This is a genomic window from Paenibacillus sp. GCM10027628 (assembly GCF_042676385.1).
In the GTDB taxonomy this organism is placed as follows: domain Bacteria; phylum Bacillota; class Bacilli; order Paenibacillales; family NBRC-103111; genus Paenibacillus_E.
In genome coordinates this window covers 115,343-168,446 of sequence record NZ_JBHTHA010000026.1, presented here as the reverse complement: position 1 = coordinate 168,446, position 53,104 = coordinate 115,343, and the positions used below count along the sequence as shown (strand labels likewise).

Annotated in this window: 49 protein-coding genes and 10 tRNA genes; 41 read left to right on the top strand and 18 right to left on the bottom strand. The window is 47.0% G+C overall.

Annotation, left to right across the window (positions count from 1 at the left end; all coding sequences use genetic code 11):
• The first annotated feature begins 128 nt into the window (after nt 1-128).
• From ACFQZT_RS19320 to ACFQZT_RS19270, 11 genes are all read left to right on the top strand, one after another.
• Nucleotides 129-204, top strand: a tRNA-Val gene (locus tag ACFQZT_RS19320).
• Nucleotides 205-214: 10 nt separating this feature from the next.
• Nucleotides 215-290: transfer RNA gene (locus ACFQZT_RS19315), tRNA-Val, on the top strand.
• Between the two features lie 8 nt (nt 291-298).
• Nucleotides 299-375: transfer RNA gene (locus tag ACFQZT_RS19310), tRNA-Asp, on the top strand.
• 12 nt (nt 376-387) lie between these two features.
• A tRNA-Trp gene (locus tag ACFQZT_RS19305) sits at nt 388-461 on the top strand.
• A gap of 21 nt (nt 462-482) precedes the next feature.
• Nucleotides 483-558 (top strand) — tRNA-Lys (locus ACFQZT_RS19300).
• Nucleotides 559-577: 19 nt separating this feature from the next.
• Nucleotides 578-657, top strand: a tRNA-Leu gene (locus ACFQZT_RS19295).
• Between the two features lie 12 nt (nt 658-669).
• A tRNA-Gly gene (locus ACFQZT_RS19290) sits at nt 670-744 on the top strand.
• Between the two features lie 8 nt (nt 745-752).
• Nucleotides 753-829 (top strand) — tRNA-Arg (locus ACFQZT_RS19285).
• Nucleotides 830-847: 18 nt separating this feature from the next.
• A tRNA-Pro gene (locus tag ACFQZT_RS19280) sits at nt 848-921 on the top strand.
• Nucleotides 922-926: 5 nt separating this feature from the next.
• Nucleotides 927-997, top strand: a tRNA-Gly gene (locus ACFQZT_RS19275).
• 370 nt (nt 998-1,367) lie between these two features.
• The gene (locus tag ACFQZT_RS19270; RefSeq protein ID WP_379302472.1) at nt 1,368-1,583 is read left to right on the top strand and encodes an ATP-grasp domain-containing protein; all 216 of its coding nucleotides are present in this window, start codon (nt 1,368-1,370) and stop codon (nt 1,581-1,583) included.
• 332 nt (nt 1,584-1,915) lie between these two features.
• Here the strand turns inward: ACFQZT_RS19270 and ACFQZT_RS19265 are convergent, their stop codons facing one another.
• Both ACFQZT_RS19265 and ACFQZT_RS19260 read right to left on the bottom strand, forming a co-directional pair.
• Nucleotides 1,916-2,782, bottom strand: coding sequence for an S-layer homology domain-containing protein (locus tag ACFQZT_RS19265; protein WP_379302471.1), 867 nt, complete (start codon nt 2,780-2,782; stop codon nt 1,916-1,918).
• Nucleotides 2,783-2,882: 100 nt separating this feature from the next.
• Nucleotides 2,883-3,521, bottom strand: a complete 639-nt coding sequence (locus tag ACFQZT_RS19260) for a TetR/AcrR family transcriptional regulator (protein WP_379302470.1) — start codon at nt 3,519-3,521, stop codon at nt 2,883-2,885.
• A 182-nt stretch (nt 3,522-3,703) separates the two neighbouring features.
• Here ACFQZT_RS19260 and ACFQZT_RS19255 point away from each other — a divergent pair, with 182 nt between their 5' ends.
• The 6 genes from ACFQZT_RS19255 to ACFQZT_RS19230 all read left to right on the top strand — a co-directional run bounded on the left by ACFQZT_RS19255 (nt 3,704) and on the right by ACFQZT_RS19230 (nt 8,959).
• Nucleotides 3,704-4,462 carry an SDR family oxidoreductase gene (locus tag ACFQZT_RS19255; protein WP_379302469.1) on the top strand — a complete coding sequence of 253 codons (759 nt, stop codon included), beginning with the start codon at nt 3,704-3,706 and terminating at the stop codon, nt 4,460-4,462.
• Nucleotides 4,463-4,626: 164 nt separating this feature from the next.
• A complete protein-coding gene (locus ACFQZT_RS19250) occupies nt 4,627-5,247 on the top strand; it encodes an alcohol dehydrogenase catalytic domain-containing protein (protein ID WP_379302468.1) in 621 nt (206 codons plus the stop codon).
• Nucleotides 5,174-5,605, top strand: a complete 432-nt coding sequence (locus ACFQZT_RS19245) for a zinc-binding dehydrogenase (RefSeq protein WP_379302467.1) — start codon at nt 5,174-5,176, stop codon at nt 5,603-5,605. Before ACFQZT_RS19250 ends, ACFQZT_RS19245 begins: the two co-directional genes overlap by 74 nt.
• A gap of 50 nt (nt 5,606-5,655) precedes the next feature.
• Nucleotides 5,656-6,525 (top strand): SDR family NAD(P)-dependent oxidoreductase, encoded by an 870-nt coding sequence (locus ACFQZT_RS19240; protein WP_379302466.1) that lies wholly within the window; start codon nt 5,656-5,658, stop codon nt 6,523-6,525.
• 560 nt (nt 6,526-7,085) lie between these two features.
• The gene (locus ACFQZT_RS19235) at nt 7,086-8,114 is read left to right on the top strand and encodes a helix-turn-helix transcriptional regulator (protein ID WP_379302465.1); all 1,029 of its coding nucleotides are present in this window, start codon (nt 7,086-7,088) and stop codon (nt 8,112-8,114) included.
• A gap of 50 nt (nt 8,115-8,164) precedes the next feature.
• Nucleotides 8,165-8,959, top strand: coding sequence for an SDR family NAD(P)-dependent oxidoreductase (locus ACFQZT_RS19230; protein ID WP_379302464.1), 795 nt, complete (start codon nt 8,165-8,167; stop codon nt 8,957-8,959).
• A gap of 75 nt (nt 8,960-9,034) precedes the next feature.
• Here ACFQZT_RS19230 and ACFQZT_RS19225 read toward each other — a convergent pair whose 3' ends face one another.
• On the bottom strand, nt 9,035-9,451 hold the full coding sequence (locus tag ACFQZT_RS19225) for a hypothetical protein (protein WP_379302463.1): 417 nt from the start codon (nt 9,449-9,451) through the stop codon (nt 9,035-9,037).
• Between the two features lie 60 nt (nt 9,452-9,511).
• Nucleotides 9,512-9,778, bottom strand: coding sequence for a hypothetical protein (locus ACFQZT_RS19220; protein ID WP_379302462.1), 267 nt, complete (start codon nt 9,776-9,778; stop codon nt 9,512-9,514).
• 1,303 nt (nt 9,779-11,081) lie between these two features.
• Between ACFQZT_RS19220 and cysD the strand changes: the two genes are divergently transcribed.
• The 4 genes from cysD to ACFQZT_RS19200 all read left to right on the top strand — a co-directional run bounded on the left by cysD (nt 11,082) and on the right by ACFQZT_RS19200 (nt 14,683).
• Nucleotides 11,082-12,005 (top strand): sulfate adenylyltransferase subunit CysD, encoded by a 924-nt coding sequence (gene cysD, locus ACFQZT_RS19215; RefSeq protein WP_460872127.1) that lies wholly within the window; start codon nt 11,082-11,084, stop codon nt 12,003-12,005.
• Complete coding sequence (locus ACFQZT_RS19210; RefSeq protein ID WP_379302461.1) at nt 11,893-13,743, top strand: GTP-binding protein; 1,851 nt, start codon at nt 11,893-11,895, stop codon at nt 13,741-13,743. The genes cysD and ACFQZT_RS19210 overlap by 113 nt, the downstream gene beginning before the upstream one ends.
• 239 nt (nt 13,744-13,982) lie before the next feature.
• The gene (locus tag ACFQZT_RS19205) at nt 13,983-14,252 is read left to right on the top strand and encodes a hypothetical protein (protein ID WP_379302460.1); all 270 of its coding nucleotides are present in this window, start codon (nt 13,983-13,985) and stop codon (nt 14,250-14,252) included.
• Nucleotides 14,253-14,542: 290 nt separating this feature from the next.
• Nucleotides 14,543-14,683: a hypothetical protein gene (locus ACFQZT_RS19200; protein ID WP_379302459.1), complete on the top strand. Its 141-nt coding sequence runs from the start codon at nt 14,543-14,545 to the stop codon at nt 14,681-14,683.
• Here ACFQZT_RS19200 and ACFQZT_RS19195 read toward each other — a convergent pair.
• Genes ACFQZT_RS19195 through ACFQZT_RS19185 form a run of 3 tightly spaced genes read right to left on the bottom strand, consistent with a single transcriptional unit; the run spans nt 14,674 to nt 17,053 of the window.
• A complete protein-coding gene (locus tag ACFQZT_RS19195; protein WP_379302458.1) occupies nt 14,674-15,615 on the bottom strand; it encodes an aldo/keto reductase in 942 nt (313 codons plus the stop codon). The two genes, ACFQZT_RS19200 and ACFQZT_RS19195, sit on opposite strands and share 10 nt — an antisense overlap.
• Nucleotides 15,616-15,645: 30 nt before the next feature.
• On the bottom strand, nt 15,646-16,053 hold the full coding sequence (locus ACFQZT_RS19190) for a VOC family protein (protein ID WP_379302457.1): 408 nt from the start codon (nt 16,051-16,053) through the stop codon (nt 15,646-15,648).
• A 22-nt stretch (nt 16,054-16,075) separates the two neighbouring features.
• Nucleotides 16,076-17,053 (bottom strand): aldo/keto reductase, encoded by a 978-nt coding sequence (locus ACFQZT_RS19185; protein WP_379302456.1) that lies wholly within the window; start codon nt 17,051-17,053, stop codon nt 16,076-16,078.
• A gap of 246 nt (nt 17,054-17,299) precedes the next feature.
• Here ACFQZT_RS19185 and ACFQZT_RS19180 point away from each other — a divergent pair, with 246 nt between their 5' ends.
• From ACFQZT_RS19180 to ACFQZT_RS19155, 6 genes are all read left to right on the top strand, one after another.
• Entirely contained in the window at nt 17,300-17,611 is a 312-nt protein-coding gene (locus ACFQZT_RS19180; protein ID WP_379302455.1) for a DUF1806 family protein, read from the top strand.
• Complete coding sequence (locus ACFQZT_RS19175) at nt 17,608-18,318, top strand: PIG-L family deacetylase (protein WP_379302454.1); 711 nt, start codon at nt 17,608-17,610, stop codon at nt 18,316-18,318. The genes ACFQZT_RS19180 and ACFQZT_RS19175 overlap by 4 nt, the downstream gene beginning before the upstream one ends.
• 216 nt (nt 18,319-18,534) lie before the next feature.
• Nucleotides 18,535-18,954 carry a hypothetical protein gene (locus ACFQZT_RS19170; RefSeq protein WP_379302453.1) on the top strand — a complete coding sequence of 140 codons (420 nt, stop codon included), beginning with the start codon at nt 18,535-18,537 and terminating at the stop codon, nt 18,952-18,954.
• A 16-nt stretch (nt 18,955-18,970) separates the two neighbouring features.
• The gene (locus ACFQZT_RS19165; protein ID WP_379302452.1) at nt 18,971-23,848 is read left to right on the top strand and encodes a DUF4132 domain-containing protein; all 4,878 of its coding nucleotides are present in this window, start codon (nt 18,971-18,973) and stop codon (nt 23,846-23,848) included.
• A 143-nt stretch (nt 23,849-23,991) separates the two neighbouring features.
• A complete protein-coding gene (locus tag ACFQZT_RS19160) occupies nt 23,992-24,711 on the top strand; it encodes a tetratricopeptide repeat protein (RefSeq protein WP_379302451.1) in 720 nt (239 codons plus the stop codon).
• A 107-nt stretch (nt 24,712-24,818) separates the two neighbouring features.
• Nucleotides 24,819-25,169: a DUF805 domain-containing protein gene (locus tag ACFQZT_RS19155; protein WP_379302450.1), complete on the top strand. Its 351-nt coding sequence runs from the start codon at nt 24,819-24,821 to the stop codon at nt 25,167-25,169.
• 117 nt (nt 25,170-25,286) lie between these two features.
• On the opposite strand, the gene ACFQZT_RS19150 is transcribed toward ACFQZT_RS19155, so the two are convergent.
• Nucleotides 25,287-25,754, bottom strand: coding sequence for a hypothetical protein (locus ACFQZT_RS19150; protein ID WP_379302449.1), 468 nt, complete (start codon nt 25,752-25,754; stop codon nt 25,287-25,289).
• Between the two features lie 279 nt (nt 25,755-26,033).
• On the opposite strand from ACFQZT_RS19150, the gene ACFQZT_RS19145 reads away from it, so the two are divergent.
• Nucleotides 26,034-26,636: a DUF6155 family protein gene (locus ACFQZT_RS19145; RefSeq protein ID WP_379302448.1), complete on the top strand. Its 603-nt coding sequence runs from the start codon at nt 26,034-26,036 to the stop codon at nt 26,634-26,636.
• A 94-nt stretch (nt 26,637-26,730) separates the two neighbouring features.
• On the opposite strand, the gene ACFQZT_RS19140 is transcribed toward ACFQZT_RS19145, so the two are convergent.
• On the bottom strand, nt 26,731-27,870 hold the full coding sequence (locus tag ACFQZT_RS19140; RefSeq protein ID WP_379302447.1) for a Fic family protein: 1,140 nt from the start codon (nt 27,868-27,870) through the stop codon (nt 26,731-26,733).
• A 279-nt stretch (nt 27,871-28,149) separates the two neighbouring features.
• On the opposite strand from ACFQZT_RS19140, the gene ACFQZT_RS19135 reads away from it, so the two are divergent.
• The 6 genes from ACFQZT_RS19135 to ACFQZT_RS19110 all read left to right on the top strand — a co-directional run bounded on the left by ACFQZT_RS19135 (nt 28,150) and on the right by ACFQZT_RS19110 (nt 34,510).
• Nucleotides 28,150-29,835, top strand: a complete 1,686-nt coding sequence (locus ACFQZT_RS19135; protein WP_379302446.1) for an S-layer homology domain-containing protein — start codon at nt 28,150-28,152, stop codon at nt 29,833-29,835.
• A 54-nt stretch (nt 29,836-29,889) separates the two neighbouring features.
• A complete protein-coding gene (locus ACFQZT_RS19130) occupies nt 29,890-30,744 on the top strand; it encodes a polysaccharide deacetylase family protein (RefSeq protein ID WP_379302445.1) in 855 nt (284 codons plus the stop codon).
• A 307-nt stretch (nt 30,745-31,051) separates the two neighbouring features.
• Nucleotides 31,052-31,822, top strand: a complete 771-nt coding sequence (locus tag ACFQZT_RS19125) for an NUDIX domain-containing protein (RefSeq protein WP_379302444.1) — start codon at nt 31,052-31,054, stop codon at nt 31,820-31,822.
• A gap of 82 nt (nt 31,823-31,904) precedes the next feature.
• On the top strand, nt 31,905-32,570 hold the full coding sequence (gene pnuC, locus ACFQZT_RS19120) for a nicotinamide riboside transporter PnuC (RefSeq protein ID WP_379302443.1): 666 nt from the start codon (nt 31,905-31,907) through the stop codon (nt 32,568-32,570).
• Nucleotides 32,546-33,577 carry an AAA family ATPase gene (locus ACFQZT_RS19115; protein ID WP_379302442.1) on the top strand — a complete coding sequence of 344 codons (1,032 nt, stop codon included), beginning with the start codon at nt 32,546-32,548 and terminating at the stop codon, nt 33,575-33,577. The genes pnuC and ACFQZT_RS19115 overlap by 25 nt, the downstream gene beginning before the upstream one ends.
• A 48-nt stretch (nt 33,578-33,625) precedes the next feature.
• Complete coding sequence (locus tag ACFQZT_RS19110; RefSeq protein ID WP_379302441.1) at nt 33,626-34,510, top strand: ADP-ribosylglycohydrolase family protein; 885 nt, start codon at nt 33,626-33,628, stop codon at nt 34,508-34,510.
• 203 nt (nt 34,511-34,713) lie between these two features.
• Here the strand turns inward: ACFQZT_RS19110 and ACFQZT_RS19105 are convergent, their stop codons facing one another.
• Together ACFQZT_RS19105 and ACFQZT_RS19100 are read right to left on the bottom strand one after the other, a co-directional pair.
• Nucleotides 34,714-35,229 (bottom strand): zinc-ribbon domain-containing protein, encoded by a 516-nt coding sequence (locus ACFQZT_RS19105; protein ID WP_379302440.1) that lies wholly within the window; start codon nt 35,227-35,229, stop codon nt 34,714-34,716.
• 155 nt (nt 35,230-35,384) lie between these two features.
• Nucleotides 35,385-35,666 (bottom strand): hypothetical protein, encoded by a 282-nt coding sequence (locus ACFQZT_RS19100; RefSeq protein WP_379302439.1) that lies wholly within the window; start codon nt 35,664-35,666, stop codon nt 35,385-35,387.
• 299 nt (nt 35,667-35,965) lie between these two features.
• Here ACFQZT_RS19100 and ACFQZT_RS19095 point away from each other — a divergent pair, with 299 nt between their 5' ends.
• Together ACFQZT_RS19095 and ACFQZT_RS19090 are read left to right on the top strand one after the other, a co-directional pair.
• On the top strand, nt 35,966-36,469 hold the full coding sequence (locus ACFQZT_RS19095) for a CYTH domain-containing protein (protein WP_379302438.1): 504 nt from the start codon (nt 35,966-35,968) through the stop codon (nt 36,467-36,469).
• Between the two features lie 4 nt (nt 36,470-36,473).
• Nucleotides 36,474-36,644, top strand: a complete 171-nt coding sequence (locus ACFQZT_RS19090; protein WP_379302437.1) for a DUF3934 domain-containing protein — start codon at nt 36,474-36,476, stop codon at nt 36,642-36,644.
• A gap of 181 nt (nt 36,645-36,825) precedes the next feature.
• Here the strand turns inward: ACFQZT_RS19090 and ablB are convergent, their stop codons facing one another.
• Nucleotides 36,826-37,686, bottom strand: coding sequence for a putative beta-lysine N-acetyltransferase (gene ablB / locus ACFQZT_RS19085; RefSeq protein ID WP_379302436.1), 861 nt, complete (start codon nt 37,684-37,686; stop codon nt 36,826-36,828).
• 283 nt (nt 37,687-37,969) lie between these two features.
• Between ablB and ACFQZT_RS19080 the strand changes: the two genes are divergently transcribed.
• From ACFQZT_RS19080 to ACFQZT_RS19060, 5 genes are all read left to right on the top strand, one after another.
• Nucleotides 37,970-38,233, top strand: a complete 264-nt coding sequence (locus ACFQZT_RS19080) for a YokU family protein (RefSeq protein WP_379302435.1) — start codon at nt 37,970-37,972, stop codon at nt 38,231-38,233.
• A gap of 14 nt (nt 38,234-38,247) precedes the next feature.
• A complete protein-coding gene (locus tag ACFQZT_RS19075; RefSeq protein WP_379302434.1) occupies nt 38,248-39,612 on the top strand; it encodes an aspartate aminotransferase family protein in 1,365 nt (454 codons plus the stop codon).
• A gap of 79 nt (nt 39,613-39,691) precedes the next feature.
• Nucleotides 39,692-40,327: a CoA transferase subunit A gene (locus ACFQZT_RS19070; protein WP_379302479.1), complete on the top strand. Its 636-nt coding sequence runs from the start codon at nt 39,692-39,694 to the stop codon at nt 40,325-40,327.
• Nucleotides 40,294-40,956 carry a 3-oxoacid CoA-transferase subunit B gene (locus ACFQZT_RS19065; protein WP_379302433.1) on the top strand — a complete coding sequence of 221 codons (663 nt, stop codon included), beginning with the start codon at nt 40,294-40,296 and terminating at the stop codon, nt 40,954-40,956. The genes ACFQZT_RS19070 and ACFQZT_RS19065 overlap by 34 nt, the downstream gene beginning before the upstream one ends.
• 43 nt (nt 40,957-40,999) lie before the next feature.
• Nucleotides 41,000-42,334 (top strand): peptidase, encoded by a 1,335-nt coding sequence (locus tag ACFQZT_RS19060; protein WP_379302432.1) that lies wholly within the window; start codon nt 41,000-41,002, stop codon nt 42,332-42,334.
• 390 nt (nt 42,335-42,724) lie between these two features.
• On the opposite strand, the gene ACFQZT_RS19055 is transcribed toward ACFQZT_RS19060, so the two are convergent.
• The 6 genes from ACFQZT_RS19055 to ACFQZT_RS19030 all read right to left on the bottom strand — a co-directional run bounded on the left by ACFQZT_RS19055 (nt 42,725) and on the right by ACFQZT_RS19030 (nt 53,024).
• Nucleotides 42,725-43,255, bottom strand: coding sequence for a hypothetical protein (locus tag ACFQZT_RS19055; protein ID WP_379302431.1), 531 nt, complete (start codon nt 43,253-43,255; stop codon nt 42,725-42,727).
• 181 nt (nt 43,256-43,436) lie between these two features.
• The gene (gene kamA, locus ACFQZT_RS19050) at nt 43,437-44,819 is read right to left on the bottom strand and encodes a lysine 2,3-aminomutase (protein WP_379302430.1); all 1,383 of its coding nucleotides are present in this window, start codon (nt 44,817-44,819) and stop codon (nt 43,437-43,439) included.
• A gap of 448 nt (nt 44,820-45,267) precedes the next feature.
• The gene (locus ACFQZT_RS19045) at nt 45,268-46,716 is read right to left on the bottom strand and encodes a sigma-54 interaction domain-containing protein (RefSeq protein WP_379302429.1); all 1,449 of its coding nucleotides are present in this window, start codon (nt 46,714-46,716) and stop codon (nt 45,268-45,270) included.
• 106 nt (nt 46,717-46,822) lie between these two features.
• On the bottom strand, nt 46,823-48,313 hold the full coding sequence (locus ACFQZT_RS19040) for an NCS1 family nucleobase:cation symporter-1 (RefSeq protein WP_379302428.1): 1,491 nt from the start codon (nt 48,311-48,313) through the stop codon (nt 46,823-46,825).
• Between the two features lie 206 nt (nt 48,314-48,519).
• A complete protein-coding gene (locus tag ACFQZT_RS19035) occupies nt 48,520-51,462 on the bottom strand; it encodes a DEAD/DEAH box helicase (protein ID WP_379302427.1) in 2,943 nt (980 codons plus the stop codon).
• On the bottom strand, nt 51,459-53,024 hold the full coding sequence (locus tag ACFQZT_RS19030) for an SWIM zinc finger family protein (RefSeq protein ID WP_379302426.1): 1,566 nt from the start codon (nt 53,022-53,024) through the stop codon (nt 51,459-51,461). Before ACFQZT_RS19030 ends, ACFQZT_RS19035 begins: the two co-directional genes overlap by 4 nt.
• Nucleotides 53,025-53,104: the final 80 nt, after the last annotated feature.

Below are 53,104 nucleotides of genomic sequence, written 5' to 3'. Positions count from 1 at the left end.
CAAGGGGTTAAGACACCTCCCTTTCACGGAGGTAACAGGGGTTCGAATCCCCTACGGGTCATAAGTCCCCACAAAGTGGAATAAAGATTCCAAATACTTTGCGGGGAGCCCCAAAAGGCAGTATTCATGAACGCTTAGCTCAGCTGGGAGAGCATTACCTTGACAGGGTAAGGGTCGGCGGTTCGATCCCGTCAGCGTTCACCATTATANTCATGAACGCTTAGCTCAGCTGGGAGAGCATTACCTTGACAGGGTAAGGGTCGGCGGTTCGATCCCGTCAGCGTTCACCATTATATGTGGAGCCGTGGTGTAGAGGCCTAACATGCCTGCCTGTCACGCAGGAGACCGCGGGTTCGAATCCCGTCGGCTCCGCCAGTTTTCATTCTTAGGGGCATAGTTTAAAGGTAGAACAAAGGTCTCCAAAACCTTTGGTGTGGGTTCGATTCCTGCTGCCCCTGCCATTATACAGAAATTATTTATAAGAGCCATTAGCTCAGTTGGTAGAGCACCTGACTTTTAATCAGGGTGTCGTAGGTTCGAGTCCTACATGGCTCACCATTTGCCTGATTTACAGTGTGCGCGTATGGCGGAATTGGCAGACGCACTAGACTTAGGATCTAGCGGGAGACCGTGGGGGTTCAAGTCCCTCTACGCGCATCACCATAACTTGCGGAAGTGGCTCAGGGGTAGAGCATCGCCTTGCCAAGGCGAGGGTCGCGGGTTCGAATCCCGTCTTCCGCTCCATATTTTATGTGCCCATAGCTCAGCCGGATAGAGCGTTTGACTACGAATCAAAAGGTCGGGAGTTCGAATCTCTCTGGGCACGCCATTTTAAAATGAATATTATCGGGACGTAGCTCAGCTTGGTAGAGCACCTGCTTTGGGAGCAGGGGGTCGCATGTTCAAATCGTGTCGTCCCGATAGACGCGGATGTAGTTCAATGGTAGAACTCCAGCCTTCCAAGCTGGTAGCGTGGGTTCGATTCCCATCATCCGCTTTTAATTTAATGATTTAGCTGTTAACAGAAAAGAACCATTGACAATAACTCGTCTGAGTGTCAATGGTTCTTTTCTGTTAACAAGGGCAGTTGCCTTGGATTTGTTTTAGGAGCAATGTCATATTCATGCTTTTGATCAAGCCAAACCGTTGGTTTTCCATTGTTGGCTATGTTGATGATGTAAGAACAGTATTTGCACAATATGATATACTCCCGCCTGAAATTGATTATCCCGAAGAATTAATAAGCTACTTGGGACGAAAAGTCTGGAAGTCCTAACTAAGTTTAATAGCGAACGATCCTGAGAATGTAGTCGAGGACAAAAAAATTACCGGAGTTGTAATTAGAGACACTAAAGATTTAATGGGCTATGGTGTATATGGTGAAGATCCAGACATCTTATGTTCTGGATATCCGTCGGTACAAAGGAAATTGGAGAGTACACTTTGATTATAAAGTTGTTGAAAATGCTGTATCACAATTCAAATTTGCTCCTCATGGTTACGCTATTGATTTTGGACTAACTGATAAGGGAGAAATGTTATTAATAAAAGTCAATGACTGGTACGCATTAGGGAACTATTGATTATTTTCTTATGCAAAGTTACTATCTGCACGATGGGCTGAGTTAACCATAATGTAATTTTTGATCAAGCAGTTGGATCACCATTATAGACAATACTTGCGCTCAGCTGCCACTATATTACCGATAATGCATGTATTTAACGCTTCGACGCTTTCAAAACTCTCATCATTTCATTGATTTGCTGTTTATCGCGAAGAGGCTGCACAAATTTCATTTATAGGGCCCCCACAATCATCATAGCTTTAGCGCCTCTAACTTCCGCTTTACCGTATTCCGTCGTATAGGGGTAAGCTTTCAACAACAAAAGGAGCTGCCGCGGCAGCTCTATCGCATTATTTTGAGGTTATTTGCGTCAACAATCGAACAATGGCCACTGCAGCTTGTGCTCTAGAGGAATAGAGTGTTGGATCGAAACGGTTCCCTTCGTATCCGTTTAGTAGTCCTAAATCGGTTGCTGTTTGAACGTACGCCCGTGCCCAGTTGGAGATCGTTTCTGCGTCCGAATAAGGGGCAGCTTGACTAGGTGCAACTTCCGAAAGGTCCTTCTGCTTAACAAATAAATAGGCTTCTACCATCATAACCGCCATTTGCTCTCTGGTGATATTGGCTTCAGGGGCAAATTCATGCTCGCTGATACCCGATACCAAGTTAGCCTCATAGACGGCATTGACGGCTTCTACATACCATGAATTCTCTGTAACATCCTTAAAGCTTGTACTTTTTCCGCTACTTTTAAGTTGTAACGCTTTTGTAAGTATAGAGGCAAATTGGGCTCTGGTAAGGTTAGCATCTGGATAAAAGGAATTATTCTCCATTCCATCGATAATGTGTTGGCTAGCGAGCTTCTCAATCTCTTTTTGTGCCCAATGGGCTTCAATATCGGTGAAGGTAGAAGTCCCTTCTGAGCCACGCTCTTTTTTCTCGAGGACAGCATACTTGGAGAAGTGCGGTAAGGAAGCTGTAATCGTGCCATTATCATTCAGTGTTCCTCCGACAATTTTCCAAGTTCCTGAAGGCTCGTCAAGTACATAAACGGCTAAGTTCTTAGGATTGCCAACTTGATTCTCATCATATTTGAAGGTAACTTCAATTGGATGGTTAAATGCGGTAATCGACTTTCCTCCTGCCGCGATCTCAAAATTATAGATCGGGGAAACACCGTTAAGGTTAGTATCCGACTGTCCAACCTCATATTTCACATGGCCTTAGTCGCCAAAAGTACTCAATGTGCTTTTTATCGTATGATGCCTGTTTTCTACGTTTAAGTCGACTTCGTCGTGATATGCACAGGCGATTCACTCATGAAATGGCTTGCAAAATATTAACGATCTTCGTTTCCATTTCGGAGTCGTCTATCATTTTCAGATATTCAGGTTTTAGTAACTGATACTGCTTCATGTTGTAGAAATCCATAATCGCTTGTTTCAAGGTGATATCATACTGAATCGAAAATGATGGCTCGATAAAGCGTCGCAGCACAACGTCATCTTGAACCATAAACAACACGGCATTCAATCTGTTGAAAATCTGTTGCTCCATTCCTGATTCAAAAAAAGTTTGTAAGCTTTTATTCCGATTTTGTAGGGCAACAGACAGTTTCTCAAAATGGCGCGGATAAAATTCCTTCAGATCTTGCAAGAACAAGTCAGAGATAAACGTGACACACATCAAGGTTTGTAAAAATGTTAATTGAAAACGATCCAAAAAAGAGACGGAATCATCTTTGACAACGGTATCAGCCTTCATCGAGTAATCAATATAATAATTCACAACTTGTTCGATGATATCGTCTTTGGAAGGAAAATGCTTATAAAGTGTCGCTTTGCTGATATCCATATATTTTGCAAGATCGTCGACTTTCAGTTGGCTGAATCTTGTTCTTCTTATAATGGGTTTTATTTTTTCCACATATGTATCTACACTCACGGCTTTTCTCACGGATACGTGCCTCCCTTTGATGCCTATCAAGCTCATTATAACAAATTTGCTGGCTTTTATGTATTAAAATTAATAACTATACTATATTATATCATTTAGTTTACTTATTATACTTATTACTGTATAATCGTTCCTGTACCTAATCATCCGATTGCGGATTATATAAAGGGAGGACGGTTCAAATGGAACAATTCAGTAAGGGCAAATTCTCCGGCAAGAAAGTCGTGATCACGGGAGGCAGCAGTGGTATCGGCCTCGCGACAGCGAAGTTGCTAGTGGATGAAGGAGCACACGTTCTGATTACCGGACGTACCCAGGCTACACTCGACTCGGCTCGTGAAAAACTCGGCAACAACGCGGTCACAGTGCTAAGCGACGCCGCGTCACTGACGGATATCGACGAGTTGGCCGACAGGGTCGGGGCCGAGTTCGGCACGATCGATGCCCTGTTCGTTAACGCCGGCATCACGCGCTATGCCCCCTTCGAGTCAATGTCCGAAGAAGTGTACGACGAGTTACTTACAATCAACGCCAAAGGTCCGTATTTCACCGTACAAAAACTCGCACCGTTGCTGAGCGAAGGAAGCGGCGTGGTGCTCACCACCTCTGTCGTGAACGTGTTGGGGATCCCGATGATCAGTGCGTACGCGGCCAGTAAAGCAGCGCTGCGCTCCATGACCCGCAGTCTGGCCCGCGAGCTGTTACCGCGGAAGATTCGCGTCAACGCGGTCAGCCCCGGCCCCATCGACACTGGCATCTTGGAGAGGTCGATGCCGAAGGAAGCTGCAGAACAGACCGCGGCGCAGACGAGACAGCAGATCCCAATGCTGCGTTTCGGCGATCCAGTCGAGGTCGCCAAAGCCGTAGCATTCCTGGCATTTGAAGCCACCTATACCACCGGCGCTGAGTTCCCTGTCGACGGAGGCGGCTCCCAGATCTGAGCACGCTCAGTTCGCAACTGGCTCAGGGCTTTTTTTTCATGACTATTAAAGCGCGGGCAGGAAGGTCATGAATTTTCATGTAACTCTCCTGCCTTTTCCTAGGAAGACGGTTTGAATTCACGAAGAACACTATTCCATCAGAGCAAAATGGAGGGAACATCGAGATGGAGAATTTAGATACTTCATTCAAAGACGTGAAGAATCAGGTATCCACCCCTGTTACCATGAGGACAATCCGGTTCCACGACTACGGCGAACCGACCGATGTCTTGCGCTTGGAGGAGGTGGTGATCCCAGAACCAGGTCCGGGACGCATTCGCGTGAGTGTACGAGCTTGTGGATTAAATCCGGTTGACTGGGGGATGTGCCGAGGACACTTTGCCGGTCAACTGCCCTTGCCTCGTGGGATTGGTCTGGACGTGTCAGGGATTGTAGACGCAATTGGAGAGGGTGTAACCGATGTCGCCATCGGTGATGCCGTTCTGGGTGCTGCCGATTTCATGGGTGGAACGAGCGCCGGTGCGTCCGACCGAGCGATTATGTACTACTGGTTCCGCATGCCGGTCGGACTCGACTTTGTACAGGCTGCAGCACTGCCAATGGCGGTCGAAACCGCCTACCGAGGCATCGATTCTCTCGGGGTGAGGTCGGGCCAGAGGCACAACGGTAGGCTTCGCCGCCGTTCAGATTGCCCTCATGCGCGGTGCTCGTGTGGTCGCAACCGCTGGTGCCACCTACGCCGACAAACTCCGTGCAATGGGAGCGATGGTGACCTCGTACGATGATGGAATGGTCGAGCGAGTGACCGAACTGGCGAAGCAGCCGGTTGACCTCGCCTTGGATACCGCACCAATCAGCGGCGCAATGAAAGATCTGATTTATATCGTCAATGGGCATCCCCAGCGCGTCCTAACCGTCAGCGATTTCGCTTCAGCTGCTGAATTTGGCGTTCGCGCCAGCTACGGAGAAATACATACCCTTCGTTATGACGTTGTCGGCGACTTTGCCCAGTACGCAGCAGACGGCAAGTTCACGATTCCGGTCGCCAAGACTTTCGCACTGGACGCATGGCGTTCAGCCGTCGAAATCAGTCAGAGTGGGCGTGCCCACGGCAAACTGATCCTCCTGCCCGCCTCCGACTGATGTATGTAAATAACCGGTGAATATTCTGAAATATAAAGGGAGGACATACATTGAATATGAATCAACGGGAACATATAGCAATGATTACAGGCGCAAATAGTGGGATCGGGTTGGCATTAACCCGGAAATTGCTTTCGGAGAGCTGGCAGGTGGTTGCTTTGAACCGGTCCAATTTTCCAGCGGAAGATAGGTTCATTCAAGATCACCTCAAGAACGGATGTCTTCGAACCTATAAAGTGGCGGATCTCACCGATTATGGCAGCTTGAGAAACTCTTTGGAAGAAATCAAAGGCAAGGAGCAGCGAATCGATATTTTGTTTAACAACGCCGGAGGCGGCTCTAGTGAGCTGAGCTATTCGAAACAAGGTCGCGAAAAGCATTATGAATTGTTGACGGTCGTTCCTTATATCATTCTGATAGAATTGAAGGAACTACTTAAAAACAGCCGCTTAAAAACGGTGATTAACACTTCATCACAGGTGCTTAGATTTACGAAGGAGTTTACGATCGAAAACCTAGAGCATCCCAAAACCTTCCGCAAAATGTTTGGCCCTTATGCGACTTCAAAGCTGGCACTCTCGCTGTGGACTCAAGCCGTGGCACCGCAACTTGCCAAGGAAGACATTAAGATCCGCAGCGTTGACCCGGGAATTAACAATACTCTAAGAAAAGGAAAAGATTCCGGACTGACCGTATGGTTTGAACTGTTTATGAAGCTTTTTTCATCTCCGCCAACCCATGGCGCCAACCTATTATATGAGGGAGCCCTTGGCAAACACTGCAATGAGACCGGCGTGTTTTTGTTGAAAGATCGGGTTACGGACTTGAAATTTACAGAGCATGCGCAGCATGTGCTGGAAAGAATCTCCGATATATATAGCCATGAATTTCTTGGCGGGAATGTTCGAGTTATTGGATGAGTTCCAGAAGATTGTTGCTTACGAGACCATCTTCTGAATTTCGTTCTCACAGTAGGCAGGAAGCGTCTCCCCAGTTGTTTTCATGGAATGCCGGAGCGCTTGGTGAGAAAGTTCTTTGGATCTCGCAAGTGCCGACAGCGAGGTTGTTCCATCAATGAAATGGTGCTATGTGACATAGTGATTCAAATACTTTGTAGTCACATCGCGGAAGAAATGGAAGAAGCCTTTGAATCGATCGTGATATGCGTTCACGTTTTGGTGTCATACGGGGGCAGTCATATTATGAGCTCAGTCAGTTTTTACTGGTTGAGCTTTTCGTTATGCGCCCAACATGCGCGCTATCGCTAGGGTTCAAGTCCCGAATGGCGAAGGTAGTAGTAGCTATTAGCTTAAGACAAGACCCTCTATGTCAATATAGAATGTATGTTCGTTTTTTAGCCGCCGCAAATTAATTAACGGGGTGGCCTCACCCCGCCCGGTTAGGTTATAATCAGAAGAATCAATGGTCCACGGGCTCCGTGGATTATGCAATTGGACTTTGTCCTTGGAGGTCGACAGCCATGAACGCTTCTTCCGCAGACCGAATCAAGATCTCGCCAGGTTTCTGGACTAGCCTGAGAGGAATAGGGGTAGAACCCATTGATGTAGTGCGCCAAGCACGTCTACCGCTAACCGTCATCACCGAACCATTAGTCACGACCGCACAATATTATTCGATCTGGCAAGCCTATTCCGAACTAGTCGGAGACATCGCTACGGGAATCGTTAAGCTTGCGACTGCGTACGAGACAGCTCAGTATCCGCCGGCTGCTTTGGCGACCTTTCACGCTCGCGACTACCGGGACGCGCTGAACCGAATGGCGCGCTATAAGCAAATGTGCCCTCCGGAAAACTTGAGGATTCAGGAAAAAGGAGAGCAATGCTCTATTGAATTGGAGTGGCAGCATGCCGAGCTACCCGGACCGCAGGTGCTTGTCGGCATTACGCTCGCTTACCTGCTTGAGTTAGGGCGCCGGGGAACCGGCCGTCATCTGAAGGCTCATTCCGTCGAATTCATAAACCCCATGGGCGACGTTCAAGCCCTTGAAAGTTATTTCGGTTGCCGCGTTCGGATGGGGACGGGACGCAATCGGCTAATACTGAATCGCAACGATCTGGATCGTCCCTTCACGTCGTACAACGAAGAACTTCTCGAGATTCTGACTCCTGCCTTGGATCGTACGCTGGAAGAACGACAGAACCAGCTCACCGTGAGCGCTAAGGTGCAGTGGATCTTGACCCGATGCCTAGTTCGAGGGCGAATAGACATTCAAACCGTAGCCTCCGAGTTGGGGATGAGCGAGCGCACCTTGCAGCGCAGGCTGACGGAAGAAGGCGCAAGCTTTAAGCAGTTGCTGGCGAAAACTAGGCGGGAGATGGCCGTTGCTTACTTGGCAGACCCTACGCTGGAGGTCAAAGAGGTCGCTTTTCTTGTCGGCTACGAGGACCAAAATTCGTTTTATCGCGCGTTCCGCTCATGGAAAGGGGAGACTCCCGCCAATTGGCGCGTCGCGCAAGAAAATTGGCGCTCCGTGCTAGTTACCGAGTAGGCGAAACGATGTATCATGATCCCTATCCTAGACATAAGGAGTGCAGGAAGATGGATATGGGATTGAAGAATAAGACAGCTTTAGTAACGGGATCAACTAGAGGCATAGGAAAAGCGATTGCCCTTGAACTTGCCAGGGAAGGCGTTCATGTTCTCATAAATGGTCGGAACAACGATGACGTAGAGCGCACGGTAGCTGAGATCCAAGCGGCATTCCCGGAAACGGAACCTCGAAATGCAACGGCCGATCTCGTCGATTCGCGGCAAAGAGAAGCTTTATTCGCGAATTTCCCCCACGTCGATATCCTCGTCAACAGCATGGGCATCTATGAGATCATGTCTTATGACGACGTAGACGATGCCGTATGGGAGAAGTACTTCCGCACGAACTTTCTCGCCGCCAACGACTTAACCAAGTTTTATTTGCCTTCCATGCTGAGTCGCGAATACGGACGTATTATCTTCATCGCGAGTGAGGAAGCCGTCATGCCTTCCGGACAGATGCCTCAATACGGTGTGACCAAATCCATGCTGTTGTCATTGTCCAAAAGCTTGTCCAAGTTGACCCGCGGAACCGAAGTTACAGTGAACACGATCCTGCCGGGACCAACCCTCTCCGAAAACGTGCAGCAGATCATCGAGAGCATTTATTCGAACGAAGAGATGACCTTCGAGGATAAAGAGAAAGACTTTATGACGAAGAACCTGCCTCAATCCGAAATTCAACGGTTTATCAGACCTGTGGAGATCGGCCGATTGACTGCTTTCATTTGCAGCCCGATGGCCTCCGCCTTCAAAGGATCCCCGATCCGCATAGATGGGGGAATGGTACCGACAATATTTTAATTTTTTGCTCTAACGGGAAACGTTAGTTTCATTAAAACATCACGAGGTTGCCGCGGAATAGATCGGGCAACCTCGTTAAACAATTGGACAGCATAGCTCAATATATGGTCGCATCAGTCGCTCGACGGCCTTAAATCCGGAAGCGAGCAGCAGGACCAAAAATCCCATGGCGACGCCCCACAAAACGAAGGCGTTCGAGCCGACCGTGTTCAGTCCGTCGAAGTACATCACTTCCCGCAGCCCTCCTGCAGCGAACCGTAGTGGCGTCCACGAATAGATCCAATCTCGCGTCGTCTGTGTCAAGAACTCCGGAGCCATGTTCAGAAGCGGCACGGAGAAGAACATCAGCAGTACGAGAAGCGGCATAGCCGGGAATCCGATCCAATTCAGCAAGGAAGATTGCAACAAGAAGAACGCCGATCCGGCCAACCATAAGAACAACCAAGTCTCCCCCGCATTCGCCAGTTCCATGCCGTACCACGACGAAGCCATCCATATGGTGAAGCCCGACGTTATGCCGACATTGCAAATCCCCCAATAGCTTGCAGCGCGCTAACCTGTCCATCTCCCTGAACCCGCGGCGACCGCCTTCTGGCTAACTAGGAACAAGACTACTCCGGACACCAGGCTGCCGATCCACATGATCTGGGTCAACAAACCCGGCGCATTCCCCGACGCATTATTCCCCCCCAGTGGATGCATGACTTCCTCCTGAACGTTCACCGGTGTCATTAAAGCTTTAACCGTTTCAACCGGAATTTGCTCCGTTTGCTGTCCGACCTGCCCAAGCAGCTGTTGCAACAGTTCCCCGCTGATCATTTACATCGCTTGCCCCATTGCCTGTCTTACGACTATCGAGGCTTAGGTGTTCATACCCTCGTTGGAGATGAGCTTCATATTGATCAGGCTGGAGTAAGAGTGCTTTCTAGAAGTCAAATAATCGAAAACTTTAGCTGAAATACTTATTGACGCAATCGATCAACGGTTTACCAACTACGCCCAACGTTTAGAAGACGCTGACTCGAGTGCTCTCAGAGATGGTGAAGATAGTCCAATATGTGATGATCCATGCAATAATTATGGTTATATAACCATAAGCTTATACGACTATATATTTCCGGTAGGGAGATGTGCCACCTGTGGTACTCAATATAATTTACGCAAATGTTCAATTTGCAATAAGAATAGTATTATTGAAAATGGAGTTTTATTATAAAATCGCATTGGAGGGATAGCCATGATCCCCCAAAAAATCGATTCTCAAACGGTAAGTGCAATTAAGTTAATGCTTCAAAACTAAATATAAATAATGCTCGTGTTCTCATTGACCTTGAAAAGCACACGGTTGAAGCAGCAGAGGATGATTATTCTATTGATGATCTTCTTGAAGCAGCAGGTACGTTATCCCTGAAAGAGGCAAAGAATTACTCGATGAAGTGAAAAGATCGCGCGAGGAATGGGATTCATGAGTAGCGGTTACTTACTTGACACGAACATTGCGATTGCAATTCTTGTTAATGAGGAACCTGTATACGGGCGGAAAAGCTATTTACTTCAAAAAGATGTATAGAGGTAACTTTTGAAATTGCCAAGCTAGCTGGAACTATTCGTAGAGATCAAAAAGGTAAGGGACGAAAGCTAAAACTCCAGATGCTATCATAATAGCCACTGCTCTAATAAATGAATTAACTCTAATTTCAAGAGATTCTGACATGAATTTTGTTCATAACGAACTCGCGTTTCCTTTAATAAAAATCTAGATTCTATATAATAATTAAGCTACCGCCTTTCACACTCTGATGTGAATGGGCGGTTTTCTTGTTCTAGTCTATATTCTTCATATGATAAACTAATCTTACAAACGTTCGTCTACCGGAGGAAATAAGAACTATTTTTCCAATGTGAAGAATCCTCTGTTCAGGCGTAACGAAGTGAACTTTAATGTCACCCAGTGATTATTGTGGAAGAAAGTGACGCTTTCAGAAAAAGTACGACACAATTCGACGAAAATAATAAAAATATAGAGATTTTCACTTTCTTCCACTTTGCATAAAAGCCAGAATCTGATAGGATATAAAGAAATACGATAGACTTAGTGCGAATTAAAAGGAGGCACCTTTCCATGCAAAAACCGATGCTTGATTCCACATATGAAATGACGCATCTGGATCAACTCGAGGCTGAAGCGATTTATATTATACGAGAAGTAGCGGCGGAATGTGAAAATCCCGTGATGCTGTATTCGATCGGGAAGGATAGCTCGGTGATGCTGCATTTGGCGCTGAAGGCTTTTTATCCTGAGAAGCCGCCGTTTCCTTTCATGCATATCGATACAACGTGGAAGTTCAAAGAGATGATCGAATTCCGCGATCGCAAAGCGAAAGAGTTCGGGATCGAAATGATTGTTCACTCGAATGAAGAAGGTGTCCAACAAGGGATTAACCCATTTGACCATGGTGCCGCGTATACGGATATTATGAAAACCCAAGCATTGAAACAAGGATTGGACAAATACGGATTTACGGCTGCGTTCGGCGGTGGAAGACGTGACGAGGAGAAGTCGCGTGCGAAAGAGCGGATTTTTTCATTCCGGAACAAGAATCATGCGTGGGATCCGAAAAATCAACGGCCGGAAATGTGGAAGCTTTTCAATACAAGAATTAATAAAGGCGAAAGCATTCGCGTCTTCCCAATATCCAATTGGACAGAGAAAGATATCTGGCAATACATTCGTAGAGAAAACATTGACATTGTGCCTCTCTATTTTGCACAGGAAAGACCCGTCATCGAACGCGATGGACATCTCATCATGGTGGATGATGACCGCTTGAAGCTCGAACCTCATGAGAAAATTGAAATGAAGAAGATGCGGTTTCGCACATTAGGCTGCTATCCTCTTACTGGCGGTGCCGAGTCGGAGGCGGATACGCTAGATGCCATTATCGAAGAAACGCTTGGTGCGGTTTCATCCGAACGGACAACTCGGGTTATTGACCAAGAAGCGGCTGGAAGTATGGAAAGACGTAAACGGGAGGGCTATTTCTAAAATGAAAAGTCTGCTTAAATTTATTACTTGCGGAAGTGTAGACGACGGAAAATCCACCTTAATTGGGCATATGCTTTATGATGCAAAGCTTTTATTCGCCGACCAAGAAAAAGCATTAGAGCTGGATAGCAGACTCGGCAGTCGCGGCGGAAAAATTGACTATTCCTTGCTTCTTGATGGATTGCTGGCCGAGCGTGAACAAGGGATAACGATTGATGTGGCGTATCGGTATTTTACGACGGATCACCGTTCATTCATTGTAGCGGACACGCCGGGACACGAAGAATATACACGTAACATGGCAGTAGGCGCATCCTTTGCGGATCTGGCTGTCATTCTTGTGGACGCAACCAAAGGGGTCATTACCCAAACCAAACGCCATACCCGGATTTGCGCACTCATGGGCATTAAACATCTTGTATTAGCTGTGAACAAAATGGATTTAGTTCATTTTGAACAAAAGATATTTGATGAGATAAAAGAAGATTTCTCCCGAACGGCCGCTGAATTTCATTTTCAAAGCATACAGGTGATCCCTGTTTCTGCCACAGAAGGGGATAACATTACCAAAAAGTCACAACATACACCTTGGTATGCGGGTCTTCCATTGTTGTCGTATTTAGAAAATGTGGATGTTCATGAGACCGACGATACGAAGCATTTTATGATGCCAATTCAGCGTGTATGCCGACCGGACCATACGTTTCGCGGTTTCCAAGGCCAGATTGAGGCAGGCAGCATCGCGGTTGGCGATGAGTTGACGACTCTACCTAGTCATGAGAAAGCGAAAGTCAAACGTATCTTAGTGACAGATCAAGATAGGGACATAGCCTATGCTGGACAACCTGTAACCATTCAATTGGACCGTGAAGTCGACGTTTCGCGGGGCTGTGTATTTACGAAAGACAATCAAATCCAAGAGGCTGATAGCTTCGCCGCCACGATTCTTTGGATGGATGACTCCGTACTGACTCCAGGTAAAAATTATTTGGTCAAAGTAGGAACGAAAGTCCTGCCCGGTACCGTGACGACAATTACGCATAAAATCGATATTAATACTGGAAAGACGGTTCCAACAGATCATATTGTCAAAAATGAAGTGGCAAAATGTGAATTTTCTTTATCGGACAACATCGTTATTGATTCTTTTGAACAAAATAAAAGCATTGGCGGATTTATTCTGATCGATCGTGTAACCAATATGACATCCGCTTGCGGAGTGATTGACCAAACCCTTCAAAGCTCCGACAGTTCTGTACGGCTAGATACGGAAATCACCAGAGATGTTCGTGCCCAGCAAAAAGGCCAGAATCCATTAACCCTCTGGTTCACCGGTACGGTTCCGGATAAAACAACCCTTGCGAAGGAAGTCGAAAAACGTTTGGTATCGACAGGCCACCATACCATGTTACTGGGGAATGGCCAGGGAGAATCGTTGCAGCGACTAGCAGAAGTTGCAAAATTGATGAACGATGCTGGACTTATTGCATTGGTATCGAATGATTCACCGAACGTAAACGACCGAGAAGCCGCGCGAGACATCATTGGCAAAGAATATATTGAGGTTTATGTAAACGGACTTGCAGGCAGCTCGAGCACAAATGATACACCTGGGAACCCGGAAATCGAAATCGATACAAGCAAGTTTTCAATCGAAGAAGCTGCAAATTATGTAGTGAAACGAATTATCAAATATTTAATCAATGAGAGTAGTCGTGGACAATTCCTTAATTTCTAATGCTTAAACAAAACGACGCAACGAAATAGTCTTTGAAAAATAGTATCCCTACATCATCATGAATAGTGATGTAGGGATATTTTTCTTGTGTCTGCGGCGGATAATGGACTCCAAGTATGATCTATCTGAAACTCATTTCGGCATAACATGAACTCATAGCTTAAGATACCGGCAGTGTTTATGTGGTGTTCATCTTATGGTAAGATGATGATATATAAATACGGATTGGCGGTGAAAACATGGAGGAAATCCGAACAACGGAAGATTTGATGGAGCAGATTGCAAATATGAACAAAGAAAACTCAGTATGCCAGATTTTTATTCCCGGCAAAGGGAGATTTGCTATCGTTTTGCAGGAGGAAGATCAAAACTCCATCGCTGCAGAGGTTCGTGCCAATCCACAGCTTAAACAATTAATGGATGAAAGCCTGAAAGCTTATCATGAAGGTAAAGCCATCTCTACATCGGACTTTTTGAAATCCTTGTCTCCAAGGGACTTTAGAAAATGAACTCTAAACAAGTGATTTGGCCAAATCCTGTTGCCGAAAAGCTAACAACCTTTAGAAGTGATCGTTTTACGCCTGAGGAGTCATATGATTTTATTGTAAGATTGATAATGGAAACGGAAGACCTGTTGCTAAATCCGGTGCTAGGCCGCACGTATGTTGAGGAGTTCGGAGAGTTTAAAGGTTTGCACGAACCGTTATTCGTAAGTGTAAGATTTATTATACGATTATTGGGGCAGACATCGTGATTACAGCTGTGATGTTTCCTGGTGAATCATGATGGAGACTTGAGAATGGTCTTGGCAGATGATTTCGGTGTGAAACAAGCAGCCCATTACATGAACGGGCTTAATTATATAACAAAGGCTCTGTATTCCGTTGGACGGATTTATACAGAGCCTTTTGTCATGAAATCAGCCCACGCTTATGCGTGAACCATTTGCAGCGCATCTTCAATCCGCTTGAGATCCTCTGGAGCAAGCTTCACTTCTGCTGCACCTAAGTTTGCCTTTACTTGATCAGCCGTCTTAGCGCCGACTAATGCGACGCTTAAGCCTGGCTGCGCCAAGACCCATGCGATAGCGATATGGCCTGGTGTTGTGTTCTTTTTCGCGGCAAGGGCTTTTAGCTCATCCACGAACTGGAGGTTGCGCTGAAACGCATCACCTTGGAAGAGTGCATTTTTGGCACGGAAGTCGCCTTCAGGGAACGTTGTATCGGGCGTCATTTTACCGGAGAGAAGTCCATGACCAAGCGGTCCGTAGGCAAGCACGCCTACATGATTGTCAGCACAGTAAGGCAAGATCTCTTCTTCTATGTCCCTGCGAAGCAGGTGGTAAGGAGGCTGCAGCGTGTGCAGCGGCGCTATCTGTCTAAAGTCCTCCATTTGTTTCACATCAAAGTTGGAGACGCCGATTGCTCTTATTTTGCCTGCTTGATAAAGATCGTGCATGGCTCTCGCTGATTGCTCGATATCAGTCTCAAGATCCGGCCAATGAATCTGATAGACATCAATATAATCGGTTTGTAAACGATTCAGACTTAAGTCCACTTCCCGCATAATCGAATCATAGGTGCTGTTCCGACTGACCGTACCTGCTTCATCCCATACGAGACCGCATTTCGTCGCGATTAGAACGTCTTTCCGCCGGGAACCAAGTGCTTTAGCTAACAGGATTTCGGAGTGCCCCTTACCATAAACCGGAGCTGTATCGAATAAATTGATGCCTCCTTCGAGCGCCGCTTGAATGGCCTCAATCGATTCCTGGTCTTGAACAGGTCCCCAAGCGTCCCCGCCAATAGCCCAGCAGCCAAATCCGATTACGGTCGCTTCCAAGCCAGATTGACCTAGTTGTCTTTTTTCCATGGTTTAGTCCTCCAATTAAGCCGTTTAAATTTAGCAGTTCATTTGGGGAGATGCCGGATTCATTTGCATGAATTCAATTCGGTTGCCGTCGGGATCTTTCACCCAGCATTGGAAATTTAAGTCTTTACCCTGTGTGGGTTCTACATCCAAAGTTACACCATGGGCTTTCAAATGTTCAGCAACCGTATGTATGTCCTCAACCTCTAGACATAGATGGTTGTAACCAATCGGTTTATTCACGGGCTCTGGTGTGTTTTCCCCGCCATAAAAAAGTTCGATAAATTGGCCGTTCCCAATTTTAATATAAATGATCCATGGATTTTCTTGGTCGTCCAGTATATCGAACGCTTTATGGAAACCAAGAATATCACAGTAAAAATGGAGCGATGCTTCCATATCACGTACTGTCAGCGCAATATGGCCGATTTGTTTGATCATTTGTACGCCTCCTTATCAAGGTTTACCAGGCATAAGCTTCCGGAGCCGGCTTTCCGGGTCCAGGGAAAATCTCATCCAGCTTTTTCAACGTATCTTCACTTAGTGTGACTTCGGGCACACGTAGCGAATCTTGAAGCTGCTCGATCGTTCTCGGTCCGATAATTGGCGAGGTGACGGCCGAATGAGACAATACCCAGGCCAAGGCGACTACGTCTTCTTTTTCACCGATTTCGTTGCAAAGCTTTGAAAATTGCTCCAACTGGCTCCGATGCTTCTCAATCCGTTCGGTGGAACGCGCACTCCGGGCACCTGTACCTGCCAAGGTGTTGCGGCCAAGCAAGCCTCCTGCAAGAGGGCTCCATGGAATGACGCCAAGACCGAGCTTTTCTGCTGCGGGAAGTACTTCGAGCTCCGGCAATCTGGCAAGCAAATTGTACATGTGCTGCTCTGAGACTAAGCCTAGGAAATGGCGGGCTTTGGCCTCAGCTTGGGCACATGCAATATGCCATCCTGCGAAGTTGCTGGAGCCGATATAGTCAACGGTGCCTTGGTTCACAAAGGATTCAAATACTCCCCACAACTCATCCCAAGTTACGTTGCGGTCAATATGATGCATTTGGTACAGTTCGATATGGTCCGTCTGCAGTCTGTTTAGTGAAGCTTCCAAATGACGCCTGATTTTATATGCGGATAATCCTCGTTCTGCGTTCGGTCCATCATTCGAATCATTCATGTCACCATAGACCTTAGTCGCTAGAATGACTTTCTCTCTGCGGCCTCCGCCTTGTTTGAACCAGCGCCCGATGATTTCTTCCGTCCATCCTCTTTTTTCTACTCCGCCATAGACGTTAGCTGTATCGAAAAAATTGATTCCCGCGTCTAGTGCGGTATCCATAATTCTAAAAGCTTCTTTTTCCTCGGTTTCCGGCCCGAAATTCATCGTTCCTAAACATAATTGACTGACCTTTAATCCGGATTTTCCTAAATATGAATACTTCATGTTTCATCCTCCCACATTCCTCTTGATATTAGTAGAGACTAAATTCTTTGAAGGTTTGTACGTGATGATATTTTTTATTCTATAGAAGTTCCTGTGTTATTAAAAGTAGTGAAATCCTTTTCAGTATATGAGCTGAACGTAACCTGCTATAGTTAAAGTTACTAACTAAAGAGGTTAAATGATGATTTTTTGTGATACGATAATGAAGCAAATTAAATCTTTTCAGAAAAGAGAGAGCCAATCGCGATGATCAAAATAAACAGGTCGAAAGTAGAAGCCGAGCTTCAGGCCTTCGTCGGGACTGATGCTTATATTCACAGCGAAGCAACTTCATTTGTCTTCGTTCGCAATTTTAAGGTCAAGGTTACCCATGTCTTTATAGCGGGGGAAGGCCCTTTTCGTGCCGCTCTCCGATTCGATGGGCATGGCTGGCTGCGAATGGAGGCGCTGACGCATTATGAGGTAGATGGGAACGGGCGTCTTTTGCTGGCCGGGTATGATGACAGAGGTCGGATGAATGTTGCGCTTCACTTGGGAAAGGAGCCGTTTCCAGAATGAACAATAACGATAGAGCTCCAGTGAAAAAGCTTCTCGCGGTGTTTGCCCATCCTGACGACGAGTCGTTTATTTGTGGAGGTACCCTTGCCAAATACGCCAGCGAGGGGGTCGACATTACACTGGTAAGCGCCACGCGGGGTGAAATGGGACGACGCATGGGAAACCCACCATATCTCAACCGGGAGTCGATGGCTGCTGCCCGTGAAATGGAACTACGGCAAGCCTGTGAGAGTCTGGGGATCCGGCAGCTCCTATTTTTGGATATCCGCGACAAGACGGTTGAGTTTACCGATGAGGATAGCCTGACGGCAAGGATTGCGGCTCTCATCCGCGAAGTGGATCCTGATGTCGTGCTTACGTTTCACGAAAAGCTGGGTGGACACCCGGATCATTGTGCAATTGGAAAAGCGACGACGGCCGCTTTTGGGCGAACAGGACATCGAGGCGCTTTATATTTCATTACGTTCGGTGAGGCGATGGAGCGTCCGGAGCGGTACGGGTATTCCCGCAAGGATGTCATCAAAATCGACGTTCATGATCATCTTGAAGCAAAGCTCGCCGCATTTCGGGCCCACCGCTGCCAGACCGAAATCGACGAATGGGTTTGGCTGCCCGACCATGATGCGCTCGCGAAATTCGGCAGGTACGAATACTTTTTGAGTGCGGATAGGGAGGCCCCGGCGCGGGTTCTCCATGATTTATTTTAGTGAACTCGAAAGTAGACCCACAGCTTAAATGATGCTGTGGGTCTTTTTTTTGTAAGGCGTAGGGATGCTCTCGAGATAGAAAAACTCACTTAGGTGGACTGAGGGTATGTTATGATGGGGGAAGTGGTATATTTACCCATTTTACCGACCGATTCGCATCTAAATGTAGTTTTTTATAGACTATATTGCCAGATCTCAGGCAGAAACGGAGTTGCAATGAGAATTTATTTTACGGTAAAAAGTGTCGGTAAGAGAAAGCCTTTCTTGATGAAGGAGGAATATATCCTCTCATCCGTACCACCTACGCTCAGGGAGTTAATTACCGAAATCGTCGCGTATCATGTACGAAAATACAATGAACGGTCCGAGGAGAGCCAACTCCTATCCTTTTTAACTGAAGAAGAAATTAACGCCAGAGGGATCGAAGGAAAAGTGGGTTTCGGCTCAAAGTATGATGACCGGCAGGCGAACGAAGAAGAATCCATTCAAAGTGCCCTATTAGCCTTTGAGGATGGATTGTATCGGGTGTTTATACGCGAAGAGGAAGTCTCGGATCTAAGTACCAGGATTGGCATTCAGGATGGGGATGACATCACATTTATTAAGTTTACGATGTTAGCCGGCCGACTTTGGTAATGGAGGGGGAACCGACGTGCTATTTTTCAACCGAAAAAATGAAGCTACGAAGAAGCTGGAACAGATGTTATTTGAGAACATGGATAAGGCGCCTCGAGAAAGACGTTTAACCTATCAAGAGATCGGTGCACTCCTCGACGAAATTCATGCGCAAGGTAAGGGGGATTCCTACTTTGCCCCTTTCATTTCCATCATCAAGCAAAAGGCTGGTGACTACCCGGCCGAGATCATGCGGTATTTAATCACGCATATAACCGAATATCCCTACAGCGTAGGGTATGTACGCCGGCCATTTCGGACCAAGAACCCGCGTGTTCATGTAGAAAGTATGGTTCGTAAGCTGTTCGCGCTCTACGATATCTCCAGGACCGACTTTTCGCTTATTGAGTACCTTACGACACCGGTCAACCTAGCTGACAGCTCGATGGTTTGCTTTTTGCTTGCCTATGAACTAGATCAAAACAATCGGAAAGTGTTTGATGCACTTAAGGAGATTTTGTTCGGGGATAACAACACAGCCCTTTTGAATCGGGCTATGATTCGAGGCATCTTCTTCAGCCATCAAGCGGAGGCTCACCAAATGCTTGGCCAGATGCTGATCGCTGCGCGGCTGCAGGAGGGCTTGCGCCAAAGTATCGTTGAATCTATGGATGAAGGTACGATTGAAGCCTTTACCTATTTACTTAAGGTCATCATCGATCATGATTTCATCCGATACAGCTCCGTCATTCGCGCACTGGATGTATGGACCGGTCTTGCACTGGAGGCTGCTAATACCAGAGTTGTCAAGCAATGCATCGAGTACGCTCACACCTGTTTGAGCAATGAGGGGCTGTGTCAGGAGTGGGCGGAAAGCAATGACGTTCATAAGCTGTACCTTTCCTTATGGGCTACGGCCGTCAGGGAAGAGGACCGTCTCATAGACCCGCTCAAGCACATTATGGACCACGGGGCCACGTACCAAAAAATCGCTGCTCAATATTTCCTGACACAAAGTCAGAATAACGAGCTCCGTTTTTCCCTTTCCGTTCCATATATTGCTCAATCCGATCCGGAACTGCAGTCGCTTATCATTACCAACTACGTGTATAAATGGTCAAGGATATGGAGAGCTCATCCGGATTATGAAGCCGTAAAGAACAAGCCGGTCGTTGAACGAGTCCCCATGCTGGAAAGGAAAGAGGAGCGAGTTCGACAATTCGGGCTATTTAAAACCATGCTTGTCCAAATGCCGAAGCTGGAAGTGGTGGAAAAGTCGAAAGTCTTTGACTGGATGACGTATTCCCACACGACGGACGCGATTGCCAATAAAATGCTTTATCTCACGGCTTATGATCTGGACTCTGATTTGATCGCTGAGGTTATTGCTCTTAAGGAGCGGGTCAGTCCTGACCTCCGCAACGCTTTGATCCGGGCCTTTACGAGCGATTTATTCAATCCGGAACAGCGACAGTTTCTTTTCGATTCCTTATCCGATAAAAGCGTTACCAATCGTGAAGCTGCATTGACGCGCATTAATGAAATGACACTTACCCCACAGGATGCAGAAATGGTTCAACGTCTATTGAAACTTAAGACAGGTGCGCTGCGGCAAAGCGCCATTATGATTCTGCTTAAGCAGGACATGGAGCAATTGGATCATTCCATTGAAACGCTTCTTGAGAGCCCGGTGGAGCTGCAGCGTTTAGGCGCCTTGGAGATGCTCTGTCTGCTGAAGGAAGATGAGATGCGGACTGCCCAGTTTGAGCGAGTAAAACATCACATTGCGTCTATTAATGAGCCTTCGGATAAAGAACGTCTCTTGGTTGATCGCCTCAAACAGAAGGAGCAGAAGGGGGCCCATAACGGATACGGTTTATTCGATCCGAATAAGAGTCTGGAGCTTCACAAGCTCCCCGATTATCCCGATGTTCGCGTTAAAGACTACTTCGAGATGCCTATGGCAAAGATCAAAGAGTTCCTTCGAGGCTTATCGGATTTGGTCCATACGCATCGGGATTATGAATATACAACCGAAAGGTATACCGGCAGTAAGGAGAACTATCTGCTTGGAGCTCGACTTGAACGATTGAAGGGGTACCACAAGCAGGAGCGTGAACAAACACATTTGGAAGGTTATCCGCTAGCTGAAATATGGGAGAGTTACTTGCGGGAGCGTGGTTGTACGCCTCAAGAGCTCAGTCAGATCATTTTTTATTTCGTTTCAGAGTCACTCTACAAGTACGATACAGATAAGCTTACAAGCTGGGAGGCGAATCGGTATAAATCTTTAGGCGACTGGGGAAAGAAATTGCTATCGGAGCTGTATCCGATGAAAACGATCCATGCCTTTTATGAATTTATTCCGGGCCTGCCGTATCTCCAGCAAGTTCGGCAAATCGTATTTGCCTACTTCCATGATAGCGACATAAAAGAGCGGTTCGCCATGTCCAGCAAAATCTTAAATAAGATCATCGGTGTTTTGCAGAAAATGGGGCTGGAGGAAAACTCGAAAGCGTGGTCTGTCCTTTCATCACCATGGAGTTCCTGGTCTGGTGACACCGCTTACGACGATCGTTCATTCCTTGCGCATTTTGCGATGAAGCTGAATCTCGATATGCTTACTCATTATGAGGACTTTCATCCGGAGCTAAGCGAGTTTGTGCGAGCGAGGGATCTGGATCTCATTGACGACGATGAGCTTTATAGAGAGCTGATGACCCGTCAACGGAGCAAACGGCATATAATCTCGATCACTGGGAAAAGGGTGGACTTCGTTAAGCAGTATCCGACGATGCAGCGGTTTAAAGAGAACGTCCTGTCCGTCATTCTGGAACTCGAACTGAATCGTGGGGATTTACCTACGGATGTATCGGACCTCGCCATGGGTATCACCTATTATGAGGGGTTGGAGTATTTCATTGCGATTTTATCTGGCCTCGACCAGGAAGCGTTTGTTCGTGGATATATTTACGGTAATCGTAGCAAGAAGGAGGCACTCAGCCATCTTCTTCGCGTCTGTCATCCGAAAGAAAGTGACGATGTTCAGAAACTCAAGGAAATGTTGAAGGGGAAAAACATCTCCGAAAAGCGGCTGCTTGAAGCAGCGATGTATGCCCCGCAATGGATCGAGCTCATTTCCGAGCATTTGAAATGGAATGGACTGCGAAGTGCCGCATGGTATTTCCACGCCCATGTCAATGATAGCTTCACAGCAGAGAAAGAAACGATAGTGGCCCATTATTCGCCGATCTCGCCTGCGGAATTTAATGATGGGGCATTCGATATCCGTTGGTTCATGGACGCTTATCAGGAATTGGGCGAGAAACGATTCAACGTGCTGTACCAGTGCGCCAAATACATTTCCGCAGGAGCCAATCACCGCAGGTCGCAGCTCTTCGCGGATGCCGTTCTCGGTAAACTGGAACTCAGTGAAATCAGAGCTTCCGTGGAGGCCAAGCGGAATAAAGACCATTTGCTCAGCTATAGCCTAATTCCGATCGGCGAGGATCGCGACCGGGATGTTCTCGAAAGATATGAATATATTCAACAATTCCTCAAAGAGAGCAAGAAATTCGGGGCGCAGCGCAGTGCCAGTGAAGCAAAAGCTGCGGCTATCGCGCTCGATAATTTGTCCCGAAATGCCGGATACCAAGATGTGATACGGCTCAAATGGGATATGGAAGCGCGGAAAATTGAAGAGATCCATCATCTGCTCGAGCCGATGGCGATTGATGATATTGAAGTGAAGATCGTCATCGATGAGACCGGCCGGGCCGATATCGAGGTAGCCAAGCAAGGCAAGACGCTGAAATCTCTGCCGTCGAAGTACAACAAGCATCCCTATATTGTTTCCTTGAAAGAAACCGTCACAAGTTTGAGGGATCAATATAAGCGGGCGAGAAACGAATTCGAAAAGTGCATGGAATCGGAAAGCACCTTCACCTATACGGAGCTTTCGAATCTGATGAAAAATCCAACGATCGCTCCCATTCTTCGTACACTCATCTTTAAAGCGGGGGACCGGCTCGGGTTCTATGAAAACGGTCATTTGGTTAGCGCGTCCGGCGAATCTTATCCATTGGTCAATGAGGATGTCCTTTTCATTAGCCACCCTCTCCACCTTTATCAAAGTGGCGAGTGGAGCCAGTACCAGAAGGTCCTATTCGATCGGCAGCTGAAGCAGCCGTTCAAGCAAGTATTTAGAGAGCTGTATCTGCCCAATAAAGATGAGCTGGAGAGCGGTTCGGTTTCGAGACGATACGCCGGTCACCAGATTCAGCCGAAGCGAGCTGCCGCTCTGCTGAAAACCCGGCTTTGGACCGTCAGCTATGAAGAGGGACTGCAGAAGGTATACCATAAGGAGAATATCATTGCACAGGTGTATGCATTGGCGGACTGGTTCTCACCTTCGGATATTGAGGCGCCTACACTTGAGATCGTATCGTTTATGGATCGGAAAACGTATAAGCCGCTTGAACTCGGCAGCATTCCCGGCATTATCTTCTCAGAAATTATGCGGGACGTGGATCTGGTCGTGAGTACGGCACACGCAGGCGGGGTCGATCCGGAAGCGAGCCTAACTACGATCGAACTTCGGAAGGCGATCGTCAATGAATCCTTGAGACTCATGAAGATCTCCAACGTTCGGCTGGAAGGGAACTTCGCCCGAATTGGAGGAATTCTTGGGGAATATGGTGTTCACCTTGGAAGCGGGACTGTTCAGAAGCAGGCGGCTGGTACCTTGTACATCTTGCCGGTTCACTCCCAACATCGCGGCAAATTATTTCTCCCGTTTATGGATGAAGACCCAAAAACATCGGAGATTTTGTCCAAAATCGTGATGCTCGCGCAAGATACGAAGATCAAAGATCCGCATATTTTGGAACAGCTTAAAGGGGTGCAACACGTTTGAAAAATGGCGGAGCGGGTTTATCGCAGAACCGCTCCGCTTCTTTCAAAACTTCAGGTTGACAATATATGGGAGTAATATTAATATTACGATAACTAATCGGTCATGGAACTTTGGGTTCATGACCTTTTTTTTATGGAAGCCTAATGGAACAAACGAAACGGCAGCTATCGGTTGAAGAAACTTTTCAAATGGCTGAAATCATCGAGGAGCTGAACTCTCCTGAAGAAGCGCTCCCACTTTATCAAGATGCAGTTATGCGGGAGCCGTCCATGGCAACTGCCCATTATGCGATTGGACGAATTATGGCCGAGCAGAATCGTAGAGAAGCGGTTGAGCATCTGGAGTACTGCATGAACCTCGATTCGGCATCGGTCCCTTATGCCTGCCGCATACTTTTCCTCTTTTACATGAAAAACGATAACAAGGTTCGAGCGAATCAAACGGTTGAAAGAGCCATCGCCTCAATGGAACTGTTAAATCAACAACATCAGGAAACTACAACAATTAGTTCAAAGGACGTTCTTGTCCCAGAACAGCCAAGTGAAGCGGCTATCGCAGCATTAAAAGAACAACTTGAAAATCATGCAGCAATCGAAAGAGCACACATACTTAGAAAGAAAACAACATATACGTTAGATAAAAAAATATATCTGGTCATTGTGGAATTCTCCATCAATCACACTCAACAAAAGCAGCACATTCTTGAGAAAATTGCGAGTGCAGCCCCAAATTCCGACGAATATCTGCTATTAGAGCTTGATGAATTACCACATCTAAGGTCAAACATTAAGAAACATAAACTGTTGCCGCTGTATGAAAGAAAATCAGTTCTTAAAGGAGAGAAGGCCCCGGTGACTGTATAGTAGAGGTAGGCAAAATGTAATTTCGTGTCGAATTTATCAAATCTTAATAGATAATTTGTGAAAAATTGTTCACAATCTAATTGTTTAATCATGAAGGAGGGCTAAAAATGGAATGGTATTTAAAGGTGTTAAAAAATTACGTAGGCTTTTCAGGAAGAGCGCGACGTAAGGAATATTGGATGTTTACACTATTCAGTTTCATCGCCTCTATTATTCTTACGATTCTGGACAAAGTAACGGGACTGAATAACGTTTTAACCGGTCTCTATTCTTTAGCAGTCCTATTGCCATCGCTAGCCGTTGCTTTCCGGAGACTTCATGATACGGGGAGAACCGCATGGTGGATTTTGATTGGCTTAATCCCGCTGATCGGCGCTATTATTCTTCTTGTATTTAATTGTCAAGATAGTCAGCCATATGAGAATAAATATGGTCCAAATCCTAAGCAATTCGAATAAGTAGGCGCGAACGTTTGTATACTGCTTAAGGTTTTGTTTAAAACCGGAATAATTTTAAGGCGTAACCAATCCAATATGGTTGCGCCTTTTATATTATTCTGCCATTTCTCTCCTTTGTCATCTGCGTTTGAAGTAAGACTTATAAAACTTGAAATTTCCATAATCAATCACGACAATCTCTCCATTAGCGTTTAACCTTAAGTTTTGATAATTTGGTTGCTCATGACTATTTACAACCTCATAAGGAATGATCCCATTTCCCCTAAACTTGGCTGTCAACTCAAATAGTTTTCGCTTGTAGTAATCCTTTGATTTATCCAAATTCGAAGGGTACTTCTTCATGATGATCCAGCTATATCCATTACCGTAATCTAGAATATTTGCAAGATGATTCTTTATTTTGGGTGGAGCGGTAGTAAAGGCGAATACTTCTCTTTTGTTGCTTATGATCCCGTATTTGGATTTGGCTACTTTCAATACATAGCCATTTCTCAGATCATAAACGATCCGTTTCGAGCCATAGCCGATTATTTTTGCTTCTCTTTTCATTTTATTAATATCTCTATGCCTATGCCTATGATTCATCCCCGCCTTGCCTCCCCTAATAAACAATAATAGATATGCTATTCTATTCAATTAAACTATCAATATTCTATGGTTATTTACATATTTTTGATATTTTGGGAGCCGGGCAACCCATTCATTACGACGCCGCCCGTGACGTGGATAAAAGGCTACCGTCTAATATCACAATTAAATGTGAACGGGCGGTTTTTCTTCTTCTAGTCTCTATTCTTCATATGATAAACTAATCTTAATAACGTTCGTATACCGAAGGGTATATGAAGGACCTGGAAAGAAAGCTTGCTGAAAAACTACTATGTAGGAAAGGTTCGTGATTTGAGTATGACCAAAATCTCACTGACGGAGCTTAAGAAGCATTTAAGAACGTATGAAGCTGAAGAACTAGTTTCCATCATTATAGATTTTTATAAATCCAGCGAGGATGTAAAAAAATATATGCATATGATGATGGATCCTGAGAGCACGGAAAATCAATTGTTCGATGAAGCAAAAAAGAAAATTTTGCATCAGTTTTATCCGGAACGCGGTGAACCGAAGCTGAAATTGGCAGAGGCTAAAAAAGCTATTTCCGAATTTGGTAAGCTTTGTAATAATCCAGCGAAAACGATAGATCTTATGATCTACTACGTAGAGTTGGGGGTAGAATTTACTAACGATAACGGAGATATGAATGAATCCTATTATAATAGTTTGGTGTCCATGTATCAGAATGCACTTAAAAAAATCAGCGCGGATCATGGAATTGGACTGTATCATGCATTTCGGGACAGGATAAGGGCGATTGTTAAGGATACGAGTGATTTTGATTGGTTTCACGATGATTTAGATCAATTGTTCACTGACTTCGCTGGCGAGTATGAAGAGGATCTGGTAGTGGGTTAAACTAAATAGGTTGGCCTATAAAAAAACGCTTCATTCAGTGCGCTTGGCGCAAAAATGGGGCGTTTATCTTTTCGACTAGTATCGTCACATCTGATCAATCCAATATAGAGATCATATATTCTCCACGATTTTCACCTGATTTAATTACGCCTAAATCTTTTAGTTTTGATAAATTTTTGGCAATGCTTGATGAAGATGCATCTAGGGTATCATCAAATAATTGCCTATGGAACATCTCGCCATCTTCCATTCTAGCTATTAATTCAAACATTGTCTTTGCGTGGCCCTTCCCAAGTATCTCTCGAATGTGTTTAATCTTGTCATATCTTTGTAACTCATTAAGTACTTTGGTGAGAGAGGCATTCACACACTCTAGATAAAAAATGAGGAAGGGCTTTAGGTCACCTTGTGTAGCCATCATTAGAGTATCATAATAATCTTCTATTCGTTTGTCGAAATACTCTTCAACGCTAAATGCATCTTTTATCTTAGAGAGATCCTTATGAATTAATCCTACTAAAGTCGAAAATGCACGAGCCGTCCGTCCGTTACCGTCAGGAAATGGATGGACGTATCCGATCAAGTGATGGGTAATACCTGATATTAAAAGTGGATGCAGCTTTTTCTCATGTTTTATTTCCGAATCGTATGCATTCATATATCCCGTTACACTAGTATACAACCACGCGAAGAATGAATTCATTAATTGGGGAACCTGGTTATAGGCGGGAGGTTGATAACTAACGTGTCCATCGCCATCTTGAAGTGCAACAGGAATTTGTCTATAACCTTCCGGGTAGCCGGTTAAATCTTTCATTAGTAATTGCTGCATTTTTTTTAATATAGGCTCATCCATATCTGAGAATTCTTTTGATGGGTCTAAATCATAGATGAACTCATAGGTCTCAAAGACATTTCTTACTTCAAGTTGGGCCTTCTGTTTAATTGTTAATGGATTTCTTTTATAGCTTTGGTATACTTGTTCAACTTCTTTATACTCCAATTTATTTTGTTCTATTTTGGTTGTGAAATGCGCTGTCCTTACTAATGAATTGCGTAGGATGGTTGGCTTTAGCGGGTGGCTTTTGAGGCCAAGTCTTGCCAATGCACCGATATTTCTTTCTGCTTCTAAAATAAGTTGCTGAATCTCGTAGTCGAAGGGGTTAAAATTAGGACGATACACCAATCGTTCCCCTTCATATATGAAATGTTCGGATGAAAAAGTATATGTCATTTTACACCACTCCTTTACACGTGAAAATGCTTATAAACAAAGGGTTTTTACTGGTAATTATTATATTCCATTACACTAATTATGTACACATTTAAATACAGTTAAACTAGCCTGGTTTTCAAGCATGCAGCTCGTCCTCCATGAGGCAGCTGCATTTTTCTATGAACCTTGCACTAATTTCCATCGTCTATATTAGAAATTTAATTTAGCATTAATGAGAGCTTAATTTTGCTATGTTATGTTGGTGAACGGATAAAAGAAAATGAGGAGGGCTACAACATGAAGAAACTAGGTCTAATCGCATCCATGATCAGCCTGTTCTCTCTTTGGAACGTAACGGGGGCTTCAGCCAGTAGTTTTGCTGATGTTTCGAGTTCAAGTCCCTATATTTCCTATATCAATGATCTTCAAAGGCTTGGCGTCACAGATGGTGTTGCACCTGGGCAGTTCGGTCCGTCTATGACGCTGACACGCGCACAGTTCGCTAAGTTTGTGGCGGTTGCTTTTCAGCTGAAGGATGACGGTTCGTCCGTCCCTTTTCAAGATATTCAAAGTCACTGGGCTGTTCCTTATGTACGTGCGGCTTATCAAGCGGGGATCATTGATGGTACGAGTGCTAGTACCTTTACACCCGAACAACCGGTAAAAAGGGAAGAAGCGGCCGCAATGATATGGCGGTTAGCGCAGAGTAAAGGCATCGCCGCATCTGCAGCTCTTAATTTTCAGGACTCACCTGATGTCTGGGCGATCCCTGCGGTTAGCGGTGTGCTATCCAAAGGCTGGTACGCTATAGATGCCAGTAAATCGGGGGAAAGTTGGTCATACCGACCACGCGACAATATGACAAGACAGGAAATGGCTGCTTTGCTGGCCCATTCCATGAAAGATGTGCCGGGTAGCACTTGGACGTCTTCTGCCGCTTCGGATCCGGGGACGACACAGACACAGGTGGCTGCTTTGCCATCATGGCAGCAATCGCTCAAGGACCATTTGCTGAACCAAGAAACCGATTTTCAAATCACACTGGACGATCCGAACGAGTTCCAGCAGATTAAAGGCTATGTCAATGAAGTGCTGGCTGATAACGATTATTTGCACTACATCTATAGTGGCATGAATTATGAATTTGACGGTATAGCGACAGCGACTTTCAAAGTCTCTTATTTGGAGTCTAAGGCGCAAAGCGACTATGTAACCGAACAGGCTAAATCAATAGTAGCTTCCATTACTCATGCCGGGATGAACGATTTTGAGAAAGAGAAGGCCGTGCATGATTATGTGATCTCTCATCTGGCATATGATCAAACTTTGGTCGAACATTCAGCATACGGTGGATTGACGAAAGGCACAACTGTTTGCCAAGGGTATGCGTTGCTCACATATCGCTTGCTAGACGAGGCCGGCATTCCGAATAAAATTGTGGAAGGCCAGGCCGGGGGCCAACTGCATACATGGAATTTGGTCAAATTGGATGGGAACTGGTACCATTTGGATACAACATGGGATGACCCTGTACCCGATGTGAAAGGTAGATTGACTTATCATTACTTTAACTTGACAGATGACCAAATGCGGCAAGATCATACATGGACGGGGACTTACCCGGCTGCGTCTCAAGATTTCATTCAAGCGTTAGGACAAGAAGTTCAGTCGGGCGCTATGGATGCAGCTTCTTCCCAAGCATTGCTGAATTCTACAGGTCTGTCCGGCGAAACGGCTGAGAACACGGCGGATTCGATATCCGCGGTTCAGGCTATTCTTCAACGGGGGATTTCAGCCGGGCAGAGCCAGATCACTTTCCATTTTAAAAACGCATTGGGCAGTGCGCAATCTGTTATGAAAGCTGCGCTGACCAGTAGTATAATTATGAATAACAACGTTGGAAAAGTGACCTATGAATTTGGTGCTGATACAAGGTTGACAGGTTATACATCTGTGACGGTTAATGTCACTTATGGATCATAGAATGGGCGTTTCTCAGAAATAATATACAGCCAATAATACATGGGTAGGTTGACTATGAAATTCTCTCAATGCTTTTTAATGGGTATGCTTACGATCCTAATGTTAGCGGGGTGTGAGCAAGCTTCTACTCCCAGCGTTCCAGATACCGCTGCATTAGTTAGTCCCGCGGCTTCATCCGATCCTATTGTTACACCTAAACCTGTATCGGAAAGCGGCGTGCCTTCCGTAAACACTACTCCAGTCACTAGCCCGATTAAGGAGCCGGTTGGTTTCGAAACAGGTTCGCCAAAGGAAGAACCCGTGGTATCTGGTGCGACGAAGCAGACGAAGAAGTCAGCCTTAAAGCCGATATATTCGGTTGGAAAAGGTCAAGTAGCCATAACCATTGATGACGGCCCGACAAAATATACGGAGGAACTTCTCAAAGTTCTAAAGCAACAAAACATACACGTTACTTTTTTCTTCATCGGACAAAATGCGGCAGCTTATCCGCAGTCTGTGACCGAGGCTGTCTATGAGGGCCATGAGGTCGGCTATCATTCGGATACGCATCCTCACATGTCGCAAATGACCTATGACGCACAGGAAAAAGAGTTTGATAACGGTCTTAATAAGCTTATAAAATTCGATAAACACCCGGTCACCTTATTTCGTCCGCCCTATGGTGCCTATAATAACGATACCAAGCTGGTAACGGAAGAACACCATATGCAAATGGTGCTGTGGAACGAAGATCCCAAAGATTGGGCGACAACGGACCCTTCAAAAGTCGTTAAAAGTGTGTTGGCCCAAGTTCAATCTGGAAGCATTATCGTCATGCATGATCATCCCTCTACCATAGCGGCTTTGCCGGATATTATTAAAGGCATTAGAAGTAAGGGGTATACATTAGTAACGGTGCCGCATTGAGAGGGGAACTGTGCTAGTGATCAAAAAAGACACTTGTGGAAATTAGAGGCCACTGAAAAAGTCCTGACGACGTTTTTCAAAGATGCAAAAAGACCGTTTTTAGCCTGTGAGATGGCTTTAAACGGTCTTTTCGTTGTTTTTCATTAGCATCCAACTAAAAATCAATGCGTTACGGAAAAAACGCAACTTTTTCAGTGGCCTCGGAAATTATGCAAGTGTCTTTTTTGCACCTTGACAACAGCTTTAAATGTGTCATAATGAGAATATCAAAACGACATTTATAGACCGAATATAAGCAGGTGGAATAATGGATTTCATTGAAAATGAATCAAACTACACATCTAATAAATATCGGACACCAGACGGCGCCCCCAGCGATATTGTCATTTTCACCATTACCTCAACCGAGAAGAACACGGCTAAAAAGGCTCTTCCTTTTCGAGAGCTGCAGGTCCTGTTGATTCAAAGGAAAAAATGGCCGTTTGAAGGCCAATGGGCATTACCTGGAGGGTTTTGCAAAGAAACGGAAAGTATGTACGAATGTGCGCTGAGGGAACTGCAAGAAGAGACCGGCGTGACGGATGTTCATATGGAGTACTTTAACGTATACAGTAAACCGGGACGTGACCCAAGAGGCTGGATCATCTCACACGCTTTCTTTGCCTTAGTACATGAGAACTGGTTGGCTGAGAGACGTGCCGACTCGGATGCGACGGATGTACGCTTGTTTCCTCTAGAGGAGGCTCTTCGCATGGAGTTGGCCTTCGATCATCAGGAGATATTGAGAGATGCTTGGAATAAAATCAGAGAAAAGATGCTTACGACAACGATAGCCAAGGAATTTCTTCCTGAAGAATTTACGATTAGCGAGCTCTATCAAGTCATCCAAACCGTCGTGCCGGACTTTGAGGAAAAGAATTTCATTCGTAAAATCACTTCCACTCAAAGCCGCAAAGGAATTATCGAGGAAGTAAAAGACCGAAATGGAGAGCCGAAGCTCTCTAACCGCTATTCGCAAAGAGCAGCACAGTTATACCGTTTTACCGATTTAACGCCGCAGCTGTCCATTTACAGCTAGGCGCTTATCTTTACCTTTTGATATTGTCGTTATGATAGTATTAAAGATTTTTGTAAATTTTGAATGTAGGGAGGAATTTTCTATGAAAAAGGTATGGACTTTATTGGTTTTATTCATTTTTATGGTAGCAATTGCAGTTTACACCTCATCTTCGACTCTTGAAATCGTTGCAACTACGACAGGATTGTTAAGCGTATGGCTTACAGCTAGGGAAAATATTTGGGCATGGCCGGTAGGTCTGGTCAATGTCGGCTGTTTTTTCTTTATGTTCGGGGAAGCGAAGCTTTATGCGGATATGACTCTGCAGGTGTTCTTTTTCATATTGAGTGTTTACGGCTGGATGATTTGGCTGACTAAAAGGGAAGGATATAAGGTTCGCCCCACCCGCAAAATCACTTTCCGGCTCGCGTTAATTCTAGGCATTCTTTTTGTGGGATTTACAATCCTCTGGGGCTATGTTCTAAAGACATTCACGGATGCTTCTATTCCATACGCAGATGCCTTAATTGCCACGCTTAGCATCGTTGCTCAGTATTTGCTCTCATCCAAAGTGCTGGAGAACTGGCTCTGCTGGATTGCCGTCGATGTCATGTCCATAGCTATGTATGCATACAAAGATCTGTATGCTGTAGCATTTCTTTACCTCATCTTCTTGTTAATCGCTACGGCCGGATATATTTCCTGGAAGCGAGATTTACTCCATGTAGATGGGAGGAAGCCAGCATGCTCCAACGTAAAACAGGCCTGACACTAGGAAAGTTTGCGCCCCTTCATCGCGGCCATCAATTCATGATTGAAACAGCCTTGCAGGAAACGGAAGAGGTGATCGTTGTGATCTACGATTGTCCGGAAACGACCGATATCCCGCTGAATGTCCGATCCAATTGGGTCCGATCCCTCTATCCTCAGGTGCACGTCATTGAAGCATGGGACGGCCCTACGGAAATGGGGGACACTCCTGAAATTAAACGCATGCATGAGGAGTATATACTGGAGAAACTAGAGGGGAAGAAGGTTACTCACTTTTATTCCAGTGAATTTTATGGCGATCATATGAGTGCTGCTCTGGGAGCTGAGAACCGTCAGGTCGATCCTCAGCGGCAACGGGTTCCGGTCTCAGGCACCCAAGTGAGGAACGCGCCTTATGAAAACAGACGGTTCCTTAGTCCAGTCGTTTATAAGGACATGATTGTTAAAGCTGTATTTCTTGGAGCTCCGTCTACAGGGAAAACTACACTAGCCACTTATTTGGCTAAGCAGAAGAATACAGTGTGGATGCCGGAGTATGGCAGGGAGTATTGGGAGAAGCACCAAGTGGACAGAAGATTATCGTTAGAGCAATTGGAGGAAATTGCAGAGGGACATCTGGAAAGAGAGGATCAGCTTGTGCAGGACGCACGTGATGTTCTTTTTGTCGATACCAATGCCATTACGACTTATATGTTTTCTCAGTACTATCATGGAAAAGCAACTCCACGTTTGACGCAATTGGCGGCGGATGCGGTGTCGCGGTATGATCTAGTTTTTGTTTGTGATACGGATATTCCTTATGCGGACACTTGGGATCGTTCTGGGGATGTACAGAGACTTGTGTTCCAGAAGCAAATTATTGCTGACCTCAAAATGAGAAAGATCCCCTTTTTCATAGTAAACGGTACTTTAGATGAACGGGCTGAAAGGGTAGGAAAAGTTCTCGAGCAATTTTGCAAATATCGCAATTTGGGAGAGTGTTTGTTCACGGGCAAGGAGCGTTAATACAATCTATGATAGGAGCAATCATTCGTATGGGAGGGAGTGTCGAAAATGAATCAAAACATTTTGTTCGATAAAATCAAAGGCGGGATGTACGGAGTTGCCGTAGGGGATGCTTTGGGCGGAACGACAGAATTTATGAGTGTCCGGGAAATACAAGCGGCCTTCGGTTATTTGACGGAGATTCGTGGTGGAGGTGTATGGAGATTAGAGCCTGGGGAAGTGACGGACGACACTATGATGACGTTGTGTGTGGCTGAGGGCTTATTGGAGAATCCAAAGAACCCTCTAGATTCCATTGGTGTTCAATTTATGAATTGGTATCAATCCAGGCCCAAAGATATCGGCAATATTATCAGACATACGTTTGAAAATTATGAGGGGAACTGGTTCGAGGCTGCTCTCCTAACGGATCTCGATTTGGGCCAAAGCGGAGGGAATGGCTCATTAATGCGTTGTTTGCCGGTAGCTCTTGCGTACACAGAATTGGATGAGATCGAGCGAATATCCCATATGCAATCCAAAATGACCCACTATGATGAAAGGTGCAGCGAAGCTTGCACGATCTATAATCGAATAGCTTTTCGGCTGCTTCATGGAGAAGAGTTAAAAAGTTCAATTCAGCAGGAGTTGGCAGGTACAGAGTATGAAAGTATACTCACATCCGCACCGAATTGCGAGCCCAGCGGATTTGTTGTTCATACATTTCGATGGGTACTCCACATTTTGCTAGATTCTTCTGAATTTAGTGAAGTTGTGCAAAGGGCGGCCAATTTGGGTGGGGACTCTGACACGATTGGCGCGATTGCCGGAGGCCTAGCTGGCATTTACTATGGGTATGAGAAGATTCCAACAAAGTATAGAGAGGCTATATTGATTAGGGATCGATTGGATGAATTCTCAGCGCGGTTATTTGATCTTCGGCATGGATTGTGATACTCGTTTTTGACTTAGCGAGCATCATTGAAGGCTGACTGACATATTAAATGCCTACACTATTTGACTCCATAGCTGACTTTTTGATTAATGATAGTGTAGGCAAGGTCCTTGGAGCTTTGGTGCAAGAATAAAGCTGAAACGGTCATTGTTTCGCGCAAGGCTTATCGTATGAAAGTCTGTTTCACTCTTTTAGTAACACTCTAGTACGAAATCCATATTATTTTAGAAGATCGGCCTAAGATAAGCCATATATAGTTAACGTTTTGAACAGGAGTAACTTTTGACACATAATAACTTATCAACATGAAGATCAAATAAACCACTTCAAAAATAATTATTATTTTAGGAACAAATCTTAAACGCTTTAGAATACAAACAACGGAAATGATTAGACAAAGTAAATGTATGGAACCTTGAGTAATAGCGTATGTCAGATAATATGGAAAGCCACCCCAGTAATTCGTTACATCTAACTTAGAGTACAGATAAAAGCCATATAAGACTTGAACAATTGCTATCGTACATAGGGCTACATATACAAAATTCCAAATACCCAGCGATTTAAGTTCCGGTTTAGTTTGAAATTTCTTATCATCTTCAAACTGCATAAGTTCATTGTTACATTTGGAACAGTATTGCTGTTCCTTTTCTAACTCGGCCCCGCACCAAGGACATTCGATATGATGAGTTTCCAATAGCCGGCACGGACAATACATTTGAAGTTAAAGCAATAAAAGTGGATCTGATAAAGCGCATAGTTTAGTCTCACATATTATTTTTAATTGAATTTCAGCATCTCTAATGTAACAGGTGTTTCTTCTCATGGCCATAACAAAATACGGAGCCATTAGATAAATGGCTCCGCTACTTTTTAGCGTGGTAAAAATTCCGTGGAGATATTAATTTTTCCAGACTGATCTGGTTTAGAAATATAATAAATTTTATTTTGATTTGAAATAAATAACCACATATCTCCATTGGGCGCTACTGAACTAGATACGCCGCCCTGATTCAGTGAAATATCCCCACGAATGTTTTGGAGCTGCTGTGATGGAGCTATAGTCGGCTGTTTTAACAAATTATAAATAGTAAGTCCAAAATTTAGAAGCAAACTTAGCGATAAAACAGTGTAAAGAAATTCTTTTCTCATCATATCCTCCAAATAAAGGTTTTTATCTCATCATAATCCATTTTATGTTGAGAGTCACCTTTTAGTGGGGAACAATTATTTATTAATTATCTACCGAGTAGTAGAGCCACACTGGTACAAATACTTGTCCAAAGGTTTTATCATATGCTTGTAAGATCACGCATATTCCGCTTGGATTTTTACAAAAATTGATTTGTATCGCAGTTGTTATTGGATATGTATACTTAAGATTCATCGAAAAGATTAATTTATTCTAAAACTTAAACCTGAGAAAATGAATTACACCGGAAAGAGGTTATGATATGAATGTCGAGATTGAAAGGAAATTTTTATTGCCGGAATTCCCATTCCGCGAACTTGAGCGTGGGGAAATAACCATGGTTGCCAAGCATAGCCTATTTCAAACATACTTAGCCTATTCGGATGATCAGGAAATCCGGGTGCGTCAATCGATTGACGATCAGGGTGTTTCTCACTATACACATACTTTTAAGTCAGGGCATGGGTTAGTTAGACAAGAGATTGAATACGAAATTTCGGAAAAAATCTATCGGCAGCTTTTATCCCATACCGGGCTAGTCCCGCTTGAGAAGATCCGTATAACCGTTGAGGGACAGGGTGTCTTATTTCAGATTGATGAATATAAAGAGCTGGATCTTAGGGTAGTTGAGGTCGAGTTTCCTGATGAAACTGCCGCGAAGTCATTTTCTATACCTCATTGGTTTGGCAGGGAATTAGGGCAGGAAGAAGAGTTTCGAAACAAAATGCTTTGGATAAAGCTGCAGACAATAACATTAACGGAGTGATGATATGAGTAAAGCTAAAGGCGGTACAGGCAGAGGAACGGACAAAAAGGGATGGAACAGATGGCAAGCCAGCGCCAACAGAGCGAAGAGTGCTCCAAAACCTTATAAAAGCAAAGGTACTAAAAAAGGGGATGGCGCAGCGGGCACCAGCGGCAATAAGGGTGACAAGCCTTAGCTGATAAGGCGTCAAAGAATTAGCGATGCTGGCATAAAAGCGCAAATAAACATAATTAGAGTTATCCTACAGGCAGCCAAATGAGAGGCTTGAGGGATAGCTCTTTTTTTCATGACAAGAAGGCTCCATCCCCGAATACATATATAAAGCATAGGCATAAAAGCGGGGAAACGACGATAGCTTACTTGAGCGTTTTGACCCACAAATTCATATCCTCGAATTTATCATAGATATCGCAGTTTTTCGTCAGTCTGCCATAGTAACGGTACCCCATTTGAAAGAATACCGCATTCATGCCTAAGGAAAGGGCGCGGGATAAGGAGTAAGCACAGGATATATTTCGCGCGAGCAGCTCATCTTCCAAGGCATGCATAAGCAATCGCATAAGCCCCTGATTACGATAGGAGGGAAGTGTAGCGCAATCGGTCATTTCCGCATTGCCATAGAGCGTATTGATCTCCGCGGAGGCAGCACTGACCAGTTGTTGATCGGGCGATTCTACGAGATAAAAAATCGTTCCCTCCCGCATAACTTTTTCGACATAGCTGGGGTCATTCATCGGAGTCGGGTAGGTTTGAAAGATTTGATCGTATAAGGCGGCGAGATGCTCAGCATCTTCTGTCCGGGCGATACGCAGGATGCAGTTTTCCGGCACCGCAGGCCGATCGGGCTTGAGCGGGAGAGCGAGCACCTGCTCTAATAGGTGATCCTCTTCCATCCAATAATCGCTGGTCCGGCGCTCAAGATCCAAATAAAAAGCCATGCAGTAAGCGTCACAGCCGCGAAAATATCCTTTGTAAATCCCTTCCAGCATACAGCCTTTCGATAAAAAGGTTTGCCAGTCACCCTCCTTCGCTTTAATAAACACTTTGGTTAAAGCGTTCGTCTGGGCAATATCGGCTATTCGCTTGTAGATGGCATCGACATTTCCTTGATAGTCATCCACTCTCAATCTTTTATTAAAGAAATCAAGGCAAAAGCTCGCCGAATAATCACTGCCGTTCTCGACTTGGTTCGTATAATAAGGCAGATCACTCGCCATCCGGCATCCTCCTCTTCCATTTTCTACGCTAATTCAGTTACATGCAAAATTGGTGCCAACTTCAAAGCATTCATATGTTTCGTTTCCACATACTGTCAATCGGTCATTTCTAAAAATCTTGCCGCAAAAAAATGGGCACTGCAAATTCATTGGCGGCTTTGTCGGAGGTGAACGACTGGAATTGAAAGCTAGACGCCTTTCACGAAAAGTTGGCATCCATTTTGCTTAGATATGTTGTAAGCATAAGAATGTTCTATACCCATATGAAGGAGGACGGACGCATATGAATTGCATATGGTGTCAAACGGAAGATATTCGGGAAAGCGTAAAAGATTGCTACTGGATCATGCCGGACGGCAAAACGGCCGTACAGATTGTGGAAGTTCCTGCGCTTAATTGCGCGGGCTGCGGTACCTATGTAACCGAGAACATTTCGCAGCAAGTCGATGAGGCCCTATATTGGCATGATGTGTCCGCGCTTGGAACGGTTTTCAGCTATGAGCAGTTGATGAATGCACCGCGAATCAAGAACATATTTCTCAAATAGGGTAGGGGTGCCTTATGAAACGGGAGCATTTGATCAAGCCGGTATTGGATCACCATTATCCCACCATCCGGTATGGGAAAGGCGTTTTTTTGTACGATGATCAAGGCAAAGCTTATCTGGATGCCTCATCCGGAGCTGTGACGGCGGGAATCGGGCACGGTGTGCAAGAAATTATCGATGCGATGCAAGAGCAGGCGAGTAAGGTATCTTTTGTATACCGTTCCCAGTTTACAAATGAACCGGCCGAGAAGTTGGCGGAAAAGCTGAGCGATTTGGCGCCCGGCCACGATTACTGGTCTTTTTTCGTGAACAGCGGGTCTGAGGCAACGGAGACGGCGATGAAGATCGCCATTCAACATTGGCAGGAGAAGGGACGACTTGGCAAAAATAAGGTGATCTCCCGAAGGATGAGCTATCACGGGATCACGCTGGGCGCGCTGTCGATGTCGGGCCACGTCCTTAGAAGAAGACGATTTATTCCGCTTCTGGAGGACTTCCCGGTTGTTGCGCCGCCTTATTGCTATCGTTGTCCGATGAATAAAACCTATCCGGAGTGCCGGCTCGCGTGCGCGGATGATTTGGAAACTGCCATCAAGCGGATCGGGGCCGATCATATCGCCGCATTTATCGCGGAGCCGATCATTGGCGCTGCTGGTGGCGCCGTTGTGCCGCCTGATGGTTACTACAAGAAGATCAAGGAGATCTGTGAACGCCATGAGATTTTATTTATTGCCGATGAAGTGATGACCGGTATTGCCCGTACGGGCGCCATGTTCGGGATGGAGCATTTTGGAGTCGAGCCGGATCTGATGGCGCTTGGCAAAGGGATGAGCGCGGGATATACGCCGATGGCGGCTGCGCTGGTCAAAGATCATGTGATGGAACCGATTCTGCAGGGCTCCAAAAGCATAATGTCCGGCCACACCTACAGTGCTAATCCGCAGTCGGCGGCGGTTTCCCTGGCTGTTCTGGATTACATCGAGAAGCATCAGCTGTCTCAGGCGGCCGAGACTAAGGGCAGCTATTTGCTGGCACGGCTGCGCCAAATGGCCGAACCAATCGGGATGATTGGCGATGTACGGGGGAAAGGGTTACTTTTGGCCATGGAATTCGTCTCCGATCGGACTAACAAGCTTCCGTTTCTGACGGGATTAGGCGTGACCGCTCGGATCATCGACCGAGCTTTTCAGAAGGGCCTTCTCGTTTACCCGGCGGCAGGTGGGGTGGACGGGGCAGGGGATGCCATCATCGTAGCTCCTCCCCTCACCATCTCCGAAGAAGAGATCGATCTGCTCGTGCGCATGCTGGAAGAAACGGTCCGAGAAGTCATGCAAGAAGTTACTGGAAACGACTGGGGGGGATCGGATGAAGCCAAGTGAGGGCGGGAATGGGATCGGGGCAGGCAAAATAAGGAGCTTGGAGACGGCGCTTCAAGCGATTACCGATGGCTGCACGTTGATGTATGGCGGATTCGGCGGGATTGGCACGCCGCCAACGCTCATCGAAGGTATTTTGCAGAAGGGGGTGCAAGACTTAACGATCATCGGAAATGATACCGGCTTTCCGCACATCGGCATTGGACGGTTAGTTACCGCAGGCCGGGTCAAGAAGGTCATTGCCTCTCATATCGGCTCGAACCCTTTTGCCGGTCAAAGGATGGAGGAAGGCACGATGGAGGTGGAATTTTACCCGCAAGGCACGCTGGCTGAAAAAATCCGGGCAGGCGGCGTTGGCCTTGGAGGGATTCTGGTCGACGTCGGCGTCGGCACCATTATGGAGCAGGGCAAAGCAAAGGTTTCCATTGATGAGAAAACGTATTTGGTGGAACCGTCTTTGCGGGCTGACGTTGCCATTGTCCATGCGAAACAAGCCGATCCCTTCGGGAACCTTGTCTATGATAAAAGCGGCAGAAATTTAAATCCGCTGGTGGCCATGGCCGGAGAAATAACGATTGTGGAAGCCGATGAGATTGTACCGCTTGGTGAGCTCGATCCCGAATGTATTGTAACGCCGGGCGTTTTCGTCGATATGGTGATCCTGGGCAAAGGGGTGAATTGGGAATGGGTATGGGAAAAGAAAGCCGCGACCGAATAGCGAAGCGGGCTGCTCAGGAACTAACGGACGGCATGGTCGTCAACCTGGGAATCGGCATCCCGACCAAAGTTGCGGATTACGTTCCTGACGGCATTCAACTTGTTTTCCATGCCGAAAACGGGATTTTGGGCGCTGGCGGAGCCCCGGCTCTTGGGGACGAAGACGCTTTTCTCTGTAACGCGGGAGGGTACCCCGTCACGATTGTAGACGGCGCCTCCTATTGCGACAGCTCCGTTGCATTTGCCATGATTCGCAGGGGATGTATCGACGTAACGATCCTTGGGGCGCTTGAGGTTAGTGAGTGCGGGGATTTGGCTAATTGGATCGTGCCGGGCAAGCGGGTAGCGGGTATCGGGGGCGCCATGGAACTCGCGCAAAAAGCGAAAAAAGTGATCGTCCTTATGAATCATGTCAATCGGCAGGGCGAATCGAAGGTGAAGAAGCAATGCGACTTGCCGCTGACTGCTCGGGCTTGCGTCGATCTGATCGTGACGGAAATGGCTGTGCTGGAGGTAACCGGTCAAGGTTTGCTTTTAAAAGAAGTCATGTTGCCTTACACCGTAGAGGACGTTGTCAGTCACACGGAAGCTTCGTTAATCATACCGGAAAGCATTTCGTATATTCCGTAAAAAGCTGCGGCTCTACTCGCGCAAACCCGAAGGAGGGAATCTCTTGGCAGCGAATCCGAATGCCGAATTAAGCGAATTGCGGGCACGCATCCAGAGGTGGATGCAGCAACACCAGGACGAAGGAACCCGTTTCTTGCAGGACATGGTCAGGATCCCCAGCACGCAAGGCAATGAGAGGGAAGCACAGCTGCTGATCGCCGAACGGATGCGGGAAATGGGGCTGGATGTTGATTTGTGGGAGCCGGATGGAGAGGCACTCGAAGCGCATCCGTTTTTTTATTCTCCTCGAAGCCGGTTTGCCGGCAGTCCCAATGTAGTCGGAGTCATGAAGGGAGCAGGTGGGGGGCGCTCCATCATCCTTAACGGGCATATAGATGTCGTTCCGGAAGGAAATCGCGAGCAATGGCAGGATGATCCATATAGCGGCAGCATTGTGGACGGCAAATTGTTCGGGCGCGGGGCAACGGATATGAAAGGCGGTAACACCTCTTTGCTGTTGGCCGTCGGAGCGATCAGGGGGCTTGAGATTAAGCTGAAGGGCGACGTTATTGTGCAAAGCGTCATTGAGGAGGAAAGCGGCGGGGCGGGCACGCTGGCAGCGATTATGAAGGGATATAGAGCCGATGCGGCCCTGATCCCGGAGCCTACCAATCTGCGAATCTTTCCGAAGCAGCAGGGTTCCATGTGGTTCCGCATTGAAGTTAAAGGCCGCTCGGCCCATGGCGGGACCAGATACGAAGGAGTTAGCGCTATCGAGAAAAGCATGATCGTCGTGCAGCATATTCGGGAGCTCGAGGAGCAGAGGAATGCTAGAATTTCCGATCCTTTATATGCCCAAAATCCCATTCCGATTCCGATTAATATCGGCGTTATTCAAGGAGGGAACTGGCCTTCGTCTGTTCCCGATACGGTTAAGCTTGAGGGAAGAATGGGCGTTGCGCCGGAGGAAAAGCTGGAGGAGGCCAAGGAGGAAATGACCCGTTGGATGGAGCGCCTGCGTGAAAAGGACCCTTGGTTCGAAGCGCATCCGCCCGTCGTGGAATGGTTCGGAGCCAGATGGGTTCCGGGCAGCGTAGATCCCGGACATGACTTGATGCAGGTACTGATGCAGCAGTATCGGGAGGTCAGGCAGGAGGAGCCCATCAATGAAGCATCGCCGTGGGGAACGGATGGCGGCTTGCTGACGCAGCTGGGCGATACGCCGTGCATCGTCTTCGGCCCAGGCATCACGCAGGTCGCCCATTATCCGAACGAGCATATTGTGCTCGATCATGTGTTTGAGGCTGCGGAGATCATCGCATTGACCTTGATTCATTGGTGCGGTATGGACGGAACAGAAGGACTGGGTGATGGACCGGAAACTAAAGAAGCTCATTGATATGAAGACCGTACGAGCTGCGTTTAAGACCAGCAGTTGCGGTTCCGATTGGATGCTTTACGGCGGCTGTATGAAAGGCCGCTGAGGTGGTGCATGGTGTACATCCTGAGGGGACCGTTCATTACGGTTCCCACCTTGACTCTCACCATTTGCTACCAAAGGGTTGGGGGCTCTATTTCACCATTCCGGGGCAACAACCTGCAAAACGTACATCTTATTCTGGATGATTTGCTGATTTCAAGACACTTACCTGCAAAACCTGCATCTCATTTGCCCGAAAAATGCTTCAATCGAGTAAATATGCTTGATTTAGATGTATCTTTTGCAGGTCACTCTTTACAAGTCAGCTATTGGATGAATCCACATGTATGAAATGCATGTAGATGTGGCTTATCCGCCCATATACGCCCAAGCTCCCTGCACGAGTTCGTACCCAAGAACCTTCGTCTCCTTCCCTCGCCGGACCGGTCGCAACCAACCCTTCGCGCAAACGGTTTGCAGCAATCGCACCGCCGTCCGATGGTTCACTTTGAAATGCTTTGCGATGTCTATCGGCCGAACCAGTCGCGCCAAACTATAGGCAAGCCGTATCACCTCCTGTTCGGCCAGAACTGCGCGGTCGACAGGCGGCACACCGGGTTGAAAGCGGCCTAGCAGCATACGCAGCAAAGTGATGCACAGCTCCGGGCGATGAGCCACATCATCGTAGGCAAAGGAAACTACACGAAATCCTAACGCCTGCAAAAACAATTCCCTGTTTATTTCGTCACAGTATCGCTTCCGGTCCATGTCCCGCACATGGGGGCCGAATCCTTTAATTTCCCAAAGAAATTTCAAATTCCCCGCTAAATAGGCAAAGTCTGCAAAGTAGGATCTTCCACGCCAATCCAAAATCTCATACTCCGGATGAAGATCATCCAAATTTCCCTTGATCTCCCACCAAGATGGGAATCGATAAACGCCGCATGTACATCTTCAAAATCCATGTTAAACCAACAACTCCTTTTTCTCAGATAAAAAAAAGAACGTCCCTGATCCATCGGATGATGAATAGGGACGTTCTTCGTCGCTTGGGATTCATTATATTTAATTTTGAGGCTAATTACACCTCATCTTTTGGCACGCCATCTTTCTGCTGGGCCTTCATCAATTTGTCCTTCATTTCGTCTCTCTTTTGGCGGCGGTCCTTGAGCGAAGCATGCTCCGGCGTTTCTTGATAAATTTTTCTGCGGCCGATTCGGCGCAAATTTTCTGGCACCAGATTAAATTTTTCATCTTTCATAAGTGCAATGATGCCGGTGCTTTCCGACTGTTTTTCGATCCCGTAGACTTCGTTGAAATATTCGTCTGCACGGCCCGGCACATAGTTTTTCGGCTCGGGGTAACCGACGATGACGCCTTCGTAATTGCGCAGAATGACTTTATCTTGGCTTTGCGAGATCAAATAGTTAGGCTGCAGCGCTATTTTCCCGCCGCCTCCTGGAGCGTCTACGACATAGGTAGGTACCGCATACCCGGAGGTGTGGCCGCGCAGCGACTCGATAATTTCCAGGCCTTTAGAAATAGGTGCCCGGAAATGACCGATGCCTTCGGACAAATCGCATTGATAAATATAGTAGGGACGTACACGAATTTTCACAAGATCATGCATAAGTTTTTTCATGATGTAGGTGCTATCGTTGATACCGGCTAGAATGACGGACTGATTGCCTAAAGGAACGCCGGCATCAGCCAACATGGCGCAGGCTTTTTTCGCTTCGTCTGTCATTTCCAAAGGGTGGTTAAAGTGAGTATTGAGCCAGACCGGATGATATTTTTTGATGAGGCTGCACAAATGTTCCGTAATCCGCTGCGGGAAAACGACCGGTGCTCTCGTGCCGATGCGGATAATTTCAACATGGGGAATCGCCCGCAAATTTTTCAGTATATACTCCAAAATGTTGTCGTTAATTAATAATCCGTCCCCACCGGAAAGCAGCACGTCACGCACTTCGGGCGTATTTCGAATGTATGCGATCGCATCGTCCAATTGTTTTCTCGGCACGCCCATGCCTACCTGACCGGAAAAACGGCGGCGAGTGCAGTATCTGCAATACATTGAACATTGATTCGTTACCAGGAACAGCACCCGGTCAGGGTAACGGTGTGTTAACCCGGGAGTTGGGGAATCCTCGTCCTCGTAGAGGGGATCCTCCAGGTCGTATTTCGTTTTCAACAATTCCGCGGAAATGGGAACGGACTGCATGCGGATCGGGCAGCGAGGGTCGTCGGGGTTCATCAGAGATGCGTAATAAGGGGTAATATTCAAAGGAATCGTCTGCGTCGAAATGCGAACCCCCTCTGCTTCTTCGGGAGTCAGATTGACGACTTTCTTCAAATCCTCCAAGGTGCGAATGGTATGCGTTAGCTGCCAAAGCCAATCGTTCCACTGCTCATCCGTTACGTCTTTCCAAAGCTCAATTTGCTTCCAGTCACGTCGTTCCATACTTGCACCTCCAGTAATGATGCTTTTTCTACTTTATGTAGTAGCAAAAAGCGTGCCAAGATTTCATCCAGAGGCACAAAAAAGAAAAACCCGAAGCTGCGCTTCAGGTCCGTAGAGTATTCACTCCCATTGGAAACCGTCCAATGGTTTATGATCGATGGTTGACGTAATACGATGCAGATTGGATTTTATACAATGAAATCGTCCCGCGATCGTTCACAGCAAGAAATAACGGCAATTCTGTTGGATGATTTCCAACATAAGGACGCCATAGCGTCACAACCCTAGTATTCTGCTGGACATTTTCCAATGGTGGCCCGGATGAACCCAACCGGTCGTCCCGGCCGGTCTTAGCCGATTCCTCCTATCCCAGCCGCTCCCAGCCAATCCTAACCGGTCTCAGCCGCTCCCAGCCAATCCCAGCCGGAGCCCCAGCGAGACCCTTCCATCAAGGTTTCCTCGCGATTCCATAGCGGTTCAGCTTATACTGTAATGCCTGGCGCTTGATGCCCAAGGCCTGTGCGGTCAGGGTGATATTGTACTGATGATTTTGCAGCGCATCCGTGATGGTTTCCACTTCCATTTGTTTCACCTTATCGGTTAATCTGCCTGAAGTGGACTGGGCTCTTTCATCGCTCCACGAGCGGGTGAGAAGAGTGGGGGTCGAGGTTTTTGATCTATTTTCCATGATATAAGCGGGCAGGTGATGCTCTTCTAAGACTTCGCATTCCAACTCTATCATATTGTAAGTGGACTCGATGGCATGGCTTAATTCACGGATATTGCCGGGCCAGTGGTAGTCGATTAACCGCTCCATCGCTGAGGTGGCGATGTCTGTTATTTTCATGCCGAACATCGTGTTGAATTTCTCGATAAAATGGTGCGTAAGGAGCGGAATGTCTTCTTTTCTCTGCTGCAGAGGCGGCAGATGCAAATTGACGACATTGAGCCGAAAGAATAAATCGTTACGCAGTAATCCTTTATCTAAAGCTTCTCTCGGATCAATATTCATAGCCGTTATGATGCGGACGTCAACTTGCTGCTCATGAGTTCCGCCAATCCGGCGAACCATGCCGTCTTGAAGCACGCGCAGCAGCTTGGCCTGCAGCATGACGTCCAAACTATTCAGCTCATCCAAAAAAAGCGTGCCCCCATTGGCCTGCTCAAATAAGCCTGCACGGTCTATCGCGCCGGTAAACGCGCCTCTTGCGGTTCCGAACATGATGCCTTCCATCAGCTCATTGGGGACAGCTGCGCAATTTTGAGCGATAAACGGGCGGCTTCTGCGGGCGCCGGCATTGTGTATGCTCTGAGCGAACAATTCCTTGCCCGTACCGGTAGGTCCGCATATCAGAACAGGGGAGCTTGTACGCGATGCTTTTTTGGCCATGGAGACGGTCTGGAGAAATGACTCGCTTTTGCCAATTAAGTCGCTGAAATGATAGGAGGCTGTGCCCGTACTTTTCTTGTCTTTTTTTGGGGTTTCATAGATTTGGTGCCTAAGATCCAGAATTTGATCGTGAAGATGCACAATACTCGTTATATCTTTCGCCACCTCTAAGGCGCCGATAATTTCGCCGTCCTCGAGCAGCGGGTAAGTACTGTTAATCGTTGTGATTCGTTTTCCTTCTACATTGACATAGGTCTGTATTTTCTCACGTATTTCTTGGCCTGTTTGTAAAACCTTCATGAACGTGCTCGTCTCATGGGTCAGGGAGGGAAAGAGGTCGAAGAAATTTTTCCCCACCACTTGTTTCCGGTTAAACCCATCGGTTTCAGCCATCTTGTCATTGTAAAAAATGGTAATACCCTTCTTATCAATGAGATGAACACCTACATCGATGATCGTTAACATTTTTTCGAAATATTTCGATCCATATTCGTTCGGTTCGGACACGATGTTCACCCGCCTCTCCCAGTGAATGGTTCACTTACAACTTATGATGGTTCATAGAGAAAAAGAACAGGCGCGAGTGTTAGACTCACGCCTGCTTCGAATCTATTTAACCGGCAGCTTTTTCGTCCACATGTTTGGTGATGGACCTATATTCCGTATAAGAAACGAGAGATTGATCGGTATTCATCAGCCATGTATAACAGAGCATCGAAATGATTAATCCAAATATCCAGGCCCCATCCCAAACGATTTGCAGTGGGGGTATGTTTTTACATACCACAGGGACGATAATGCCTATAACGAGAGCGTAGATGGCTTTTTGATTAAAGCCGCTCCGGTAGGAGTACCGGCCGTCAAGCTGATAGAGCTCCGCCAAATGGATTCTCCGTTTGCGTACGAACCAGTAATCGGCAATCGCGATGCCGTCTATTGGACCTAACAACGCCCCGTAAGTGCCAAGCCAGACAAAGATATAATTTCCAAAGTTTTCAAGGATGTACCACGGCTGCATGAGAAGTGAGACAAGACCGGTAATGATGACGCCCATCCGGTAGGTCATCTTTTTAGGGGCGAGATTTTCTACAGCGCGGGCAGGCGCAATGACGTTGGCCGCTACGTTGGTCGTGACGGTTGCTAAAATGATGCCTAATGTCCCAAGGAAAATGACAAAGGGTGAAAATTTAGCCAATATCGCGGCGGGATCCCAAATAGCTTCGCCAAAAATAACGACAGTGGCAGAGGCTACGGCTACACCGATGAAGGAGAATAGGCCCATTGTGGTAGGCATCGAGGTGGATTGGCCGACGATTTGCGCTTTTTGACTTTTGGAATATCGGCAAAAATCAGGGATGTTCAGCGCCAGCGTTGACCAGAAAGCTATCGCTCCCGTCAAAGATGGGAAGAAGACTTTCCAGAATTCACCTGAGCTCTTGAATGTCGAAGGTGCCGAAAGCATCGGACCCCAGCCGCCGGCGGAAGTTAATGCCCAAACCAATAAAGCAATACTCATCACAATTAAAGTAGGTGCCGCCCAGAATTCCATCCTACGAATGGCGTCAGGGCCTCTGTAAGCAATCCATACATTTAATACCCACATGATCGCAAAGGAATATCCCAGGTGCCCGGCCAAGTTGCCCCAACCGCCTAGAGCGGATAGCAAGGTGTCCAACGCGCCTCCGGCGAACCAGCAGTTGATGCCGAACCAGCCTGCGCCAATAATGCCGCGCGCCACGGAGGGAATGTGCGCCCCTCTGGAACCGAACCAGAGCCGGGCATAGACGGGGTAAGGAATGCCAAACTTCGTTCCGGCATGAGAATTTAACAAGATGGGAATGAGCACAATCAGATTGCCTAAAATAATCGTCCCCACCGCTTGCCACCAGTTCATGCCAAGAGAGATTAATCCCGCGGCAAGCGCATAAGACGGCAAGCAAATGCACATGCCGATCCACAAGCTGGCGAAATTGTAAGCGGTCCAGTTATGTTCGGATTTCCTCGTTGGACGCAATCCGTCGTTATACATGGGGCTGTCTTTAATCGATTCTTCACCTTCCGGCGTTAGTGTAACAATGCCATCCTCTTCAACCTGCAACTGCATGTGGATTCCTCCTTTTAATCTTGTGAATGCTTTCGATTAAGGGAATCTTGCTGCTGAGCGGATAGAGCGCACCCCATTCTTTCGTATGCAGTATCATTTATATTAGATTTTGCAGCTTTCAGTACATGTAAGAAAATCGTTGGGATAAAAAATTTGAACCTAGACACGAGTTTCATTGTGCCTAGGTTCCATTTGATTAAGACCGATCACCATTCCTGTCGCAGCGCAAACAAATCACGCAGTTCCTCATTGGAAAGCTCTGTTATCCAGCCTTCGGAGGTAGAGATCACGTTCTCACTCAAGCTCATCTTGCTCTCCAGCATCTCGTCGATCTTCTCCTCCAAGGTGCCGAGGGAGATGAACTTGTGCACCTGCACGTTGCGTTTCTGACCCATCCGGTAGGCGCGGTCGGTGGCTTGGTTCTCGACGGCCGGGTTCCACCAGCGGTCGAAGTGGAACACGTGGTTGGCCGCCGTAAGGTTAAGGCCGACGCCGCCGGCTTTGAGCGACAGCACGAAGATGCCCGGCCCCGTTCCGTCTACCGCCTGGAACGTATCGATCATCTTGTCGCGCTCCGCCTTGGGCGTGCTGCCGTTCAGGTACAGCACAGGCTCGCCTTGCTGCGCCTGCAGCACATCAGCCAGCATGCGGCCCATGCCGACATACTGGGTGAAGATCAGGCAGGAGTCGCCCTCGTCCCGGAGCTCGCCGACCATGGCGACGAGCCGCTCCAGCTTCGCAGAACGCGTAATAAAGGCCTCGCGCAGCTCTTCGGAGCGCAGCGACTCCTCTGACAGCGCCGTTTCCTTTGTCAGCAGCACGGGATGGTCGCACAGCTGTTTCAGCTGGGTCAGCGCGGCGAGGATGGCCCCTTTGCGCTCGATGCCCTCCAGCTCTTTCATGCGTTCCATAAGGTTCTTGACTGCTTGTTCGTAAAGTGCTCCCTGCTCCGCGGTCAAGTTGATATAGACTTTCATTTCCTGCTTGTCCGGCAGATCCAGTTGGATCGAAGGATCTTTCTTTTTGCGGCGCAGCATGAAAGGTTTAACAAGCTTTTGAAGCTGCACTGTCCGCTCCTCGTCATGATGCTTCTCGATGGGATTGGCAAAACGATGTTGAAACCCGCGCTGATTCCCGAGATATCCGGGATTGAGGAAATCGTAGATTGACCACAGCTCAGACAAACGATTTTCGATCGGCGTCCCGGTTAAAGCAATGCGGTGTCGCGCCCGGAGCGAGCGGATCGCCGCGGATTGTTTGTTCTGCGCGTTCTTGATGTTCTGGGCTTCGTCTAAACAGAGCGAACTCCACTCGGTTGCTTGCAAAGTTTCTTGATCGAGCAGTGCAGTTGTATAGGAAGTAATGACAACATCCGTATCCTTCAAAACGGCAGCAAGCGTGTCACCGCTTAGCCGTCCCTTCCCGTAATGCAGCATGACCTTTAAATCCGGAGCAAAACGGGCCAATTCCTTCTGCCAGTTGCCGAGCACGGAGGTAGGGCAGACTAGCAAGGCAGGATGCACGGACTCTTCTTTGTGATGAAGTAAATATGTGATAAATTGAACCGTTTTGCCAAGCCCCATGTCATCGGCTAAGCAGGCGCCAAGTCCAAAGTTTCTTAAGAAACTCAGCCACGTAAAACCCTCGCGTTGGTAGCCGCGAAGCTCTGCGCGCAGTCCGGCGGGCACGGGCAGCTCCTTTAATTCCGACGGCTGTCCAAGCTGACGGAGCAGTGCCAGGAGGTGCGAATTCAATTCAACCTCCATTTTAATCCGTTCTTCTTCGTCTTCTTCATCTTCAGCTTTTGTGCCGCTGCGTGTCTGCTGTTGCTGCCCTTCCGATTCGCTGAGTAAGTGCAGCTGAAGGACATCCTGCAAAGACAAGCCTTCATCCGGGTTCACGCTCTCCATGAGCCTGCGGATTTGCTCCAGCAGCGCCGGATCCAAGTAGACCCATTCGCCGCGGAAGCGGATAAGCCGCTGCTTATGGCTGAGCAGATCTGCGAAATCGGCTTCGCTGAGATCCGCATCGCCGATAGCAACCCGCCAGTCGAAGTCGACTAAGGCGTTTAGTCCAAACAGCGACTGGCCCCGGCCGCCGGCTTCGGTCGTAACCCGCGCGCGCAGGCGCGGCTTACGCTTCGAAGCGGCTTCCCACCAGCCGGGCAGCATGACGTTCCAGCCGCCCAGCAGCAGCTCGCGGCTGTCCGTGGTCAGGAACCGCCACGCGGCCTCGTCGCTCAGCGGTTCGGCGAAAAACTCACCGCCGCTAATTCCGCTTGGAAGCGCAGCGGCCAGTCTTGCCGCCCATCCGGGAGATCGTTCCCGGATGTAAGGACTCCAATCGCTGGCCCACGTGCCGTAAGCCAGCCCGTCTGAAGCTAGGCGGATCGGCACAAGCGCTGAGCCCTCTCTCTTATCCTGCAGCACCAATCGGAGGCGCCAGTCGTACTGCTCTTCGTCCGGTTCCAGCAGCTGCAAAGCAGGGCGGAAGGGGGCCGTGTCCGGCTTCCAGCCGAGCGCTGCGAGCCACTCTTCCTCGGTGAACCCGGCATCTGCCGAGACGGATGCTGATTCTGCCTGAGGTCCTCGGAACAGCGCCGGATAATCCCGCCGTAGATCGGAGATGGAGGCTTCGTCCGCATAGTGTTCTGCGGAAACGGCCGCGGAGAAGCAGGCACGCAAACCGGACATTTCCTCACCAAGTAAGTCCAGACTATTCAACGCAGCCCAATCCAGTTCTTTCAGGCTTTCCGACTCCGATTCCCATGTCCATTGCAGTTTCCCGTTCCGAAAAGAGTTGTAGCTTGGCAAATACCGGCCTGCTTTGACTTCGTCATAGAGAAGAGGCGCAGCTTCAAAAAGCCCTTTAGCGGCATCGTTTCCGCCCTCCCAACGAAGGATATCCGTGAAATTCGGCTCGTTGAAGAAGGGGAGCACCATTTCCGCAGGGAGTACTATCAATGTCAGTTCCCCAGCTTGCTGGAGCTCCAGCGTTGTTCCGTAGCAAGATGGCTCATGCCAAGCGAACAATAGATTACGGAATTTATCGCCCGGAACCTCAAGGCCGTCCTGCTGCCCCCACAGCAAGGCGTCCCCGCTATCGGTTAGCATCACATGCAAAGTCATCTCATGTAATTTTGTACTCATTCCAGCAGCTTTCCTTTCTTCAGTTCCTCCTGCAGCGCCCGCAGCCGGCTGTGCCGTTCCATAAAGCCGTCGAAGAAGCGCTCCCAACGATCGGTTTGCTTCATTTTTTTATAAACTTTTTCCAACCTCTTTAGCAGCTTGACCGCTAATTTGTAATCATGCCGATTTTTGAGGAGGACATACTGGCTGATGGCTTGGTGGTAGTACGGAAGAAGGAGGTCCGGCGCTTCCTTCTCAATGGGTTGCAGAACACTAACCCGGTGGTAGAGCGGATCATGCCCTTGGAGGATTTGCATTTCCACCCAAGGCTTCCATTTCCCCTGCTCGTAGAGCATGTCCTCGATGATCCGTGAAGAATGGGGCAGCATCTCTTCCAGAACGCGCCACATCTCTTCCTCGGCTTCAGGGACATGAGCGACAGCTACTTTCCAGTAACCCATATAATTGTCGAGTTCCTTGGTCCTTTGGCCATAAAAATAAGGGGCCGTTTTTATCAACCAATCTACTAAGAGTCCCCAATCACGGGAATCGGAGAGTTGTCCGAGGAAAGGGAGGTATAGACTGAGCGGCGCTTCTTTTAGCTTGCCACTTGCTTCCAGAGTCGCCCAAGATTCGCTGCTTCTGGACTGTTGCAGGAGCAAAAAGGCCTTAGCCGCAGAGAGGGAAGCTGAAAGCGAATCAAGCGGTTGTTTCTCAATCGCATCGATTTCAAGCGTTGCCAAGTAGCGGACGTCAGGTTGAGGCGATATCCAATGTTTCCATAGTGTCGTATAGAGGCTAAAATCCAAATACTTACGACCGGTTTCCACAGCCATCTGCTGTCGTAAATAAGCCAAAGTTTGTTCTAGCCGAGCTCCCGCGTCGGAGTACATAGCACTAAAATTGGCAGATTCTTTCCGCAGCCAAGTGAGAATTTCATCATAATTCCGATATAGCGCATAAGACGTGAAATGATAGGAGGTACTCGAAGCGTTTTGTTCTTTAATTTTCCGGACGATAAAAAGTTCCTTATGCAGTTCGAAGAAAAATCTGTCAATCGCCGTAAATGGAATCGAACTCTTCCGGATATTTTGCAGGTGAACCCGCAGCAAGTCAGCATAAATCCCCTGATCATACGTTGGTTTAAAATGACCGGTTATTTGGTTCAGTGTCTCATGCCAACTGCTAATATCCGCTCCCGGCAATTGTTCAAGCAACGAGCCTGAGGATGAGTTCATAGAGGATCGCTTCACTTGATGCCTAGCATTCACAATCTGCGAAGCCGGATAACCGAGCCGGTCGGCAAGCTCCATCATAACCGCAGCCAGATGTTTGCAGGAGGTTCGAACCGGACACGTACACGAACTGGATTTGAACTTGTCTAAATATAGCGTAACCGTGTAGTCTTCCGATCCTGTAACGCTCGCTTTCACGACACGATCCTCAGAAATGTTCAGAGTCGCCACACGCTGTTGTTTAAAATAATTAAACCCGCGGCTAAGGGTAACCTCGTTAAAAGTTTTGGCTACTTGCTCAAGCAGCTCCAACCATTGTTCATCGTTTAAAGCAGGAATCGAACGCATAGCAAAGCTCCTTGCTAAAAAATAAAGTAGGCTAACCTCTTTATTATAGAGCGGAGCGAAAAGAATTACGACATTTTCAT

Bases quoted from the DNA above. Each gene is read 5' to 3' on its own strand.
- ACFQZT_RS19270 (WP_379302472.1), top strand. From the start codon at position 1,368: ATGGTGTATATGGTGAAGATCCAGACATCTTATGTTCTGGATATCCGT.
- ACFQZT_RS19255 (WP_379302469.1), top strand. From the start codon at position 3,704: ATGGAACAATTCAGTAAGGGCAAATTCTCCGGCAAGAAAGTCGTGATC.
- ACFQZT_RS19250 (WP_379302468.1), top strand. From the start codon at position 4,627: ATGGAGAATTTAGATACTTCATTCAAAGACGTGAAGAATCAGGTATCC.
- ACFQZT_RS19235 (WP_379302465.1), top strand. From the start codon at position 7,086: ATGAACGCTTCTTCCGCAGACCGAATCAAGATCTCGCCAGGTTTCTGG.
- ACFQZT_RS19230 (WP_379302464.1), top strand. From the start codon at position 8,165: ATGGATATGGGATTGAAGAATAAGACAGCTTTAGTAACGGGATCAACT.
- ACFQZT_RS19225 (WP_379302463.1), bottom strand. From the start codon at position 9,451: ATGGCTTCGTCGTGGTACGGCATGGAACTGGCGAATGCGGGGGAGACT.
- ACFQZT_RS19220 (WP_379302462.1), bottom strand. From the start codon at position 9,778: ATGATCAGCGGGGAACTGTTGCAACAGCTGCTTGGGCAGGTCGGACAG.
- cysD (WP_460872127.1), top strand. From the start codon at position 11,082: ATGCAAAAACCGATGCTTGATTCCACATATGAAATGACGCATCTGGAT.
- ACFQZT_RS19210 (WP_379302461.1), top strand. From the start codon at position 11,893: ATGCCATTATCGAAGAAACGCTTGGTGCGGTTTCATCCGAACGGACAA.
- ACFQZT_RS19205 (WP_379302460.1), top strand. From the start codon at position 13,983: ATGGAGGAAATCCGAACAACGGAAGATTTGATGGAGCAGATTGCAAAT.
- ACFQZT_RS19200 (WP_379302459.1), top strand. From the start codon at position 14,543: ATGGTCTTGGCAGATGATTTCGGTGTGAAACAAGCAGCCCATTACATG.
- ACFQZT_RS19195 (WP_379302458.1), bottom strand. From the start codon at position 15,615: ATGGAAAAAAGACAACTAGGTCAATCTGGCTTGGAAGCGACCGTAATC.
- ACFQZT_RS19190 (WP_379302457.1), bottom strand. From the start codon at position 16,053: ATGATCAAACAAATCGGCCATATTGCGCTGACAGTACGTGATATGGAA.
- ACFQZT_RS19185 (WP_379302456.1), bottom strand. From the start codon at position 17,053: ATGAAGTATTCATATTTAGGAAAATCCGGATTAAAGGTCAGTCAATTA.
- ACFQZT_RS19180 (WP_379302455.1), top strand. From the start codon at position 17,300: ATGATCAAAATAAACAGGTCGAAAGTAGAAGCCGAGCTTCAGGCCTTC.
- ACFQZT_RS19175 (WP_379302454.1), top strand. From the start codon at position 17,608: ATGAACAATAACGATAGAGCTCCAGTGAAAAAGCTTCTCGCGGTGTTT.
- ACFQZT_RS19170 (WP_379302453.1), top strand. From the start codon at position 18,535: ATGAGAATTTATTTTACGGTAAAAAGTGTCGGTAAGAGAAAGCCTTTC.
- ACFQZT_RS19160 (WP_379302451.1), top strand. From the start codon at position 23,992: ATGGAACAAACGAAACGGCAGCTATCGGTTGAAGAAACTTTTCAAATG.
- ACFQZT_RS19155 (WP_379302450.1), top strand. From the start codon at position 24,819: ATGGAATGGTATTTAAAGGTGTTAAAAAATTACGTAGGCTTTTCAGGA.
- ACFQZT_RS19150 (WP_379302449.1), bottom strand. From the start codon at position 25,754: ATGAATCATAGGCATAGGCATAGAGATATTAATAAAATGAAAAGAGAA.
- ACFQZT_RS19140 (WP_379302447.1), bottom strand. From the start codon at position 27,870: ATGACATATACTTTTTCATCCGAACATTTCATATATGAAGGGGAACGA.
- ACFQZT_RS19135 (WP_379302446.1), top strand. From the start codon at position 28,150: ATGAAGAAACTAGGTCTAATCGCATCCATGATCAGCCTGTTCTCTCTT.
- ACFQZT_RS19130 (WP_379302445.1), top strand. From the start codon at position 29,890: ATGAAATTCTCTCAATGCTTTTTAATGGGTATGCTTACGATCCTAATG.
- ACFQZT_RS19125 (WP_379302444.1), top strand. From the start codon at position 31,052: ATGGATTTCATTGAAAATGAATCAAACTACACATCTAATAAATATCGG.
- pnuC (WP_379302443.1), top strand. From the start codon at position 31,905: ATGAAAAAGGTATGGACTTTATTGGTTTTATTCATTTTTATGGTAGCA.
- ACFQZT_RS19115 (WP_379302442.1), top strand. From the start codon at position 32,546: ATGCTCCAACGTAAAACAGGCCTGACACTAGGAAAGTTTGCGCCCCTT.
- ACFQZT_RS19110 (WP_379302441.1), top strand. From the start codon at position 33,626: ATGAATCAAAACATTTTGTTCGATAAAATCAAAGGCGGGATGTACGGA.
- ACFQZT_RS19105 (WP_379302440.1), bottom strand. From the start codon at position 35,229: ATGTATTGTCCGTGCCGGCTATTGGAAACTCATCATATCGAATGTCCT.
- ACFQZT_RS19100 (WP_379302439.1), bottom strand. From the start codon at position 35,666: ATGATGAGAAAAGAATTTCTTTACACTGTTTTATCGCTAAGTTTGCTT.
- ACFQZT_RS19095 (WP_379302438.1), top strand. From the start codon at position 35,966: ATGAATGTCGAGATTGAAAGGAAATTTTTATTGCCGGAATTCCCATTC.
- ACFQZT_RS19090 (WP_379302437.1), top strand. From the start codon at position 36,474: ATGAGTAAAGCTAAAGGCGGTACAGGCAGAGGAACGGACAAAAAGGGA.
- ablB (WP_379302436.1), bottom strand. From the start codon at position 37,686: ATGGCGAGTGATCTGCCTTATTATACGAACCAAGTCGAGAACGGCAGT.
- ACFQZT_RS19080 (WP_379302435.1), top strand. From the start codon at position 37,970: ATGAATTGCATATGGTGTCAAACGGAAGATATTCGGGAAAGCGTAAAA.
- ACFQZT_RS19075 (WP_379302434.1), top strand. From the start codon at position 38,248: ATGAAACGGGAGCATTTGATCAAGCCGGTATTGGATCACCATTATCCC.
- ACFQZT_RS19070 (WP_379302479.1), top strand. From the start codon at position 39,692: ATGTATGGCGGATTCGGCGGGATTGGCACGCCGCCAACGCTCATCGAA.
- ACFQZT_RS19065 (WP_379302433.1), top strand. From the start codon at position 40,294: ATGGGTATGGGAAAAGAAAGCCGCGACCGAATAGCGAAGCGGGCTGCT.
- kamA (WP_379302430.1), bottom strand. From the start codon at position 44,819: ATGGAACGACGTGACTGGAAGCAAATTGAGCTTTGGAAAGACGTAACG.
- ACFQZT_RS19040 (WP_379302428.1), bottom strand. From the start codon at position 48,313: ATGCAGTTGCAGGTTGAAGAGGATGGCATTGTTACACTAACGCCGGAA.
- ACFQZT_RS19035 (WP_379302427.1), bottom strand. From the start codon at position 51,462: ATGAGTACAAAATTACATGAGATGACTTTGCATGTGATGCTAACCGAT.
- ACFQZT_RS19030 (WP_379302426.1), bottom strand. From the start codon at position 53,024: ATGCGTTCGATTCCTGCTTTAAACGATGAACAATGGTTGGAGCTGCTT.